The 57183-nt window shown below is 64.9% G+C and carries 50 protein-coding genes, 1 pseudogene and 1 riboswitch (1 of these 52 only partly in view); of the genes and pseudogenes, 25 read left to right on the top strand and 26 right to left on the bottom strand.

Going from position 1 to position 57183, the window contains the following annotated elements:
* The 9 genes from GJ698_RS26375 to GJ698_RS26330 form a co-directional block, all read left to right on the top strand.
* Positions 1 to 1812, top strand: the 3' portion of a protein-coding gene (locus GJ698_RS26375) for a DNA topoisomerase IV subunit B (RefSeq protein WP_154360841.1). 186 nt of this gene lie to the left of the window's left edge; only the last 1812 of its 1998 coding nucleotides appear in the window; the start codon falls outside the window, past its left edge; its stop codon occupies positions 1810 to 1812.
* A 15-nt stretch (positions 1813 to 1827) separates the two neighbouring features.
* Complete coding sequence (locus tag GJ698_RS26370; protein WP_154360840.1) at positions 1828 to 2196, top strand: hypothetical protein; 369 nt, start codon at positions 1828 to 1830, stop codon at positions 2194 to 2196.
* A gap of 107 nt (positions 2197 to 2303) precedes the next feature.
* Positions 2304 to 3887 (top strand): ShlB/FhaC/HecB family hemolysin secretion/activation protein, encoded by a 1584-nt coding sequence (locus GJ698_RS26365; RefSeq protein ID WP_154360839.1) that lies wholly within the window; start codon positions 2304 to 2306, stop codon positions 3885 to 3887.
* A gap of 11 nt (positions 3888 to 3898) precedes the next feature.
* Positions 3899 to 7414 (top strand): two-partner secretion domain-containing protein, encoded by a 3516-nt coding sequence (locus tag GJ698_RS31105; protein WP_229260182.1) that lies wholly within the window; start codon positions 3899 to 3901, stop codon positions 7412 to 7414.
* Positions 7383 to 8234: a FecR family protein gene (locus GJ698_RS26350; RefSeq protein WP_154360838.1), complete on the top strand. Its 852-nt coding sequence runs from the start codon at positions 7383 to 7385 to the stop codon at positions 8232 to 8234. Before GJ698_RS31105 ends, GJ698_RS26350 begins: the two co-directional genes overlap by 32 nt.
* 68 nt (positions 8235 to 8302) lie before the next feature.
* On the top strand, positions 8303 to 10546 hold the full coding sequence (locus tag GJ698_RS26345; RefSeq protein ID WP_229260181.1) for a heavy metal translocating P-type ATPase: 2244 nt from the start codon (positions 8303 to 8305) through the stop codon (positions 10544 to 10546).
* On the top strand, positions 10543 to 10929 hold the full coding sequence (cueR, locus tag GJ698_RS26340) for a Cu(I)-responsive transcriptional regulator (RefSeq protein WP_154360837.1): 387 nt from the start codon (positions 10543 to 10545) through the stop codon (positions 10927 to 10929). Before GJ698_RS26345 ends, cueR begins: the two co-directional genes overlap by 4 nt.
* Positions 10930 to 11020: 91 nt before the next feature.
* Positions 11021 to 11237: riboswitch (cobalamin riboswitch) on the top strand.
* A 137-nt stretch (positions 11238 to 11374) separates the two neighbouring features.
* Positions 11375 to 13417, top strand: coding sequence for a TonB-dependent receptor (locus GJ698_RS26335; protein ID WP_154360836.1), 2043 nt, complete (start codon positions 11375 to 11377; stop codon positions 13415 to 13417).
* A 40-nt stretch (positions 13418 to 13457) separates the two neighbouring features.
* Positions 13458 to 14180: a glutathione S-transferase gene (locus GJ698_RS26330; RefSeq protein ID WP_154360835.1), complete on the top strand. Its 723-nt coding sequence runs from the start codon at positions 13458 to 13460 to the stop codon at positions 14178 to 14180.
* On the opposite strand, the gene GJ698_RS26325 is transcribed toward GJ698_RS26330, so the two are convergent.
* Positions 14181 to 14381, bottom strand: a complete 201-nt coding sequence (locus GJ698_RS26325) for a heavy-metal-associated domain-containing protein (RefSeq protein WP_154360834.1) — start codon at positions 14379 to 14381, stop codon at positions 14181 to 14183.
* Between the two features lie 155 nt (positions 14382 to 14536).
* Positions 14537 to 14824, bottom strand: coding sequence for a type II toxin-antitoxin system HicB family antitoxin (locus GJ698_RS26320; protein ID WP_154360833.1), 288 nt, complete (start codon positions 14822 to 14824; stop codon positions 14537 to 14539).
* A 259-nt stretch (positions 14825 to 15083) separates the two neighbouring features.
* Here GJ698_RS26320 and GJ698_RS26315 point away from each other — a divergent pair, with 259 nt between their 5' ends.
* Complete coding sequence (locus GJ698_RS26315; RefSeq protein WP_154360832.1) at positions 15084 to 15734, top strand: CCXG family PEP-CTERM protein; 651 nt, start codon at positions 15084 to 15086, stop codon at positions 15732 to 15734.
* Between the two features lie 161 nt (positions 15735 to 15895).
* Here the strand turns inward: GJ698_RS26315 and GJ698_RS26310 are convergent, their stop codons facing one another.
* The 10 genes from GJ698_RS26310 to GJ698_RS26265 all read right to left on the bottom strand — a co-directional run bounded on the left by GJ698_RS26310 (position 15896) and on the right by GJ698_RS26265 (position 26077).
* A complete protein-coding gene (locus GJ698_RS26310; RefSeq protein WP_154360831.1) occupies positions 15896 to 17707 on the bottom strand; it encodes a PhoH family protein in 1812 nt (603 codons plus the stop codon).
* 246 nt (positions 17708 to 17953) lie between these two features.
* A complete protein-coding gene (locus tag GJ698_RS26305) occupies positions 17954 to 18409 on the bottom strand; it encodes a peroxiredoxin (protein ID WP_371865441.1) in 456 nt (151 codons plus the stop codon).
* 16 nt (positions 18410 to 18425) lie between these two features.
* A complete protein-coding gene (locus GJ698_RS26300; protein WP_154360830.1) occupies positions 18426 to 19373 on the bottom strand; it encodes a polysaccharide deacetylase family protein in 948 nt (315 codons plus the stop codon).
* Positions 19374 to 19400: 27 nt separating this feature from the next.
* The gene (locus tag GJ698_RS26295; protein ID WP_154360829.1) at positions 19401 to 20453 is read right to left on the bottom strand and encodes a bifunctional UDP-4-keto-pentose/UDP-xylose synthase; all 1053 of its coding nucleotides are present in this window, start codon (positions 20451 to 20453) and stop codon (positions 19401 to 19403) included.
* Positions 20454 to 20491: 38 nt separating this feature from the next.
* A complete protein-coding gene (locus GJ698_RS26290; RefSeq protein WP_154360828.1) occupies positions 20492 to 21436 on the bottom strand; it encodes a formyltransferase in 945 nt (314 codons plus the stop codon).
* Entirely contained in the window at positions 21429 to 22439 is a 1011-nt protein-coding gene (locus GJ698_RS26285) for a glycosyltransferase (RefSeq protein WP_154360827.1), read from the bottom strand. The genes GJ698_RS26290 and GJ698_RS26285 overlap by 8 nt, the downstream gene beginning before the upstream one ends.
* Positions 22436 to 23575: a DegT/DnrJ/EryC1/StrS family aminotransferase gene (locus GJ698_RS26280; RefSeq protein WP_154360826.1), complete on the bottom strand. Its 1140-nt coding sequence runs from the start codon at positions 23573 to 23575 to the stop codon at positions 22436 to 22438. Before GJ698_RS26280 ends, GJ698_RS26285 begins: the two co-directional genes overlap by 4 nt.
* A gap of 64 nt (positions 23576 to 23639) precedes the next feature.
* Positions 23640 to 24011: an SMR family transporter gene (locus GJ698_RS26275; protein WP_154360825.1), complete on the bottom strand. Its 372-nt coding sequence runs from the start codon at positions 24009 to 24011 to the stop codon at positions 23640 to 23642.
* A 15-nt stretch (positions 24012 to 24026) separates the two neighbouring features.
* The gene (locus GJ698_RS26270; protein WP_154360824.1) at positions 24027 to 25685 is read right to left on the bottom strand and encodes a glycosyltransferase family 39 protein; all 1659 of its coding nucleotides are present in this window, start codon (positions 25683 to 25685) and stop codon (positions 24027 to 24029) included.
* A complete protein-coding gene (locus GJ698_RS26265; protein WP_154360823.1) occupies positions 25685 to 26077 on the bottom strand; it encodes an Mth938-like domain-containing protein in 393 nt (130 codons plus the stop codon). The genes GJ698_RS26270 and GJ698_RS26265 overlap by 1 nt, the downstream gene beginning before the upstream one ends.
* Before the next feature lie 196 nt (positions 26078 to 26273).
* Between GJ698_RS26265 and GJ698_RS26260 the strand changes: the two genes are divergently transcribed.
* Positions 26274 to 27506: a pyridoxal phosphate-dependent aminotransferase gene (locus GJ698_RS26260; protein WP_154360822.1), complete on the top strand. Its 1233-nt coding sequence runs from the start codon at positions 26274 to 26276 to the stop codon at positions 27504 to 27506.
* 21 nt (positions 27507 to 27527) lie between these two features.
* Complete coding sequence (locus tag GJ698_RS26255; RefSeq protein WP_154360821.1) at positions 27528 to 28850, top strand: homoserine dehydrogenase; 1323 nt, start codon at positions 27528 to 27530, stop codon at positions 28848 to 28850.
* An 81-nt stretch (positions 28851 to 28931) separates the two neighbouring features.
* On the opposite strand, the gene GJ698_RS26250 is transcribed toward GJ698_RS26255, so the two are convergent.
* The 10 genes from GJ698_RS26250 to GJ698_RS26205 form a co-directional block, all read right to left on the bottom strand.
* Positions 28932 to 29264 carry a BON domain-containing protein gene (locus GJ698_RS26250; protein ID WP_154360820.1) on the bottom strand — a complete coding sequence of 111 codons (333 nt, stop codon included), beginning with the start codon at positions 29262 to 29264 and terminating at the stop codon, positions 28932 to 28934.
* A 198-nt stretch (positions 29265 to 29462) separates the two neighbouring features.
* On the bottom strand, positions 29463 to 30869 hold the full coding sequence (locus GJ698_RS26245; RefSeq protein WP_154360819.1) for a sigma 54-interacting transcriptional regulator: 1407 nt from the start codon (positions 30867 to 30869) through the stop codon (positions 29463 to 29465).
* Positions 30866 to 31429 carry a hypothetical protein gene (locus GJ698_RS26240; protein WP_154360818.1) on the bottom strand — a complete coding sequence of 188 codons (564 nt, stop codon included), beginning with the start codon at positions 31427 to 31429 and terminating at the stop codon, positions 30866 to 30868. The genes GJ698_RS26245 and GJ698_RS26240 overlap by 4 nt, the downstream gene beginning before the upstream one ends.
* A complete protein-coding gene (locus GJ698_RS26235) occupies positions 31419 to 32843 on the bottom strand; it encodes a sensor histidine kinase (protein WP_154360817.1) in 1425 nt (474 codons plus the stop codon). Before GJ698_RS26235 ends, GJ698_RS26240 begins: the two co-directional genes overlap by 11 nt.
* 75 nt (positions 32844 to 32918) lie before the next feature.
* Positions 32919 to 33869 (bottom strand): hypothetical protein, encoded by a 951-nt coding sequence (locus tag GJ698_RS26230; protein ID WP_154360816.1) that lies wholly within the window; start codon positions 33867 to 33869, stop codon positions 32919 to 32921.
* On the bottom strand, positions 33866 to 34204 hold the full coding sequence (locus GJ698_RS26225) for a ribonuclease E inhibitor RraB (protein WP_154360815.1): 339 nt from the start codon (positions 34202 to 34204) through the stop codon (positions 33866 to 33868). Before GJ698_RS26225 ends, GJ698_RS26230 begins: the two co-directional genes overlap by 4 nt.
* Before the next feature lies 1 nt (position 34205).
* Positions 34206 to 34532 (bottom strand): nucleotidyltransferase domain-containing protein, encoded by a 327-nt coding sequence (locus GJ698_RS26220; protein ID WP_154360814.1) that lies wholly within the window; start codon positions 34530 to 34532, stop codon positions 34206 to 34208.
* Entirely contained in the window at positions 34522 to 34779 is a 258-nt protein-coding gene (locus GJ698_RS26215) for a nucleotidyltransferase substrate binding protein (RefSeq protein WP_154360813.1), read from the bottom strand. Before GJ698_RS26215 ends, GJ698_RS26220 begins: the two co-directional genes overlap by 11 nt.
* Before the next feature lie 29 nt (positions 34780 to 34808).
* Positions 34809 to 36254 (bottom strand): sensor histidine kinase, encoded by a 1446-nt coding sequence (locus GJ698_RS26210; protein WP_154360812.1) that lies wholly within the window; start codon positions 36252 to 36254, stop codon positions 34809 to 34811.
* 5 nt (positions 36255 to 36259) lie between these two features.
* Positions 36260 to 36964, bottom strand: coding sequence for a response regulator (locus GJ698_RS26205; RefSeq protein ID WP_154360811.1), 705 nt, complete (start codon positions 36962 to 36964; stop codon positions 36260 to 36262).
* Positions 36965 to 37160: 196 nt separating this feature from the next.
* Here GJ698_RS26205 and GJ698_RS26200 point away from each other — a divergent pair, with 196 nt between their 5' ends.
* The 6 genes from GJ698_RS26200 to GJ698_RS26175 all read left to right on the top strand — a co-directional run bounded on the left by GJ698_RS26200 (position 37161) and on the right by GJ698_RS26175 (position 43869).
* Complete coding sequence (locus GJ698_RS26200; RefSeq protein WP_154360810.1) at positions 37161 to 38225, top strand: porin; 1065 nt, start codon at positions 37161 to 37163, stop codon at positions 38223 to 38225.
* A complete protein-coding gene (locus tag GJ698_RS26195) occupies positions 38225 to 39190 on the top strand; it encodes a Bug family tripartite tricarboxylate transporter substrate binding protein (RefSeq protein ID WP_208023883.1) in 966 nt (321 codons plus the stop codon). The genes GJ698_RS26200 and GJ698_RS26195 overlap by 1 nt, the downstream gene beginning before the upstream one ends.
* Positions 39191 to 39215: 25 nt before the next feature.
* On the top strand, positions 39216 to 40301 hold the full coding sequence (locus tag GJ698_RS26190; RefSeq protein ID WP_154360808.1) for an ABC transporter substrate-binding protein: 1086 nt from the start codon (positions 39216 to 39218) through the stop codon (positions 40299 to 40301).
* A gap of 12 nt (positions 40302 to 40313) precedes the next feature.
* Positions 40314 to 42083, top strand: a complete 1770-nt coding sequence (locus tag GJ698_RS26185) for an ABC transporter permease (RefSeq protein ID WP_154360807.1) — start codon at positions 40314 to 40316, stop codon at positions 42081 to 42083.
* Positions 42084 to 42094: 11 nt separating this feature from the next.
* Complete coding sequence (locus GJ698_RS26180) at positions 42095 to 43183, top strand: ABC transporter ATP-binding protein (protein WP_229260180.1); 1089 nt, start codon at positions 42095 to 42097, stop codon at positions 43181 to 43183.
* Positions 43184 to 43248: 65 nt separating this feature from the next.
* Positions 43249 to 43869 (top strand): 4'-phosphopantetheinyl transferase family protein, encoded by a 621-nt coding sequence (locus tag GJ698_RS26175; RefSeq protein WP_154360806.1) that lies wholly within the window; start codon positions 43249 to 43251, stop codon positions 43867 to 43869.
* 6 nt (positions 43870 to 43875) lie between these two features.
* On the opposite strand, the gene GJ698_RS26170 is transcribed toward GJ698_RS26175, so the two are convergent.
* Positions 43876 to 44508 (bottom strand): energy transducer TonB, encoded by a 633-nt coding sequence (locus tag GJ698_RS26170; RefSeq protein ID WP_154360805.1) that lies wholly within the window; start codon positions 44506 to 44508, stop codon positions 43876 to 43878.
* A gap of 131 nt (positions 44509 to 44639) precedes the next feature.
* Here GJ698_RS26170 and GJ698_RS26165 point away from each other — a divergent pair, with 131 nt between their 5' ends.
* The 7 genes and pseudogenes from GJ698_RS26165 (at position 44640) to GJ698_RS26135 (ending at position 52891) form a co-directional block, all read left to right on the top strand.
* Entirely contained in the window at positions 44640 to 45278 is a 639-nt protein-coding gene (locus tag GJ698_RS26165; protein WP_154360804.1) for a response regulator transcription factor, read from the top strand.
* A complete protein-coding gene (locus GJ698_RS26160; protein ID WP_229260179.1) occupies positions 45275 to 46555 on the top strand; it encodes a sensor histidine kinase in 1281 nt (426 codons plus the stop codon). The genes GJ698_RS26165 and GJ698_RS26160 overlap by 4 nt, the downstream gene beginning before the upstream one ends.
* 86 nt (positions 46556 to 46641) lie before the next feature.
* Positions 46642 to 48786, top strand: a complete 2145-nt coding sequence (locus tag GJ698_RS26155) for a TonB-dependent receptor (protein WP_154360803.1) — start codon at positions 46642 to 46644, stop codon at positions 48784 to 48786.
* A gap of 11 nt (positions 48787 to 48797) precedes the next feature.
* Positions 48798 to 49070: a hypothetical protein gene (locus tag GJ698_RS26150; RefSeq protein WP_154360802.1), complete on the top strand. Its 273-nt coding sequence runs from the start codon at positions 48798 to 48800 to the stop codon at positions 49068 to 49070.
* The gene (locus GJ698_RS26145; RefSeq protein ID WP_154360801.1) at positions 49060 to 49329 is read left to right on the top strand and encodes a hypothetical protein; all 270 of its coding nucleotides are present in this window, start codon (positions 49060 to 49062) and stop codon (positions 49327 to 49329) included. The genes GJ698_RS26150 and GJ698_RS26145 overlap by 11 nt, the downstream gene beginning before the upstream one ends.
* Positions 49326 to 50336: pseudogene (locus GJ698_RS26140) on the top strand (PepSY-associated TM helix domain-containing protein); the annotation flags it as partial. The gene GJ698_RS26145 and the pseudogene GJ698_RS26140, both read left to right, overlap by 4 nt.
* Positions 50337 to 50992: 656 nt before the next feature.
* Positions 50993 to 52891, top strand: coding sequence for an MFS transporter (locus GJ698_RS26135; protein ID WP_154360799.1), 1899 nt, complete (start codon positions 50993 to 50995; stop codon positions 52889 to 52891).
* Positions 52892 to 52895: 4 nt separating this feature from the next.
* Here GJ698_RS26135 and GJ698_RS26130 read toward each other — a convergent pair whose 3' ends face one another.
* The 3 genes from GJ698_RS26130 to GJ698_RS26120 form a co-directional block, all read right to left on the bottom strand.
* Positions 52896 to 54425 (bottom strand): hybrid sensor histidine kinase/response regulator, encoded by a 1530-nt coding sequence (locus GJ698_RS26130; protein WP_154360798.1) that lies wholly within the window; start codon positions 54423 to 54425, stop codon positions 52896 to 52898.
* A gap of 2 nt (positions 54426 to 54427) precedes the next feature.
* Positions 54428 to 55921 carry an ATPase domain-containing protein gene (locus GJ698_RS26125; protein ID WP_154360797.1) on the bottom strand — a complete coding sequence of 498 codons (1494 nt, stop codon included), beginning with the start codon at positions 55919 to 55921 and terminating at the stop codon, positions 54428 to 54430.
* Positions 55922 to 55975: 54 nt separating this feature from the next.
* Positions 55976 to 57183, bottom strand: a 1208-nt coding sequence (locus GJ698_RS26120; protein WP_154360796.1) for a sensor domain-containing diguanylate cyclase, incomplete at its 5' end; no start/stop codon positions are given.

The following is a 57183-nucleotide window of genomic DNA, read 5'->3' as shown; positions in this document are numbered from 1 at the left end:
ACCCAGAACGCCGACGGCAGCATCACCGTCGAAGACGACGGCCGCGGCATCCCGGTCGGCCTGCACCCGGACGAGGGCGTGCCGACGGTGGAAATCGTGTTCACCCGGCTGCACGCCGGCGGCAAGTTCGACAAGGGCAGCGGCGGCGCCTACGCCTTCTCCGGCGGCCTGCACGGCGTCGGCGTGTCGGTCACCAACGCGCTGTCCAAGCGGCTGGAGATCACCGTGTGGCGCAAGGAGCCGAACGGCACCGGCCTGCACCACCTGGCGTTCGAGCACGGCGACGTGGTCGAGCCGCTGACGTCCGTCGTCGCGCCGCGCGACGGCAAGAAGTCCGGCACCCGCGTCACCGCCTGGCCGGACCCGAAATATTTCGACTCGGCCGCCATCTCGCAGACCGAGCTGCAGCGCCTGCTGCGCTCGAAGGCCGTGCTGCTGCCGGGCGTCTCGGTCACGCTGGCCAACGCCAAGACCGGCGAATCGCAGACCTGGCAGTACAACGACGGCCTGCGCGGCTACCTGACCGAGGCGCTGGCGCAGTCGACCGACGGCGAGACGCTGATCCCGCTGTTCGAAGGCGAGCAGTTCGCCGGCCCCGACGCCGAAGGCTTTGCCGAGGGCGAAGGGGCGTCGTGGGTGGTGGCGTGGACCGAGCAAGGCGCCATCGTGCGCGAATCGTATGTCAACCTGATCCCGACGCCGAACGGCGGCACCCACGAATCGGGCCTGCGCGACGGCCTGTATGGCGCGGTGAAGAACTTCGTCGAGATGCACTCGCTGCTGCCGAAGGGCGTCAAGCTGCTGCCCGAGGACGTGTTCGCGCGCGCCTCGTTCGTGCTGTCGGCCAAGGTGCTGGACCCGCAGTTCCAGGGCCAGATCAAGGAGCGCCTGAACTCGCGCGACGCGGTGCGCCTGGTCTCCACCTACTCGAAGCCGGCGCTGGAGCTGTGGCTGAACCACCACGTCGACTACGGCAAGAAGCTGGCTGAGCTGGTCATCAAGCAGGCGCAGTCGCGGCTGCGCTCGGCGCAAAAAGTCGAAAAGAAAAAATCCTCCGGCGTGGCCGTGCTGCCCGGCAAGCTGACCGACTGCGAATCGAACGACGCCGCCCGCACCGAGCTGTTCCTGGTCGAGGGCGACTCGGCCGGCGGCTCGGCCAAGATGGGCCGCGACAAGGAATTCCAGGCCATCCTGCCGCTGCGCGGCAAGGTCTTGAACTCGTGGGAAACCGACAAGGACCGCCTGTTCGCCAACAACGAGATCCACGACATCTCGGTGGCGATCGGCGTCGACCCGCACGGCGCCGGCGACACGCCCGACCTGTCGGGCCTGCGCTACGGCAAGATCTGCATCCTGTCTGATGCCGACGTCGACGGCTCGCACATCCAGGTGCTGCTGCTGACCCTGTTCTTCCGCCACTTCCCCGCCCTGATCGCCAACGGCAATATCTGCATCGCCCGCCCGCCGCTGTACCGCGTCGACGCGCCGGCGCGCGGCAAGAAGCCGATCCAGAAGCTGTACGCGCTGGACGCCGGCGAGCTGGTGGCGATCGAGGACAAGCTACGCAAGGACGGCCTGAAGGAAGGCGCCTGGTCGATCTCGCGCTTCAAGGGCCTGGGCGAGATGAACGCCGAGCAGCTGTGGGAAACCACGATGAATCCCGACACGCGCCGGCTGCTGCCGGTGGCGCTGGGCGGCTACGGCCACCACGAATCGGCGGCCCGCTTCAATATGCTGATGGGCAAAGGCGAAGCGGCCGCGCGCCGCGCCTGGATCGAAGAACACGGCAACGAAGCCGAAGCAGACATCTAAATCTAGAACCGAACTATGACTCAAGCAAATCTTTTTGACGAACCGGCGGACAGCACTGCGGCAGCCGCCAAGCCAGCCGCCGCCGCAGTAACAGCGCCGGCCGCTCCCGTCCACGCAGCGGCCGACGCGGCCGCCAAAGCTGCGGCGGATGCCGCTGCCGCCCAGGGCCAGCAGAACCAGCCGGTGTCGCAGGCGCTCAACTCGACCGTCAACATCATCAACACCTCGGTCAACAGCAGCCAGGGCGGCACGTCGTCAGGCGGCGGCGCCAGCACCGGCGGCAACACGCAACCCGACAAGACCGTCGACGAAAAGAACGCCAACAGCGGCGGCAAGACCAGCGTTGCTGCGACTGAGCAAGTGAAGAAAATGTATTGCAACTAATGCCAGACAGAAATCCAACACTTGTCGCGGCTGTGGCAAAAACGCCACGCAGGGAAGTGTTGCCGTGATAGCATCATAAGAGACTGTTAAATCCATGGGTTCATGACATGAAATATAAGATTACGCGCCTGCTCGCAGGGTCACTTCTCGCCGTTGCAGTGGCATCGGCATGGGGAGCGGACGCGGCGGATGACAGTGTCATCCGTTTTGAAATTACGCGCTTCGAGGTCAAGGGCAACACCTTGCTGCCGCAGGCGGACATCGACGCCGTGCTGGCGTCATACAGCGGCAAGCAGCGCGACTTCGGCTACGTGCAGCGCGCGCTGGAGGCGCTGGAAGCCAAGTACCACGAACGCGGCTACAACGTGGTCACCATCGAACTGCCGGAGCAGGAGCTGAATGGCGGCGTGGTGACGCTGCGCGTGGTGGAAACCAAGATCGGCCGCGTGACGGTCAAGAACAACCGGTATTTTGACGAAGCGAACATCCGCCGCAGCCTGCCGGCCTTGCAGCCCGGCCGCTCGCCCGACCTGAAGGCGGTCTCGGCCAACCTGAAGCAGGGCAACGAGAATCCGTCCAAGCAGGTGACGATGAAGCTGCAAAGCGGCGAGGTGGCCGACGAGGTCGACGCCGTGCTGGACGTGAAGGACGAGTCGCCGTGGAAGGTCATGGCCAACGCCGACAACACCGGCACCGAGGCGACCGGCAAGACCCACGTCGGCGTGATCCTGCAAAACGCCAACCTGTTCGGCCGCGACCATCTGGCCTCGCTGCAATACACCACCTCGGCCGAAGAGCCGGGCCGGGTCAAGGTGTATGGCGCCGGCTACCATATTCCGCTGTATGAATCGGGCGACTCGCTGGACTTCTTCGCCAGCTATTCCAACGTCGATTCCGGCACCGTCAGCGCCGGCGCGCTGAACCTGGCCGTCAGCGGCAAGGGCGCGGTGTACGGCGCGCGCTACAACCAGGCGCTGGCCAGGCGCGGCGAGATCGAATCCAAGCTGTCCTACGGCGTCGACGTGAAAGCGTTCAAGAACAGCGTGCTGTTCGATACCACCGAGCTGGGCAACAACGTCACCGTGCATCCGGTCAGCCTTAGCTACCAGATCGGCATGCCGATCAAGATGGGCGACGTCGGCGGCCAGGTGACGCTGCTGCGCAATATCTCCGGCGGTTCGAACGGCGGCCAGGATGCCTTTGCGCTGGCGCGCGTCGGCGCCAAGGCCGACTACACGATACTGCGCTTCGGCGGCAGCATCACGCGCGCGCTGGAGAACCAGTGGCAGTTGCGCGCCATCGTCAACGGCCAGTACACCAGCGACGCGCTGATTCCCGGCGAGCAGTTCGGCGCCGGCGGCGCGACATCGGTGCGCGGCTTCATCGAGCGCGAAATCTCCAACGATTCCGGCGTCAGCCTCAACCTGGAAGCCTACACGCCCAACCTGTGCACACGCGCCGGCTGGAACTGCCGCCTGCTGGGCTTCTACGACAGCGCCTATGTCAGCCGCAACAAGGCGCAACCGGGCGAGATCGACAGCACCACCATCGCCAGCGCCGGTGTCGGCGCGCGCTTCGTGCTGTCCACCTACGTCAATCTGCAACTGGACTACGGCCACGTCACCAAAGCCGGCGCTACCACCCGCGCCGACGCCAATCGCCTGCACGTGCGCCTGGGCCTGGCTTACTGAGAAAATAAAACATGAACCTGCAAACTCCTTTTAATCTGCGCCGCAAAGCGCTGGCCGTGGTGGTGGCGGCCGCGTTCAGCAGCGCGCAGGCAACTCCCGTTGCGCCGACCGTGGTGCACGGCATGGCCACCTTCAACCAGCAGGGCAGCCTGTATTCGATTACCAATACGCCGAATACCATCATCGACTGGCGCAGCTTCTCGATCGCGCCGGGCGAGATCACCCGCTTCATCCAGCAGAGCAGCGACAGCAAGGTGCTGAACCGCATCACCGGACAGGACCCGACGCAGATCCTCGGCTCGCTGCAATCGAACGGCAAGGTGTTCCTGATTAATCCGAACGGCATCGTGTTCGGCGCCGGTGCGCGCGTGGACGTCAACGGCCTGGTGGCGTCCAGCCTGAATATCTCGGACGCCGATTTCCTGGCCGGTAAAAACAACTTCGACGGCGCCGCCGGCGCGGGCAAGGTCAGCAACCAGGGCACGATCACGACGCCGTCCGGCGGGCAGATTTTCCTGATCGCGCCGGCGGTGGAAAACAGCGGCGTCATCTCGTCGCCAAACGGCGACGTGGTGCTGGCGGCCGGCCACAGCGTGCAGCTGTTCGACTCGAAGGATCCGAACGTGCAGGTGGTGGTGTCGTCGCCGGCGGACCAGGCGCTGAACCTGGGCAGCATTGTCGCCGCGGGCGGACGCGTGGGCGTGTATGGCGCGCTGGTCAACCAGCGCGGCGTCATCAATGCCAACAGCGCGGTGCGCGGCGAGAACGGCGCCATCGTCCTCAAGGCCAGCGACACCACCCTGCTGGAGCAGGGCAGCGTGACCACCGCCAGCGGCAGCAACCTGAATACCGGCGGCGATATCATGCTGCTCGGTCAGCAAGTCGGCCTGACCGGCAACGCGCTGGTGGACGCCAGCGGCGCGGCCGGCGGCGGCAAGGTGCTGGTCGGCGGCGATTACCAGGGCAAGAACGCGGCGGTGATGAACGCCCAGTCCACCTACGTGGGCAAGGACGTGACCATCAGCGCCGATGCTACCCAAAGCGGCAACGGCGGCACCGTGGTGGTGTGGAGCCAGGATGCGACCCGTATGTACGGCGCGCTGTCGGCGCGCGGCGGCGCGGCCGGCGGCAACGGCGGCCAGGTGGAAACCTCGGCCAACTATCTGGACGTGGCCGGCGCGCGCGTCAACACCAGCGCGGCACAGGGCAAGACCGGCTCCTGGCTGCTGGACCCTTACGACATCACCGTGGTGTCCGGTAATGGTGGCAGCATCACGCCGGCCGACATCCTGTTCGGCGGCGGCGTGGCGACCGATACCACGGAAATCGGCGCCGATCTGTTCTCCGGCGCCACCACCAGTATCGTATTGCAGGCCAAGCACGACATCAACTTCAGCAGCGACATCAGCAATACCCACAGCAACGTCAACCTGACGGCGCAGGCCGGCAATGACATCAAGGTCAACAACCAACTGTACATGAACGGTGACATCACGCTGACCGCCAACGATGCGGCCAGCGGCAGCGCCACGGGCATGGGCGGCATCACCATCGCCTCGCTTGAAAACTTTGATGTGGTACGCACCGGCGGCCATGCGCTGACCATGCAGGGCAGCTACATCACCATCAACGGCCGCGTGAACGTCGCCGCCGGCAGCATGGATGCGCGCGCCAATGTGGCCGACGGCTATATCACGGTGGGCGGCAGCGGCGCGGTAGCCAGCGCAAGCGGCAGTGAGGCGCTGATTTCCTTCATCGCCGACAACATCAACCTGAACGGCGCGCAAAGCAGCATCGGCAGTGGCGACGGCGCCTACGATACGGTGTCGTTCGGCACCTACAGCGCCAATCGCGGCATCACCTTCGGCGGTACTGCGGTCGGCACGCTGGGCCTGACGGCGAACGGACTGAAGTCGGTCGCGGCCGGCAATCTGGTTGTGGGCGACAGCGGCGCGGGCCCGATCAGCTCGGGCGGGAATGTCAGCCTGGTCTCGGTCGGCAACCTGCTGTTCGAGAGCAACCGCGACATCACGCTGAATCACGCGCTGAACGGCGCCGGCACGCTGCGCGCCAGCGTGGACGGCAGCGGCACGCTGACCCTCGGCAGCAATGCCGCCATCAGCGCCACCACGGTATCGCTGATCGGCAACAAGATGGCGCTGGGCGGCTCGACCACGGCGCAGACCATCAGCGTGGATACGTATGGCGCCAGTACCGGCATCAGCCTTGGCGCCGAAACCTCCAACCAGCTCAGCCTGGATAATGCGGAATTGAATGCGCTGCACTCGGGCGTGCTGAATATCGGCAAGGATGCGGCGTATCAGGGCGTGCTGACCGTGGCCGGCCCGGTGGATTTGAGCGGCGGCACGGCAGCCGCGACGCAGCTGAATCTGCGCGGCAGCGCGGTGGCCGTGGCGGGTGCGCTGAAGGTGGCGAGCGCGCTGGGCGTGGAAGCGACCGACGGCGCCATCGCCGGCAGCAGCGGTTCGCTGACCGCGAATGCGCTGACGCTGAGCGCTACCCGCGGCATCGGCGGCGGCAAGGCGCTGGTGACCAGCGTGTCCGAACTGACGGCGGTGAATACGGCGGGCGGCGGCTCCACGGCGGCCATCAATATCGCCAACACCAACAACACGGCGCATGCGTCCATCATGACGGTGCACAAGGCGCAACAGGTGGACTCAGGCACCGGCAACGCCGGCGCGATCATCATCGACAATACCGGCGGCATGACCATCGCCGGCGTGTCGCCGGATGGCGTGCAGACCAGCTCGGGTTCGATCACGCTGCAAACGCACAGCCCGCTGGTGATCGATGGGACCGTGTCTTCGTTGTCCGGCAATATCACGCTGGCGGCGGGCACGGGCTACGATGCCAGCAATTCGATTACGATCGGCGGCAATGGCAGCGTCAGCTCGGCCAGCGGCCATGTGACGGCGACTGCAAGCTCCTTCTCGAATAACGGCACCATGTCGGATGTGAATGGTGTGGTCGTGCCGGTGATTGTGTCGACACCGACGCCGACACCGACGCCGACGCCAACGCCAACGCCGACGCCAACGCCAACGCCAACGCCAACGCCAACGCCAACGCCGACGCCAACGCCAACGCCAACGCCAACGCCGACGCCGACGCCAACGCCAACGCCAACGCCAACGCCGACGCCAACGCCGACGCCGACACCAACGCCGACGCCGACGCCAACGCCAACGCCAACGCCAACGCCAACGCCGCCACCATCGGCGGACATCTGCTCCATCGCGCCGAATTCGGCCTTGTGCCAGGTGCTGTCGCCGCCGACCGCGGCGGAGCCGGTCAAGCCGGTGCAGCAGGCGGCCACTGAAGTGATCAAGACTTTGGCGACCAGCGATGCCACGCCGGGCAACACCTCGTCCGGCGGCTCGTCCTCGGGCGGTGCGGCAAACTCGTCGACGCCTGGCGACGACAAGAAGACCGACAAAGTAGCAGCAACCAACGACAAGACCGGAACGCAAAATGAAGCAACTAAAAAACTCTACTGCAATTAAAGCGTGGCTGGCGTTGCTGCTGTTCTGGGTGGCCGGCGCCAGTTGGGCGGCCCAGGTGGCCGGCACCATCGTGCAATTGAGCGGTCCGCTGATGGCCAAGCGCGCCGACGGCGGAGTGCGCGTCCTGTCGATGAAGTCCGAGGTGGAAAGCGGCGACACGCTGGTGACTGAAAGGAACACCTACGCCATGGTCAAGTTCATCGACAACAGCGAGATCACGCTGAAGCCGTCGACCACCTTCAAGGTGGAGAATTTTTCCTATGATGCCGACAAGCCGGACGGCGACACCGCCTCGTTCAACCTGGTCAAAGGGGGCCTGCGTTCGGTGACCGGCCTACTGGGCAAGCGCAACAAGGAAAAGTTCTCGATGAAGACGCCAAGCGCCACCATCGGCATTCGCGGCACCACCTTCATCGCCGAATGGGTGGAGCCGACCGAGCAGGCTGTCGCGCAAGCTGCCGCTGCGCGCCAGGCATGGCTGATGGCCAGCACCGCCGGCCTGGGCGACAGCTATCCGGTGCAGCCGCTGATGCTGGCGCAAGCCAATACCCCGGTGCCGACCCTTCCTGGCACGTTGGCGCCCGGCCTCTACGTGCAGGTGATCGACGGGATGATCAATTTGGCCAACAAGGGCGGCAATATGAATTTTTCGGCCGGCCAGTTCGGCTTCACGCCGAATTTCGTGCAGCCGCCGGTGACCGTGCCGCAGAATCCGGGTCTGAAGTTCACCCCGCCGCCGGTCTTCAATCAGTCGGCCAATCAAACGACGGCCAGCAACACGGCGCCCAAGTCGAACACGGTGGATTGCGAAGTCCGCTAAAAAAACCTTGACCTTCCAATCGTGGGATACTTGATGCTGTAGGCAGTAAAAACAGCATTGGGTGTCCCATGAATCAGCAAGCGATCAAAATTGAAGGCATGAGCTGCGCCTCCTGCGTCGGCAGGGTGGAGCGCGTGCTGGCGGCCGTGCCCGGCGTCGACAAGGTAAGTGTCAATCTGGCAACCGAAATGGCGCGGGTGGAGTCGGCCGGACCGGTTGATTTCGCCGCGCTGGCGCAGGCGGTGGACAAGGCGGGCTATCAGGCCTCGCTGCCGCCGCCGGAGCCAGGCACCGCACCTGCCGCCAACGCATCCGCTGCCCCGGCCGATGGCGTTGCGCCGGCCAGGCGCGGTCTCGTGGCGACCATCACGCCCTCCGGCGGCCTTGCCGTGCTGCTGGCCGCGCTGTTTTCCCTGCCGTTGGTGCTTCCCATGCTGCTCGAACTGGCCGGCGTCCACTGGATGCTGGATGGCCGCGTGCAATGGCTGCTCGCCACGCCGGTGCAATTCTGGCTTGGTGCGCGCTTCTACCGCGCCGGATGGCTTGCCGCGCGTGCGCGCAGCGGCAATATGGACTTGCTGGTGGCGCTTGGCACCAGCGCCGCCTATGGCCTGAGCGTTTACCAGCTGCTGTCGGCCGGCGCCATGCCGCACCTGTATTTTGAAGCGTCGGCGGTGGTCATCACGCTGGTCCTGCTGGGCAAATGGCTGGAGGCGCGCGCCAAGCGGCAGACCGCGCAGGCCATCCGCGCACTGCAAACGCTGCGGCCGGAATCGGCGCGCGTGCGGCGTGGCGGGCAGGACGTCGATGTCGCCATCGGCGAGGTGCGGGTGGATGACGTTATCGTCGTGCGCCCCGGCGAGCGCATCGCCGCCGACGGCGTGGTGACCGAAGGCGCCAGCCATGTCGACGAAGCGCTGATCACCGGCGAAAGCCTGCCGGTGGCGCGTCATGCGGGCGAACGGGTGACCGGTGGTGCCATCAATGGCGAAGGGCTGCTGCTGGTGCGCGTGAGCGCGGTGGGGGCGGAGAGCACGCTGTCGCGAATCATCCGCCTGGTGGAGGACGCGCAGGCGGCCAAGGCGCCGGTGCAGCATCTGGTGGACCGCGTCAGCGCGGTGTTCGTGCCGGTGGTGCTGGTGCTGGCGCTGCTGACCTTTGGCGGCTGGTGGCTGGTTGGCGGCGACGCCGAGCAGGCCATCATCAATGCGGTGGCGGTGCTGGTGATTGCGTGTCCGTGCGCGCTGGGGCTGGCGACGCCGGCCGCCATCATGGCCGGCACCGGCGTGGCCGCGCGCCACGGCATATTGATCAAGGATGCGGAGGCGCTGGAACTGGCGCACCGCATCACCACCGTGGCCTTCGACAAAACCGGCACGCTGACGGAAGGGCAGCCATCGCTGGCGGTGCTGGCGCCGGCGCCGCAAGTCGATGAAGCGCGCCTGCTGCAACTTGCCGCCGCCGTCCAGCGCGGCAGCGAACACGCGCTGGCCCGCGCGGTCCAACAAGCTGCCGCCCGCACCGTCCTGGCGCCTGGCGCAGCGCCGCTGCTCGCCAGCGACATCAGCGCCTTGCCCGGCCGCGGCGTGGCCGCGACGGTGGCGGGCACGCGCCTGCTGCTGGGCAGCACGCGGCTGATGCAGGAGCAGGGCATCTCCCTGCAAGCGCTGTCGGCCCGCGCCGAAGAACTGGAACGCTCCGGCCACACCATCTCCTGGCTGGCCGACGCCGACGCCCATCAACTCCTTGGCCTGCTGGCCTTCGGCGACCGCATCAAGCCGCAAGCCCGCGCTGCCATCGCCGCCCTGCACGCGATGCACATCCACACCGTGCTGCTTACCGGCGACAACCAGGGCAGCGCCGACGCCGTCGGCAAGGAACTTGGCGTGCAGCGCATCGTCGCCAACATGCTGCCGGCCGATAAAGCCGCCGCCATCGCCGCCCTGAAACAGGACGGCGCCACCATCGCCATGGTCGGCGACGGCATCAACGACGCGCCGGCGCTGGCGGCGGCCGATGTCGGCATCGCCATGTCCAGCGGCACCGACGTCGCCATGCACGCCGCCGGCATCACGCTGATGCGCGGCGACCCGGCGCTGGTGGCGGCGGCCATCTCCATCTCGCGCCGCAGCTACAGCAAGATCCGCCAGAACCTGTTCTGGGCCTTCATCTACAACCTGATCGGCATACCGCTGGCCGCCTTCGGCCTGCTCAACCCCATGGTGGCGGGCGGCGCGATGGCTCTCAGTTCCGTCAGCGTGATCAGCAACGCGCTGCTGCTGCGCCGCTGGAAACCGGAGAACGCATCATGAACATCGGCCAAGCGGCAAGCGCCACCGGCGTCTCCGCCAAAATGATCCGCTACTACGAAAGTATCGCCCTGATTCCGGCCGGCCGGCGCACCGATGCCGGCTACCGCATCTACGCCGACAACGACCTGCACACGCTGCGCTTCGTCAAACGGGCGCGGTTGCTGGGCTTCTCGCTGGACCAGATCCGCGACCTGCTGTCGCTGTGGCAGAACAAGGAGCGCGCCAGTTCGGACGTGAAGACCATCGCCATAGGCCACGTGGCGGAACTCAACCAGCGCATCGCCGAACTGACGGAAATGCGCGACACCTTGCAGACCATGGCCAGCTGCTGCCACGGCGACCACCGGCCCGATTGCCCCATCCTTCAAAGCCTCGCCGATTAATCCGGGGTCAGTTCTGCCAATCGCACACGGGCTCAACCATTGCATGGTTGAGCCCGTGTGCGATTGGCAGAACTGACCCCGGTTTCGCGTATAATCGCGCCACGTTTTGGTGCTCGCGCATCCGCCCGGATGCGCAGTTAAACGGGAAACAGGGAGCCTTCGCCGGCCAACCTGTGCTGCCCCCGCAACGGTAAACAAGCGTCGTCCACGACGACAATCCGCCTCGCTACACCACTGTGCTTCGTGCATGGGAAGGTCCGGCGGATTCGCTTGCCAGCCCGGATACCGGCCAAACAGGTGGAGATGCCGCAGGCATTTCTGTTCAATGCGCTCACGGGGAGGTGAGCGGATTGCTCCTGTAGTCGAATCATCTTGCTGCATCCGGATTGCGCGTGACGGCCTTGTCGTGGTGCGCTGGATTCGCTACGCCAACCGAAAGACCAGAATGTTCAGTAAATCGATTGTCGCCCTGTCGGCCTTGTTGCCGTTGGCTGCCCATGCGGACCCGGCGCCGGATGACACCACCGTCGAAGTGCGCGGCCACTACGACAACGGCATCGGCACTTCCAACGCGGCCAGCCAGGGCGCGGTGACGGCGGAGCTGATCGCCAATCGTCCGGCCCTGCGCGCGGGCGAGCTGCTGGAGTTTGTGCCCGGCGTGATCGTCACGCAGCACAGCGGCGACGGCAAGGCCAATCAGTACTTCCTGCGCGGCTTTAACCTCGATCACGGCACCGACTTCGCCACCTTCGTCGACGGCATGCCGGTCAATATGCGCACCCACGCGCACGGCCAGGGTTACACTGACTTGAATTTCCTGATACCGGAACTGGTCGACCGCATCAACTACAAGAAAGGCCCGTACTACGCGGACGAAGGCGACTTCGCTTCGGCCGGCGCGGCGCACCTGACGCTGGCGAACAAGCTGAAAGAAAACACCGCCAGCGCCACGGTCGGCGAGAACCAGTATTACCGCTCGGTGGTCACCGGCTCGACGCCGTTCGGCGCGGGCAATCTGGTTTACGGCGCGGAGCTGGGCCACAACAACGGTCCGTGGGTGGAGCCCGAAGCGTTCCACAAAAGCCTGGGCGTGCTGCGCTACTCGCAGGGCGCCAGCGACGACCAGTTCAGCGTGACCGGCATGTTCTACAAGGGCGCCTGGCACGCCAGCAACCAGATCCCGCTGCGCGCCGTGGCAAGCGGCGAGATCGATCCCTTCGGCGCCATCGATCCAAGCGACGGCGGACGCACGTCGCGTTACAGCCTGTCGGCGTCCATACGCAAGCGCAGCAGCGACACGCTGTTCCAGGCCAGCGCCTACGTGGTGCAATCGAGCCTGACGCTGTTCAACGACTTCACCTACTTCCTCGACGATCCGGTCAACGGCGACCAGTCGCGCCAGACCGAGAAGCGCCGCATGACCGGCTTCGATGTCGCGCAGACGTGGTTCAGCCATTGGGGCGGCCTGGATGTCAGCAACAAGGTTGGCGTGCAGGGACGTTACGATTACATCTCGCCGCTGAGCCTTTACAAGACGGCGAATCAGCAGACGTTGGCCGTCATCACCGAATCCAGGGTGAAGCAGGCCAGCCTTGGCGCCTACGCCGAGAACACCGTGCAGTGGCTGCCATGGATGCGCACTACGGCCGGCCTGCGTTACGACCGCTATCGCTTCGATGTGGACAGCAACATCGCGGAGAACTCGGGCAAGGTCAATGCCAATACCACGTCGCCAAAATTGTCGGTGGTGCTGGGGCCCTGGGCCAGGACCGAATTTTTCGTCAACTACGGCGAAGGCTTTCACAGCAACGATGCGCGCGGCGCCACCGTGCATCTGACGCCGAAGGAGCGCGAGCCGGTCGATCCGGTGACGCCGCTGGTCAAGACGCGCGGCGCGGAGATTGGCGCGCGCACCGAATGGCTGCCTGGCCTGCAAAGCTCCATGGCGCTGTGGAAGCTGCGGTCGGAATCGGAGCTGGTGTTCTCGGGCGACGCCGGCGACACCTCGGCCAGCCGCGGCAGCTACCGTTCGGGCGTCGAGTGGAACAACCATTACATCGCCAATGCGTGGCTGCTGTTCGACCTGGACATGGCGTACTCGCGCGCGCATTACACCGAGCACGATGCGGTGGGCGATGATATTCCCGGCTCGCTGGGCAAGGTGGCGTCGTTCGGCGTGACGGTGATGGATCTCGGTCCGTGGTCGGGCGCGTTCCAGATGCGCTATTTCGGACCGCGTCCTCTAATCGAGGATAACAGCCAGCGCTCGGCCACCACGGCGATTGCCTATGCGCGCGTGGGCTATAAGATCAACCGTCGCTGGACGGTGCAGCTGGACGCCTTCAACCTGTTCGACCGCAAGGCCAGCGATGTGGATTACTACTACGCCTCGCGCCTGCCGGGCGAGCCGGCGGAAGGCATGGACGACATCCACTATCATCCGGCGGAACGCCGCACCTTCCGCCTGACCGCCAAGACCACGTTCTAGCGCGCTCCGTGGTTTGAACGGCAGTGCTACCATGGCCTCCATGACGACTCCATACCAACTTTATTACTGGGACGGTCTGCAGGGCCGTGGTGAATTTGTCCGGCTGGCGCTGGAGGAAGCGGGCGTACCGTACACGGACGTGGCGCGGCAGAAGAAGGGCATGCCGGCGTTGATGGCGAGCCTGAATGGCGACAAGGTCGATCATCCGTCGTTTGCGCCGCCGGTGCTGCAGGCGGGCGAACTGCTGATGGGGCAGACGGCCAATATCCTGCAGTTCCTCGGCGCGAAGCACGGCCTGGCGCCGCGTTCGCAGGATGGGCGGTTGTGGGCCAATCAGCTGCAACTGACCATCGCCGACATCGTCGCCGAGGCGCACGATACGCACCATCCGATTTCCAGCAGCGCGTACTACGAGGATCAGAAGAAGGAAGCCAAGGCGCGCGCCAGGGATTTTCGCAAGAAGCGCATACCGAAGTTTCTGGATTATTTTGAAGGCGTCATCCAGCGCAATACGGGACGCGGCGGCTACGCGATCGGCTCTCGGCTGTCGTACGTGGACCTGTCGCTGTTCCAGCTGATCGATGGCCTGGTGTATGCGTTTCCGAAAACGATGGCCAAGCTGGCGCCATCGTATCCCGGCCTGTTCGCGTTGCACCTCAAAGTATCGCAGCGCCCGAACATCGCGGCCTACCTCGCCTCGAAGCGCCGCATCGCTAACAATGAAACCGACATCTTCCGTCGTTATCCCGAGCTGGATAAATAATCAGGCGGCGCTGGTGACTGGGTAGCCGGCGTCGGCGATGGCGGATTTCAGTGGGGCGAGTGGTGTTGCGCTGTCGATCTTGACTGACTTGCTGGCCAGGTCGATTTCGACTTTGGCGCCGGCGTCGATGGCCTGCACAGCCTTGGTCACGGCGCCCACGCAGTGGCCGCAGCTCATGTTTTCTACTTGAAGCTGATACATCGCGTACTCCTAAAACAGTTTCGATCCCTGCACTCTAATCCTTCCCGTGGTGGGAAGGTCAAGCGGATTTTTGCTGGCATGATGGTCGGAGTAGAGCTTCTGGCCACTGGCGCGACCATGCGCAGTTCCACGGCGGGCTCTGGATGCTGTAGAGATTAATCCCGCGGCGGATCGTCCAGGCGCGCCAGGTCGAGGCTGACCAGGGCCCAGATGCCGCCGGCGTAGTCGGGCTCCTGCGACAGGGTTTCCACCTCGGATGGACGGATTTCGAAGGGCTTGCCTTGTTCGACCAACTGGCCGACGTGGCCGTAGATGGCCTTGGTGGCGTTGCTCATCGCCTTGTCAACGGTCTCGCCCGTAGTCACGCAGCCAGGAATGTCCGGCACTGTGACGCCGTATTTCTTGGCGCCTATCGTTCGCTGGATCAGGATAGGGATGTCCATGATGTCCGCGTAAAATCAATAACTTGGATGTCTAGTGTCATACAGCTTTCCGCCAGTTTCAAGCACTTTCGCAGCGGTGCTTTTACCCCTCTGTTCGTGGCTTTTGAGCGATTGACATTAAGTATTGCCTAAGATAACATTCAAGTTATGCCATAAGGCATCTTAAGATTCAGTACAGAAACACCATTCACCAAGGTCCCACACCCCCGTACCTGGTTAGGCTTTACCGCTTTTCAACCAATCACCTACAGGGACCGCCATGAAATTCGTCAAACTCGCCGCACTTGCTGTCGCACTCGCCTACGGTAGCGCAGAAGCCGCCGTCATCACTTTCCAGACCGGTTACTCGAACGCCGGTGCGCAAACCACCGCCGATGCTTACCGCAGTATCGTCGACGCCGCTGTTGCCAATTCGCCCTACGGCTCGAAAGTGTTGACGAACTACGACATCGTGTCGAACCAGTCGCTGTTCGGCGCTGGCGCCACCAACATCGCTTTCAAGTCGACGATTAACTTTGGCGTCAGCACCGCCGGCACCTATTCGTTCCGCGCCGGCGTCGACTTCGGCAACGGCGGCGCCGTGTTCCTGGACGGCCAGGCGGTGGACATGAAAACCGGCGACCTGTGGTGGGCGCAGAGCTACGTCAACACCAATTCGGTACTGTCGGTCAGCGACAAGGCGCTGTCGGCTGGCAATCACACGCTGACCATCTACGGCCTGGAAGGCTGCTGCGACGGCGGCCAGCAGGTGCAGTACTCGGTCAACGGCGGCACGTTCCAGAGCTTCAGCGCCAATACGCTGCAGTTGGCGGCTGTGCCGGAGCCGGAAACCTATGCGATGCTGCTGGGTGGACTCGGGGTAGTGGGTGCAATTTCCCGTCGCCGTCGTCGCACTGCACTGTCTGCTTGAACCCCTGACGAAAGGGTCTGACCCCGTACGGGGTCAAACCCTGGCCGCAGCGGTCTGCGGGTTGTACAGGTGCCGCACGCTTTTCCACCTCCCCTAAAAAACCCAGCCCCGCCGGCATTGCTGCGGGCGGGGCTGAGAAACGAACTAAACTATTTAGCTGATTACAGGACTTCGCTGGCGTGATCCGCCAGGCGCGAGCGTTCGCCGCGCGCCAGCGTCACGTGGCCGCTGTGCGACCAGCCCTTGAAGCGGTCCACCACATAGGTCAGGCCGCTCGAACCTTCCGTCAGGTACGGCGTATCGATCTGCGCGATATTGCCCAGGCAGATGATCTTGGTGCCCGGACCCGCACGCGTCACCAGCGTCTTGACCTGCTTCGGCGTCAAGTTCTGCGCTTCGTCGATGATCAGGAACTTGTTGACGAAGGTACGGCCACGCATGAAGTTCAGCGACTTGATCTTGATGCGCGAACGGATCAGATCCTGCGTCGCCGCACGGCCCCACTCGCCACCATCCGAATCGGACTTGTTGAGCACTTCCAGGTTGTCGTCAAACGCGCCCATCCACGGCGACATTTTCTCTTCCTCGGTGCCCGGCAGGAAACCGATGTCTTCACCGACCGGCACCGTCACGCGGGTGACGATGATTTCGTTGTAGAGCTTGGTTTCCAGCACTTGCGCCAGACCGGCCGCCAGGGCCAGCAGGGTTTTACCCGTACCAGCCTGACCCAGCAGGGTGACGAAGTCGCATTCCGGATTCATCAGCAGGTTCAGCGCGAAGTTCTGCTCGCGGTTGCGCGCCGTCACGCCCCAGACGTTGTTCTTGTTGTGGCTGAAGTCGCGCAGGGTCTGCATGACGGCGGTCTTGCCGTTGATCTGCTTGACCTGGCCATAGAACGGCGCTTCGCCATTCTTCGGCTCCAGGAACACGAACTGGTTGACCAGCAGCGAGGGCACGAACGGGCCGGTGACGCGGTAGAACGTCGCGCTCTGGCCGTTCTTGTTCTCCTGCCACGACTCCAGATCCTTGCCGTGCTTGGTCCAGAAATCGTCCGGCAGCTGGACGATGCCCGAGTACAGCAGGTCGGTGTCTTCCAGCACGTGGTCGTTGAAGTAGTCCTCGGCCGGCAGGCCCAGCGCGCGCGCCTTGATGCGCATGTTGATGTCTTTCGACACCAGCACGATGGCGCGTCCGGCCTGTTCCGCTTCCAGCGAGCGCACGACGGCCAGGATCTGGTTGTCGGCCTTGCCCACCGGCAGGCCTTGCGGCAAGTCGGCGGTTTGCATGCGGGTCTGGAAGTACAGGCGGCCCTTGGCGTCCTTGTTGCCCAGCTTGGACAGCGGGATGCCGTTCTCGATGGCGTCGTCGTCGGTGTTGGAGACCAGCGCGTCCAGCGTGCGCGAGACCTGGCGTGCATTGCGCGCCACTTCCGTCATGCCTTTCTTGTGGTTGTCCAGCTCTTCCAGCGTCATCATCGGCAGGTAGACGTCGTGCTCTTCAAAGCGGAACAGCGACGATGGATCGTGCATCAGCACGTTGGTGTCCAGCACGAACATCTTGGTGGTGCCGGTCTGGTCGGCATGGCGGCTGGTGGACGACTTGATCGCCACCTCATTGGCCTTGTGCTTGGCCGGATGCGGCGCTTCATTGATGATTGGCGTGACCTTGCCGCGTGGCGAAGGCTTGCCTTTGGCTTCAACCGCGTCGGCGGCGGCTTGCAGCACCGCCGGCGCGGCTTTCAGCACGGCGGCGACGGCCTTGGATTTGACCGGCGCCGGGGTCTTGGCGACAACGGGTTTCTTTGCAGGTGGAACGGCTTTGACGGTCGCCGCTTTCTTCGGCGTAGGGGCAGGCTCGGGCGCGATATCGGCCACTGCCGCGAGGGCAGGCGCCGGGCGTGGGCCGGTGGCCTTAGGGTAATCTTTTGCCAACAGTATAGTCGCTGGCTTACTTGGTATTTTTGGCAGTGGCATCAGGATCTCAATCGAAAGATATCTGGAGGAATCCGCCCATAGGAAAACGTCCCGATGGGGTGGATGCTGGGTAAAAGGGAAAAGTAGACTGCCGACGGGCGCTCATCAGGCCCGGTGAAGGTACCGCAAGGTGGCCGGCTGGCCACCGAGGAGGGTAGAAATTACAGTGATGACTCAAAATGTTGATGTCGCTCGCTACAGGTTAAGCACACTGGAAGCGCGCATCCGAACAACGATCCTGATAACTCAGGCCTGATGCGCCACGAATTCCAGCACTTCATCGACGTGACCAGCTACCTTCACGCCTCTCCATTCTTTCACCAATTGGCCCGCAGCGTCAATCACAAACGTGCTGCGCTCAATGCCACGGACAGTCTTACCGTACATTTGCTTCATCTTCATGACACCGAACTGCTGGCAGACCTGTTCCTCGGGGTCGGAAATCAGTTCGAACGGCAGGCCGAGCTTGGCGCGGAAGCCTTCGTGCGAGCGCAGCGAATCGCGGCTGATGCCGTAGATTTCGGCGCCGGCCGCCTGGAACTGTTCGTACAGGTCGCGGAAGGCCATGTTTTCGGTGGTGCAGCCTGGGGTGTTGTCCTTGGGGTAGAAGAACAGCACGGTGTAACGCGCCGGGCGGCCAGACAGCTGGAAGGTCTGGCCGCTGGTCATCGGCGCGGAGAAATCGGTTACTACATCAGCCACAGGCGTCTCCTAGAGGTTATTCGGCGCGGGCAGGGCCTTGAATGATCAGGCGGCCCGAACGTCCCGGCAGCTCGCCCCAGGTGATGGGGCAAACCGGCAGCGGCAGGTCTTGTATCTTCTGATGGTAATCGTCCATGGACGCCAGTTGGTATCCTTGTGCTTGCCACCCTGCCAACAGCTGCTCGAATATGGGGGCGAGTTTCTGTCCTTCAAGCTCGGCGTGTAAAGTATAGACGTGGTCGCGCGTCGCGCCCTCGGTCAGCTTCAGCAGCAGCGCCGCGATATTGCCGGTGGTGATGGTCACGCCGTCGATCTCGCAGCCCAGCACTTCGTCCAGCGTCGGCAGCGTGGTCGGCATCTGGATGTGCCGCAGCACCTGGCCGCCGTCGGACAGGCGGTGCGGGCCGTCGGCCGGATTGGCCAGCGCGCCGCTGGCCGTCAGCACGCAGCGGCCATCGGAGGCGTAGGCGTAGCCGGCGGTATCGTGTTCGTGAAAGGCGGCGTTGTTCATCTGCCAGCCGGCGGCACCGTGGGTGTTCGGCGCCACGCCGAACACCTGGGTGAAGCGGGCGGCGGCCTGGCGCATCATGCCGGTGGCCCACTTGGCGCTGCTCTTGGCGACGTTGTCCTGCCACTTGACGTGGTCCCAGGTGTGGATGCCGCATTCGAAGCCGGCGTCCTGCACCGCGCGCATGTCGGCGGCGCAGTCCTTGCCGATGTCCGGGCCGGGCAGCAGCACGCCGTACATCAGCGTCTTGAGGCCGTAGTGCTCGACCACCGAGGTGCGCGAGACCTTGCTGAAGAAGCCGGGACGCAGCGCGCGGCGCAGCGCCCAGCCGGTATGGTCCGGCCCCAGCGAGAACAGGAAGGTGGCGCCGGCATGGTGCGCCTTGAGCATGCGTACCAGGTTGGGTACGCCTTCACGGGTGCCGCGATAGGTGTCGACGTCGATCTTCAACACCATCAAGGGTTTGCTGTTTGCGGTCAATGCTTAGTCCATCAAGGCTTGGGCGGCGGCGACCTGGCCACGGTAGGCGTCGAAGATTTTCTTCAGCGCGTCGGCCATGGTGGTGGTCGGTTTCCAGCCCAGTTCTTCGCAGGTGTTGGTGATTTTCGGCACGCGGTTCTGCACGTCCTGGTAGCCGGCGCCGTAGTAGGCGCCCGAGGTGGTCTCGACGATCTTGACCTGGGCCGCACCGGTGGCGTACTCAGGGTATTTGGTCGCCAGTTCCATCATCATGCCGGCCAGCTCGCGGATCGAGTAGTTGTTGGTCGGGTTGCCGATGTTGTAGATCTTGCCGGTGGCGGCGCCGTTCTTGTTCTCGATGATTTTCATCAGCGCGTCGATGCCGTCGTCGATGTCGGTGAACGCGCGTTTCTGCGCGCCGCCGTCGACCAGCGAGATGTTCTCGCCGCGGACGATGTGGCCGAAGAACTGGGTCACCACGCGCGACGAGCCTTCTTTCGGCGTGTGGATCGAATCCAGGCCGGCGCCGATCCAGTTGAACGGGCGGAACAGGGTGAAGTTCAGGCCTTCCATGCCGTAGCCCCAGATCACGCGGTCCATCAGCTGCTTGGCGTTGGAGTAGATCCAGCGCGGCTTGTTGATCGGGCCGCAGATCAGTTCCGAGTTTTCCGGATCGAACTCTTCGTCGTGGCACATGCCGTACACTTCCGAGGTCGACGGGAACACCAGGTGCTTGCCGTACTTGGCGGCCGAACGCACGATCGGCAGGTTGGCCTCGAAGTCCAGCTCGAACACGCGCAGCGGCGCCTTGACGTAGGTCGACGGCGTGGCGATGGCGACCAGCGGCAGGATCACGTCGCACTTCTTGACGTGGTACTCGACCCATTCCTTGTTGATGGTGATGTCGCCTTCGAAGAAGTGCATGCGCGACTTGTAGGACTCATTCTCCAGCAGGTCGGTGATACGGTCGGTGTTCATGTCCATGCCGTAGACGTGCCAGTCGGTGGTTTCCAGAATGCGCTTCGACAGGTGATGGCCGATGAAGCCATTGACGCCGAGGATGAGTACTTTTTTCATGTGTGTGTGTCCAGGTAATGTTTAGTGCTGCCGCCGCTTCAAGCGCGCGCGGCCAGGCGAATAGCGAGCTGCTCCGCCGTAATGGGTTCGCCATCGGCGGTTAATGCGGAAATCGTCAGCATGCGGCCATCGCCGCACACGCCAAAGATGCAATTATCTACTACTGTCAAGCCCGGTGGCAAACTGAGCGAAACAACATTGCCAAAGTTGCCATGGCCGGTGCCGGCGATGCGGGCGCGCTGGATGACGTAGCGTACACCGTCGATGTCGGTAAAGGCGCCCGGATACGGCGGCGCCACGGCGCGGTGCAGGTTGTAGACGTGCTGGGCCGGCCAGCTCCAGTCGATGCGGCCGTCCTCGGGCTTGCGGCCGCCGAAGTAGCCGCCCTTGCTGAGGTCGTTATGCAGGCGCGGCGCGGTGCCGGCCAGCAGCGACGGCAGCACGCGCCACAGCGCCTGCTCGGCCGCCACCTGCACCTTGCCGAACACTTCGTGCGCGGTGTCGTCGGGCAGGATCGGCACCTCCATCTGGGCCACGATGGCGCCGGCGTCCGGCTTGACGGTCATTTCGTGCAGCGTGGCGCCGGTGACCTCGGCGCCGTGCAGCACCGCCCAGTTGACCGGCGCGCGGCCGCGGTATTCCGGCAGCAGCGAGCCGTGCATATTGAAAGCGGGCGCCAGCTCCAGCAGTTCCGCAGGCAGCATGTGGCGGTAGTAGAAGCTGAACATCAGGTCCGGCTGGGCGGCTTTCACCTGTGCCAGCAGCTCCGGCGACTTGGCGTCGGCCGGCGTGATGTAGGGAATGCCTTCGGCCTGGCACAGCGAGATCACCGATTCGAACCAGATGTTTTCGCTGGCGCTGTCTTCATGCGTGACCACCAGAGCGACGTCGACGCCGCCGGCCAGCAGGACTTTCAGGCAGCGCACGCCCACATTGTGGTAGCCGAAGACGACGGCGCGCTGGCGCGGCTCCAGGTCACTCATGATGACGGCCCACGGTGCGCTTCTCGACGCCCGGCGGCGGCAGCGGCTGGCCGTCGTCGCGCTGTTGCAGGATGGTCTGCACCACGTAGCGCGGACGCGCGCGCACCTGCTGGAAGATGCGGCCGACATATTCGCCCAGCAAGCCGATGCCGAACAGGATGATGCCCATGAAGAAGAAGGTGATGGCAAACAGCGTGAACACGCCTTCCGCTTCCGCGCCCAGGAACAGGCGGCGCGCCACCAGCACCACCACCAGCAGCGCCGACAGCAGCGACATCAGCATGCCCATCATCGAGTAGAACTGCAGCGGCACCAGCGAGAAGCCGGTGACCAGGTCGAAGTTCAGGCGGATCAGGCTGTACAGCGAGTATTTCGATTCGCCGGCCGCGCGCTCCTCGTGTTCGACCACGATTTCGGTCGGGTTGCGGGCGAAGCGGTAGGCCAGCGCCGGCACGAAGGTGTTGACTTCCGCGCACTGGTTCATCAGGTCGACGATGTTGCGGCCGTAGGCGCGCAGCATATTGCCCTGGTCGGTGATCTTGATGTTGGTGATGCGCTCGCGCAGGCTGTTCATGGCCTTGGAGGCGTAGGTGCGCCAGGCCGAATCCTGGCGCTTGCGGCGGATCGAGCCGACGTAGTCGTAGCCTTCGCGCATCTTGGCCACCAGGTTGCCGATTTCTTCCGGCGGATTCTGCAGGTCGGCGTCCAGCGTCACCATGATGTCGCCGCGCGACGCCTCGAAGCCGGCCAGGATGGCCATGTGCTGGCCGTAGTTACCGTTGAACAGCACCACGCGGGTGACGTCCGGCCGCTGGCGGAACTGCTCGGCCAGGATCGACACCGAATTGTCGCGGCTGCCGTCGTTGACGAACACGATTTCGTAGGTGGCGCCGAGCGCGTCGAGCGCCGGATACAGGCGCGCGAACAGCGCGGCCAGGCCGGCCTGCTCGTTGTAGATCGGGATGACGACGGAGATTTCCGGTTTGTTCAGGGAGACGCTCATTTGATCAGGATCGCTTTCACGGCTGCGACCGCGCGGTCAACGTCGGCAAAGGTCATGGCGTAGAACATCGGCAAGGTCACGGTCAGGTAGCCGAGTTTTTCGGCAACCGGGAACATGCCTTCCTTGAAGCCGCGCTCGCGGTACAGGGTGAACAGGTGGATCGGCGAATAATGGTAGCCGGTGCCGATGTTGAAGCGTTCCTTCATGGCGTTCATGAAGTCGGCGCGCGTGCCCGGGCCGTGGTCCGGCAGGATGATCTGGAACAGGTGGTAGTTGCTGCTGTCGAACGCCTGCAGCGGCAGCTGGGCGCCGGACTGCGCTTCGAAGTCGGGGCCGAAGGCCTCGTAGTAGCGGCGCGCCAGCGCGCGGCGGTGCGCGGTGATCGCTTCGATATTGTCGAACTGGCCCAGGCCGATGGCGGCCATGATGTCGCTCATATTGTATTTGCCGCCGAGGACATCGACATCGATGCCGTCGACGCCGCTGCGGGTCACGCCCTGCAGGCGGTATTTCTCGGCGATTTTGGCTTCTTCCAGGTTGTTCAGCACCAGCGCGCCGCCTTCGCCGGTGGTGAGGTTTTTGTTGGCCTGGAAGCTGAACGAGACGAAGTCGCCGAACGCGCCGATGCGCTTGCCCTTCCATTCGGAACCGAAGGCCTGCGCCGCGTCTTCCACCACGCGGAGCTTGTGCTTGGCGGCGATGGCGTACAGGCGGTCCATGTCGACCGGCAGGCCGGACAGGTAGACCGGGATGATGGCCTTGGTGCGCGGCGTGATCGCGGCTTCCACCTGGTCGAGGTCGATGTTGCGGGTCACCGGGTCGATGTCGGCAAACACCGGCGTGGCGCCCACTTCAATGATGACGTTGGCGGTGGCGACCCACGAAATCGGCGTGGTGATCACTTCATCGCCGGGGCCGATGCCGGCGATGCGCAGCGCGATTTCCATCGTGCAGGTGCCGGAATTGAAGGTGCGCACCGGACGGCCGCCGAAGTATTCCGACATGCGGGCTTCGAAGGCCGCGACTTTCGGGCCGCTGGTGATCCAGCCCGAGCGCAGGACTTCGCCCACGGCGGTAATGGTGGCCTCGTCGATCGTCGGCCGGGAAAAGGGCAGGAAGGGCAGTTCAGCACTCATGAGGTGATTTACTCTCTTAATATATTTTTATCTATAAGCTATGGGCGCCATTCTAAATTGTTCGTCAGGTACGCGCCAGCCAGGCCACGCCCACCAAAATGACGAAAATGGCAAGCAGGCGCTGCACCGACAGCGCTTCGCCGAACAGATACCAGGCGCCGAAGGCGGTCACCACATAGCCCAGCGACAGCATCGGATAGGCCACCGACACGTCCACGCGCGACAGCGCGATAATCCACAGCACCACCGACAGCACGTAGCAGGTCAGCCCGCCGATAATGGGCAGCTGGGTGGCGACGCGCCAGCCGATGCTGAACAGATTGTCCAGCGTGATGTGGATTTCGCCGACGTTGCGGGCGCCCGCCTTGAGCAGCAATTGCGCCACTGCATTGAGCAGCACGCCGACAACGATGAAGCTAAAAGTTGCAATATTCATTTATGGTTTTATTCATTACAGATTGGTAATGACCAGCCGGCGGCTGTCTTCCGCCACCACGCGCATGGTCACGCCCTTGGTTTTCAGCTCGTCGTAGGCTTCGGGGCTGACGATGGCCAGCGCCTTGCGCTTCTGGGCGCTGTGCTGGTTCCAGCGCGCGATGAAGCCGTCGATGGTCGGAATGGCCAGCTCCGGCTGCTGGCTCAGGCCGAAGGTGAATTCATCCCAGTAATTGACCAGTGTAACCGTTCGGCGCAGGTAGAAGGTCATCGACTGTTCATAGGTGGCGACCGAGTAGATCGGCGTGTCCGGCTGCAGCTCGGGCAGCATCTTGACGGCCAGATCCTTGCCGGCGCGCATATTGCCATACGGTTCGAAGCCGATCAGGATCAGCTGCACCGCGGCGAAACCGGCGATCGCCATCGTCATCACGGTCAGGTCGCGGCGCAACTGGCGCGCATGCAGCATGGCCAGGGCGCCGCCGGCGGCGGCGATGATGACGGCCGCCAGCACCCACGGCTGGTAGGCTTCCAGCAGTGCGCGCTCGTCCGGATGGCGCCCCGGTCCGCCGGCCAGGTGCGGCAGCGCCACCAGCCCGGCCACGCCGACCAGCACCAGCAGGCCGGCCGCGATCATGCGGTTGCGGCGCGAGGCGTGTTCCAGGTAGCTGGCGATCAGCATCGCCAGCGCCGGGAACACCGGCAGGATGTAGCCCGGCAGCTTGGAACTGGAGTAGCTGAAGAAGAAGGTGATGAACACGGCCCAGATCACCAGCAGCAGCTTGGGCTGGAACACGCCCGGCGTGCGCTTGACGCCATCGAACAGCGCCTGCGGCAGCAGGCCCAGCCAGGGCATCACGCCCGGAATCAGCAGCAGCAGGAAGTAATACCAGGCGCCTTCGCGGTGGTGGGTCTTGAGGAAGAAGCGTTCCCAGTGTTCATGGATGAAGAAGAAGTAGGGCTGTTCCGGGTTTTTCAGCGCCACCAGCACGAACCATGGTGTGGCGATGGCGAAGAACAGCAGCAGGCCCTTGCCCAGGTGCAGGCGTTTCCAGATTGCAATGTCACGCGCCAGCGCGGTGTACAGCACCAGCACGGCGCCCGGCAGCACCAGGCCGATCAGGCCCTTGGCCAGCACCGCCAGCGCCATGCCGGCCCAGCACACCAGCATCCAGTGGCGCTGTTCCGTGGCCGTGGCCTGGTCGCGCTGGGCGATCAGCATCGCGCACAGCACGATGGTCATCATTGCCGACAGGCTCATGTCCAGCGAATCGATCTGGCCGCAGGCCACCCAGAACAGGCTGGAACCCAGCGTCAGCGCGGCATAGAAGCCGACGCGCGGGCTGAACACGCGCCTGGCTGCATAGCCGGTCAGCAGCACGCCGCCCAGGCCGCACAGGCCGGTCCACAGGCGCGCCTGCCATTCGCCGAGGCCGAACAGGCCGAAGGACAGGGCGTTCATCCAGGTTTGCAGCGGCGGTTTTTCGAAATACTTGATGCCGTTCAGGCGCGTGGTGATCCAGTCGCCGGTGGCCCACATCTCGCGCGCCATTTCGGCGTAGCGGCCTTCATCGGGCGGCACCAGCGTGCGCACGCCCAGCACGTACAGCCAGACAATGGCAAACGTGGCCAGCAGCGTCCAGACGACTTTCTTCGAGTTGTACAGATCGTTCATCAGGCGCTAGTGCCCTCGTTGGCGTCGATCACCAGGGCCAGCGTGACCTTGCGGCCTTCGCCCATCAGGATGTTGTAGGTGCGGCAGGCGGCCTGGCTGTCCATGCATTCGACGCCGATGCGGCGCATGGTCAGCGCGGCGGTCAGGCGCGGATGGATGAAGCGCTGCCTGGCGCCGGTGCCGAGGATCACCACGTCCGGATTGTCCGCGCCGATCAGGGCGAAATGCTCTGCGGAAATAGACTCGAAGGTCGGCGCATTCCAGGCGCGCGGCGGCACTTCCGGCAGCACGATCAGGCTGTAGTTGTAGCGCTCGGCGTTGATTTCCACGCCGGTTTCATCGTAGCCGGTAACGGTCTGGTATTTTTGCGTATCGCTTTGGTGGAGCTTCATGTCGGAATGGCGGATGGAATCAGGAAAATGAGCGGCAAAAGAAGCGTTATTGTAGCGTTTTCAAGGGGCGTCCGGCCTGAAAGGTTGATTAAATCGGCCCCTTTCGGCAGAATGGTTCTTTTCGCATTGCAGCAAGGGCCGCCACCGGCATTTTGGCAGGTCTCAGAAGTTTGCCTCACATAAACAGGATTTTATTTTGCGACCGATTCAAAAATCGAACAAACTGGCGGAAGTCTGCTACGAGATCCGCGGCCCGGTGCCGGAAAAAGCCCGGCAAATGGAGGAGGAAGGCCACAAGATCACCAAGCTGAACATCGGCAACCTGGCGGTGTTCGGCTTCGATCCACCGGACGAGATCGTCCAGGATATGAAGATCAACCTGTCGAACGCGGCTGGCTACACCGATTCCAAGGGCATGTTCGCGCCGCGCAAGGCGGTGATGCACTACACCCAGGGCAAGAACATCGCCGGCGTCACCATCGACGACATCTACCTGGGCAACGGCGCCTCCGAGCTGATCGTGATGTCGATGAACGCCTTGCTCAACAACGGCGACGAAGTGCTGGTGCCGGCCCCGGACTACCCGCTGTGGACGGCGGCGGTGTCGCTGTCGGGCGGCACGCCGGTGCACTATGTCTGCGACGAGCAGCAGGAGTGGTATCCGGACATCGAGGACATGCGCCGCAAGATCACCGCCAACACGCGCGCCATCGTCGTCATCAACCCCAACAATCCAACCGGCGCGCTGTACCCGGTCGAGCTGCTGCTGCAGATCATCGAGCTGGCGCGCCAGCACGACCTGATCATCTACGCCGATGAAATCTACGACAAGGTGCTGTACGACGGCGCCCAGCACATGTCGATCGCCTCGCTGGCGGACGACATCCTGTTCGTCACCTTCAACGGCCTGTCGAAGAATTACCGCGCCTGCGGCTACCGTTCCGGCTGGATGGTGGTGTCGGGCGAAAAGTCGCACGCCAAAGACTATATCGAGGGCCTCAACATGCTGGCCTCGATGCGCTTGTGCGCCAACGCTCCGGGGCAGTTTGCGATCCAGACTGCGCTCGGCGGCTACCAGTCGATCCACGACCTGGTGGGACCGGGCGGGCGCCTGTTGAAGCAACGCGATCTGGCCTACAAGCTGCTGACGGAAATACCCGGCGTCACTTGTGTCAAGCCGAAAGCGGCGCTGTACATGTTCCCGCGTCTTGATCCGAAGATCTATCCGATCGCGGATGACCAGCAGTTTGCCTACGAGCTGCTGGCCGAAACAAAAGTGCTGATCGTCCAGGGCAGCGGCTTCAACTGGATCGCGCCGGATCACTTCCGCGTCGTGTTCCTGCCGAACTCGGACGATATGGTGGAAGCCTTCGGCCGCATGGCCAAGTTCATGGAAAGCTACCGCAAGCGCCACGGCGCCAGCTTCTAAGTCAGATCTCTGGAAACACATATGAAACCAATCAAAGTAGGCTTGTTAGGCGTCGGCAATGTCGGCGGTGGCACGTTCGACGTGCTGGAACGCAATCAGGAAGAAATCCGCCGCCGCGCCGGCCGCAGCATCGAAGTCGTGGCCGTGTCGGCACGCAACCTGGAGCGCGCCAAGACGCGCACCGGCGGCAAAGTGAAGGTGGTGGCCAGCCCGTTCGACATCGTCAACGATCCGGATATCGACATCGTCGTCGAGCTGATCGGCGGCTACGACCAGGCCAAGGATCTGGTGTTGCAGGCGATCGCCAACGGCAAGCACGTGGTCACCGCCAACAAGGCGCTGCTGGCAGTGCACGGCAACGAGATCTTCGCGGCGGCGCAAGCCAAGGGCGTGATGGTGGCGTTCGAAGCGGCGGTGGCCGGCGGCATCCCGATCATCAAGGCGCTGCGCGAAGGCCTGACCGCCAACCGCATCGACTGGCTGGCCGGCATCATCAACGGCACCACCAACTTCATCCTGTCCGAAATGCGGGACAAGGGCCTGGACTTCGCCACCGTGCTGAAGCAGGCGCAGGAACTGGGCTATGCTGAAGCCGACCCGACCTTCGACATCGAAGGCGTGGACGCGGCGCACAAGGCCACCATCATGTCGGCCATCGCCTTCGGCATTCCGGTGCAGTTCGACAAGGCGCACGTGGAGGGCATCTCCAAACTCAACGCGGTCGACATCCGCTATGCCGAGCAATTGGGCTACCGCATCAAGCTGCTGGGCATCGCCAAGCGCGCCAAGGTCAACGGCGTGGAAGGCGTGGAACTGCGCGTGCATCCGACGCTGATTCCAGCCAAGCGGTTGATCGCCAACGTGGAAGGCGCGATGAACGCGGTGCTGGTGCAGGGCGACGCCGTCGGCGCCACGCTGTACTACGGCAAGGGCGCCGGTTCGGAGCCGACCGCCTCGGCCGTGATCGCCGACCTGGTCGACATCACCCGCCTCGCCACGGCCGATCCGGAACACCGCGTGCCGCACCTGGCGTTCCAGCCGAACGCGATGACCAATATCGAGATTCTGCCGATGTCGGAAATCACCACCAGCTACTACCTGCGCATGAATGTCAGCGACGAGCCGGGCGTGCTGGCCGACCTGACGCGCATCCTGGCTGATGCCGGCATCTCGATCGACGCCATGTTGCAGAAGGAACCGGCGGACGGCGAAACCCGCACCGACATCATCTTCCTGACGCACCAGACGCAGGAGAAAAACGTCACCGCCGCCATCGCCAAGATGGAAGGGCTGTCGACGGTGGGCGGCAGCGTCACCAAGATCCGCCTGGAAAACCTGAGCTAACAAAAAAAAAGCCGGTCAGCGTCTACGCACGCTGACCGGAAAAAGGGTTCTTTCTACGGTTTAAAGCTGGCTACTCAGGAATTACTTCGAAGCGACGGTCAGCTCGCTCTTCACTTCTTTCACGCCCGGCACGGCCGATGCGACCTGGATGGCCTTGGTGCCGACGTCGGTGCTGGCGACCGAGCCGCTCAGGGTCACGACGCCATCAGCGGTGGTTACGCCGATCTGCTTTTGATCTGCCAGGGAAGCCTTGATTTTGCTGGTGATGGCATCGTCATTGGTGGCGGTGCCGGCTTTGGCGGCGCCAGCCATTGCTGCATCCTGTTGGCCAGCGGCGAATGCGGTTCCGGTAGCGGCAGCAGCGGTCAGGGCGGTGGCTACCATCAGGCGGGCGATCAGTTTGTTGGTCATCATGATTTGCTTCCTTTATCGAGTTTGAGGATAAAACGTCTGGGACGTTACCCACTCCTTTGCAAACCCCGTGCCAGCTATGATTTTCTCTTATTTTTCAAAGACTTATTGATAATTTTCCATCAGGAATGATGATCTTGTATCCAGATTGCCCGGAATCTGTCGGGGAATGGCGACGCGAGCCAGTCGCCATCTGGTAAGTCATTGATTTTTAAGCGGTTCGTCCTGTCGCTCGATGGCGACATCGCCGCGGAACAGGCTTGCATCCAGATTGTGTTTCTGCAGCAGGCGGTAGAATTCCGTGCGGTTGCGCTCGGCCAGGCGGGCGGCGTCGGCCACGTTGCCATCTGCCAGCTTCAGCAGCTGGACCAGGTAGTTGCGCTCGAAGCGCAGGCGCGCCTCGGTGTAGCTGAGCACCTCCAGCGATGGCACCCGCAGCGCGCGCTGCACCAGCGACAGCGGCACCAGCGGCGCGGTGGCCAGCGCGCAGACGTGCTCGACCACGTTGTACAACTGCCGCACATTGCCCGGCCACGACGACATGGTCAGCGCCTCCAGCGCGTCCGGCGCGAAGCCGCGCACGGTCTTGTCGTACTTGGCGGCCAGCGTCTGCAGGAACTGGTTGGCCATCGGCGCCACGTCCTCGCGCCGCTGCGCCAGCGGCGGCAAGGTCAGCGTGATGACGTTGAGGCGGTAATACAGGTCTTCGCGGAACTGGCCTTCGCGCATGGCGGCGTCGAGGTCGCGGTGGGTGGCGGACAGGATGCGGACGTCGACCGGCCTGGCCACGTCCGAGCCGAGCTGGCGCACCACGCGCTCCTGCAGCACGCGCAGCAGCTTGACTTGCAGCAGCAGCGGCATATCGCCGATCTCGTCGAGGAACAGGGTGCCGCCGTCGGCCGCCTGCACCAGGCCTTCGCGGGCGCCGACCGCGCCGGTGTAGGCGCCCTTGACGTGGCCGAACAGTTCGGACTCCAGCAGCGCTTCCGGAATCGCGCCGCAGTTGATGGCGATAAAGGGCGCCTTGGCGCGGCGGCTGGCGCGGTGGATGGCCTGCGCCAGCAGTTCCTTGCCAGTGCCGCTTTCGCCGCGTATCAGCACGCTGGCGTCGGAGGCGGCCACCAGCCGCGCTTCGGCCAGCAGCTCGTCCATGCACTGGCTGCGGCTGATGATGGCCGAGCGCCAGTCCTCGTCGCTGTCGGCGGCGTGGGCGGCCGGCGCGGCCAGGCTCAGGGCCTGGGCGATGCGCTCCAGCAGCGTCTTGGCGTCGAACGGCTTGGTCAGGTAGGCGTAGGCGCCCAGCGTGGTGGCTTCCACCGCGTCGGGGATGGTGCCGTGCGCGGTCAGCAGGATCACCGGCAGCGCCGGATAGCTGCGGCGGATTTCCTGGAACAGCCACATGCCGTCGCGGTCCGGCAGGCGGATGTCGCTGATCACCAGGCGCGGCAGTTCCATCGACAGCCGCGCCAGCGCCGCCTCCGCGCTGCCGACCGCGGTGACGCGGTAGCCGTTGGCGGTCAGGCGCATCGACAGCAGGCGCAACAGGTCGTCGTCGTCATCGACCAGCAGCAGATGGGCGCCCTGGCCTTGTGTGGTAGTGGTCGTCATTTGGTCACCTGTGGGCCGGCTGCCGGACGAACCGGCAGTGTGCGTTCAATGGCTTTCAAGCCTTCCAGCATCTCGCTCAACTGGTCGATGCGGCGCTGGTTTTCCTTTTGCTGCGCGGCCAGCCGGTCGGCGTGGTCGTACAGGCGGCGGGTCTCGGCGCAATTGCTGGACAACATCTGCGCCAGCGGCCGGAACGGCGCGGCCTCGGCCTCGGGCGAGGTGGCCACGCTGTCGAGCAGGGCCTGCGCGCGCGCCAGGTCGCCGCCGCCGCGCGTCAGCATCAGCGCCATGCCCATCTGGATCGCCACGCGCGGGCTGCGCTGTTGCAGGCCGAGGCCGCTCAGTTCCTTGACCAGTTCGCCCTGGCTCATGCGCCGCAGCGACTGGTGATAGCTCAGCAGCGGGCCGACCTCGTCGGGCGGCGGCGCTGGCGGCGTGACGACTTCGACCACCGGCGGCGGCGTCGGCTCCGGCGCCGGCGTGTCGGGGATGGGCGAGTTGAGCGTGCAGGCCGTCAGCGACAGGCACAGCAGCAGGACGGCGGTGAGTTTATGGTTCATAAGGCAGTTCGATGCGGAAGTGGGCGCCCCGCGCGGAGGGCATCAGTTGTAACACGCCGCCATGCGCGGCCACGTATTCCTGGACGATGGACAGGCCGATGCCGTTGCCGCGGCGCGCGCCGGGCGGCTGGCGCTGTCCCTGGTAAAACGGTTCGAAGATGTGGGCGGCGTCGTCCGGCGCCACGCCGGGCCCCTGGTCGACGCAGTCCAGCAGCAGCTTGCCGTCCAGCTCGCCGAGGCGGAAGGAGATCAGCCCCTGCGGCGGACTGAAGCGCAGCGCATTCGACAGCAGGTTGCCGACCGCGATCGCCATCTTGTCGGCGTCGATGGCGATGCTGCGTGCCTTGCCTTCGGTGGCCACGGTCAGCCGCGCGGCCTGCCATTGCAGGCGCTGGCTGTCGATGGCCTGGGTCAGCAGGCTGTTCATGTCCACCGGCTGGCGCTGCAGGTGCTGGGCGTCGAAGGCGGCGGCGTTGTAGCGCAGCAGCGCTTCGATCTGCGACTGCAGCGCCGCCGTGTTCTGGTTGAGGATGGCGGCGATCTCGCGCTGGTTGGGCGACAGCGTGCCGGCCACGCCGTCCTCCAGCAGCGCCACGCCTTCGCGCAGCGCCGCCAGCGGCGTTTTCAGTTCGTGCGAGATGTGGCGCAGGAAGCGCGCCTTGTCCGCCTCCAGGCCGGCCAGGCGCTGGCGCAGCCAGTTCAGCTGCTGGCCCACCCGTTGCAGGTCGCTGGGGCCGCGCACGGCGATCGGCTGGTCGTAGCGGCTTTCGCCGAGGATGTCGATGGCCTGCTCGATCTGCGCCAGCGGCCGCGACAGCCACAGGCCGAAGCCGGACGCCAGCACCGCCGCCAGCAGGATGGAGGCGATCACCTGCGCCTTGAGGATGGCGCGCCGCTGGTCGAGTTCGGCCAGCAGCTCGGTGTTGCGGCGCTCCACTTCCTGTTTGACTTCCTCGGCCAGCTGTTCGTTCACCACCGGCAGCGGCGCCAGGGCTTTTTCCAGCGCCTGCTGGCGCGCGCTGTTGCGAGAGCGCGAAGGCATTTGCAGGATGTCCCAGGCCTGTTCGCCGCTCTGGCGCCAGCGCTCGAACAGCGTGGCCGGCGTGTTGGGCAGGGCGGCCGCCACCGCGTCCAGCGAGACGCGGGCGTCGCGCCAGGCGTCGGCATAGCGCTTGCGGAAGGCGGGATCGTCCAGCACCAGGTACTGGCGCGCGCTGCGCGTCATGGCGACGCTGCGTTCCGCCAGTTGCTGGGTATTTTCGGTGAGCGCCAGGGCGTGGTGTCCGCTGTCGCGGCTGTGGGCCGCGAGGCGGTCCAGCGTCCACAGCGCGTGCAGCGAAGCGGCGCTCAGCAGCACGGCAATCAGCAGAAAGACACCCAGCAACAACTGGCGAAACGAGAGTTTCGAGAGCATCAGGGCTTAAAAGTTGACCATATTAACGGAATAATAAGGTCAAACAGCCGTGATGGCCTGTTCGATTGGCGCGCGCTAGTGCGCGGCGGCGGTTTGCTTTTGCAGCTTGTGGACGGCGTCGATCACCAGCGCGCGGGCGTCGGCGCAACTGAGCTTGGCCAGCGTGGGCAGATCGCGCGTGGCGCCGATTTCTTGCGCCACCAGATAGCCGAGGTAATAGCCGCGGCGCTGCGCCAGGCCGCTGTCGTCCTTGCCGGTGGTGAACAGCGGGCCGAAGTATTTGTCATCCGGGTTGTCGAGTACCGGTTCCAGGTTGTCCCAACTGGCCTGCAGGTGGGCCTTGGTGAGGGCCAGGCTGCCTTTGGGGAAGTCCAGCAGCATTTCGCTGTCGGTGGCGTTGGGATTCATCACCTTGGAGACGTAGGTGGCCAGGCCTTCGCGCCATAGCGGCTGCCACATGCCCTGGTTGTCGCAGGCGGGCGAAACGGCGTCCTGGTAGGTGTGGAACAGCTCATGGTGGAAGAACGCGCTTTCATCGCCGTTGCCGTGCAGCTGCGCCATGACGTCGGCGCCGAAGATCAGGTAGGCATGGCCGTTGAATTCGCGCGTGCCGCCATCCATTTCGCCCAGCGAGTGGACGAACCAGGTATCGATGGTCGGGCGGAAATCGGGGAAGGTGGCGACAAAGCTGGCGCTGTGGCGCGGCAGCTGGGCGTTGAAGCTGGCCACCTTGGCCAGATAGGCCTGGCGCTGCGGCCCGAAGTTCGCCAGCGCGCGGGCGATCCGTTCATCCTGCTGCGCCTGCGTGCGCCGGCCCTGGTAACGTTCGATGCCATAGAAGGCGGGGAATCTGGACGCCACCTGTTGCTTGAAGGCGGCCACGCGCTCGGCTGGCGGCATGGCCTGGGTGGCGTCCCAGAAGGTGGCGAAGTCCTGGGCGATGCTGTGGACTTCGATCACTGGCGCTGCGGCGCCGGCACAGAAGGTGGCACAAGCCATCACGCCGGCGAGCAGCGCCCGCCTCATGCCGGGCCGACGTCCATGCCGTCGTAGGATTCCAGCTGGTGCTCGTCGGCGAACTTGTAGAACTCCTGGTTGCGGGCGTGCAGCGTGTCGACGGTGTGCTTCTCGACTTTCTCGATATGCAGCCACCACAGCGCCGGCGTGCCGGATTCCGGCTTGGAGTCGTAGATGCCGACGATCTGATAGCCCTGGGCCTTCAGCGGCACCTGCGCGGCTTCCAGCTTGGCCTTGTCGGCGTCGGCAAAAAAGTAACCCCACAGCAGCGGCTTGCTGATATCCCACGGGGCGTTTTGTTTCATGTCGTCGAACAGCGCGACCATTTCTTCTTTGGTAATCATGTTATTCCTTGTTGCGCCGGTAAAAACGGGTGCCGGCGCGTTCTATGTGAGACAGTAGTTCAATATTGTCGATGTGATCGCGGATCGACAAGTCTATTTTGTACGGCAGCAGGAGGTCGTCCAGCGCGGTATCGATCTTCAATAACGTGGGCAGCGACAGGTTGTCCCCTTCGAGGCACAGATCTATATCCGAACCGCGTCTGAAGTTTCCCTTGGCCCGCGAGCCATACAGTATAACTTGTCCGACCTCGGGGAAACTGGCAAAGACCTCGTTGATCTGTTTGACAACCTCTGGCTTCAGACCAAATTTCAGCGTTTCAGACTCCATGGGATAGCTCCCCCATTTTGGCTTCCAACGCCACAAACAATGTGAAATAGCGTTCCACGACCAAGGCGCCAATCGCGTCCGCTGTTTCCTTGTTCCATGCCAATTCATGGGTGAACTCGAATGCCTTGATCCAGCCTTGTTGTTCAAGTTCGTTTAATTCGCCCTTGTCGATGAATTTTTTTAGCTGTGCGAGTGCGCGCCGGTAATTCGACAGGCGTTGCAGCCAGCGGATATCTTGCTCGCTCATGATAAAAGCTGAGGTTGGCGTGGATAGCGCTATTTTACCGCGTTGAAGGTGATGCGGGCTTTCAGGCCGGGGCCGGGGATGGCGTCGTCGAGGGCGATGCGGGCGTTGTGCAGCGAGGCGATGTCGTGCACGATGGCCAGGCCGAGGCCGTGGCCGCCGGGATTGCGTTCCAGCGTGGCGGCGGCGCGGTAGAAGGGCGCGAACACGCGTTCGCGTTCGGCGGCGGCGATGCCGGGGCCGCTGTCCTCCACTTCCAGCGCCACGCCGTCGGCGTTTTCCAGCACGCGCAGCGTCACCGTGCCGCCGGGCGGCGTGTAGCGCAGCGCATTGTCGACCAGGTTGGCCAGCATCTCGTGCAGCAGCAGGGCCTGGCCGTGTACCACGCCATCCTGCTCGGCTTCCAGCGACAGGTCGATATGCTTGGCCACCGCCGCCATCGCCAGTTCCAGCCCGACCTGGCGCGCGATGGCGCGCAGCGCGACCGGCGCCGTTTGCTCGGCGCCCTGGTCGCGGTGTTCGATGCGGGCCAGCGTCAGCAAGCGGTTGGCGAGGTTGACGGTGGAGTCGGTGGTGGCCGCCATGCTGTGGACGATCTCGCGCAGCGCGGTCTTGCTGAGTTCCGGATCGGCGCCGGGCCGGTCGCATGCGCGCAGCGCCAGTTCGGCCTGCGTTTTGAGCACCGTCAGCGGCGTGCGCAACTGGTGCGAGGCGTCGGCGATGAAGCGCCGCTGGCTGTTGATCAGCAGGTGCATGCGCGAGCGCGAACTGTTCAGCGCCGCCACCAGCGGCCGCACTTCCTTGTGCACCAGCGCCGGGTCGACGTCGGAGGCGTCGTTCGGGCCGCGCGTCTCCACCGCGGTTTTCAGCTGCATCAGCGGCCGCAGCACGAGGCGCACGGCGAACCACACCAGCAGCGCCACCGCCGCCAGCAGCAAGGCCTGCCACGTCAGCGTGTCGAACAGGATCTGGTTGGACAGCACGCGCCGCGCCTCCAGCGTTTCGCCGACCTGGATCAGCGCGATGCCGCGCATCGAATCGTCGTACACCGGCTGCAGCAGCGCGGCGATGCGCACCGGCTGGCCGTTGTAGTTGGCGTGATAGAAGCGCACCAGCGCCGGATAGGCCTCCGAGCGCGGCACGTTGACCGGCACCGGCGGCAGGTCGGCGTAGCCGGACACGGTTTCGCCGGCGATGCCGGTGACCTTGTAGTAGATGCGGCCCAGCGTATCGGTCTCGAAACTGTCGAGCGCCACGTAGGGCACGTCGGCCACCACCTTGCCGTCCACCACCGACACCCGTTCCGCCAGCGCGCGCGTGGAGGCCAGCAGCGAGCGGTCGTAGGCGGTATCGGCGGCGTCCAGCGCGTTGCGGTAGACCGAGACGGTGTTCAGCGCCACCAGCACCAGCAAGGGCCCCAGCAGCCAGCGCAGCAGCTGGCCACGCAGGCTGCCCAGCATGTCGGATGGCGCGGCCATGCGCGTCAGGCCGGGGCGCCGACGGCGGCGCGCGGCTGCAGCAGGTAGCCGATGCCGCGCAGCGTGGTGATGACGGCGGCATCCGGGCCGGCGATGTCGAGCTTCTTGCGCACGCGGTGGATGTACAGGTCGATGGCGTCGATGCCGGCGTCGTCGCCGAGCGAGAACACTTCGTCGAACAGCTTTTCCTTGGACACAGCGCGGCCGGTGCGCGTGATCAGCGTTTCCAGCACCGCGTGTTCGCGCGGCGTCAGCGCCAGCGGATTGCCAGCGTAGCTGAACATGCGGGTGACGGTGTCGAAACTGAGCGCGCCGCAGTTGTGCACCAGCGCCTCGTTGCCGACGCTGCGGCGCAGCAGCGCCTTGACGCGCGCCTCCAGTTCCGCCAGTTCGAACGGCTTGGCCAGGTAGTCGTCGGCGCCCAGGTTCAGGCCCTGCACGCGGTCTTCCAGGCCGCCGCGCGCGGTCAGGATCAGCACCGGCGTCTTGGCGCGCGCGCCGCCGCGTGCGCGCAGGCGCTTGAGCACGTCCAGGCCGTCCATGCGCGGCAAGGTCAGGTCGAGGATGACCAGCGCGTAGTCCTGCGTGTGCAGCAGGGCGTCGGCGTCGGCGCCGTTGTCGGCGCACTCCACCGCCAGATGCGTGTCGCGCAGCGCCTTGGCCAGCCAGTGCTGCAACTCGGTGTGGTCTTCAACTAACAATATGCGCATAAGGTCTTGCCAGTTCGCTTAAATAAGTGCAGGGTGAGGCCAGCATCATGGCGCGCCGGCGCATAAAAGTGAAGTGTCTCCGGCGATTGTGGTGACCAGGAGACATTGAAAGGCAATTGAAAGATTGACCCTCCTATAGTGGAACCCTGATTGCAAAGATCAGATAACACATATAACTATATCTGGAGACAATTTGATGAAGAATACCCCGTTGACCCTCGCGGTCCTGGCGCTGTGCACGGCCGCCGGTAGCGCGCAAGCGCAATCCAACGTCCAGGTTTACGGCCTGCTCGACGTCGGCATGGAAACCGCCACCAATCAGACGCCGACCGGCGGCAGCATGACCCGCGTGATCTCCGGCGGCATGAACACCTCGCGCTGGGGCCTGCGTGGCAGCGAAGACCTGGGCGGCAGCCTGAAAGCCGTGTTCAACCTCGAAGGCGGCATCCTGATGGACACCGGCGCGCAGGACGGCGCGCTGTTCAAGCGTCAGGCCAACGTCGGCCTGGAAGGCGCCTTCGGCCGCGTGGTGGTGGGCCGCTCGTTCACCACCGTGTACGACACCGTGATCGGCTTCGATCCGATGGGCTTCGCGCCGTTCTACTCGTGGGCCACCTCCGGTCCGGCCACCGGCCCAAGCAAATACGGCTTCACCACCCAATACGACAACATCATCAAATACGCCGGCACCTTTGGCGACTGGCGCATCGGCGCCAATTACGCCGCCGGCGAACAGACCACCGGCACGCAGGACAGCGCCAAGACCGGTTTCAGCACCGTGTACAAAATCGGCGGCGCCAACCTGATGGCGACCTGGGAGCGCAACAACGGCAACACCTTGCCGGCCACCGGCAACCGTGACAAGAACACCGTGTGGCACGTCGGCGGCAGCTACGAAACCGGCCCGGTCAAACTCTGGGCCGTGCTGCGCGATTACAAGCTGGTGGCCGGCAAGGCGCTCACCACCGACGTCGACGCCACCACCACCTGGGCCGGCATCGCCTACAAGACCGGCGGCGCCACCACGCTGACCGGCGCGGTCTACCACGTCAACGTCAAGAATGTCGCCGCCGGCAAGGACGCCGATCCGACCATGTATGTGGCGCGCTACCGCTACGCGCTGTCCAAGCGCACCGACCTGCACGTGACGGCCGCCTACGCCAAGGCGAAGAACGGCCAGCTCACCGGCCTGTCGCGCGATGACCCGGGTTACGGCACCACCCAGCGCGGCCTGACCATCGGCATGCAGCACCGCTACTGATGAAAATCCTGCTGTCACTGTTCTGCGCACTGCTGTTCGGTGCGGCGGCCCAGGCGGCAGGCCTGGAGTGCGTGGTGCCGTCCAAACCGGGCGGCGCGATGGACCTGACCTGCAAGCTGGCGCAGAAAGGCCTGGCCGGCCTGCGCGAAACGCCGAATCCGCCGCCGTCGGACATGCACATCACCTATCTGCCGGGCGGGATCGGCGCGGTGGCGTGGCATTCGCTGGTGTCGGGCCGCCGCACCGAGCCGAATACGCTGGTGGCGTTTTCCGGCGGCTCGCTGCTCAATCTGGCGCAGGGCAAGTTCGGCAAGGTGAAACCGTCGGACGTGCGCTGGGTGGCGGCGCTGGGCGCGGACTACGGCATGATCGCCGTGCGCGCCGACTCGCCCTACAAGACGCTGCGCGACCTGGTGGCGGCATTGCAGGCCAATCCGCAGAAGGTGTTGATCGGCATGTCCGGCACCATCGGCAGCCAGGACTGGCTGAAGATGGCGCTGCTGGCGAAAAGCGCCGGCATCGATCCCAAGGCGCTGCGTTTCGTCGCGCTGGAGGGCGGCGGCGAAGCCTTCACCGCGATGCACGCCAACTTCGTGCACGTGGTGTCGGGCGACGCCAGCGAGGCATCGCTGTACGCCAGCGGTAACACGCGGGTGCTGGCGGTGTTGTCCGAACAGCGCCTGCCCGGCGTGCTGGCCAACGTGCCGACCGCGCGCGAGCAGGGCTTCGACGTGGTGTGGCCGATCATCCGCGGCGTGTGGATGGGGCCTCACGCCTCGGAAGCCGAGTACCGGCAGTGGGTGGCGACCTTCGACCGCGTTCTGGCCAGTCCGCAGTTCGCGCAGATGCGCGCGGCTTCGGGCTTGTATCCCTTCGGGCTGACCGGCGATGCGCTGGCGGCTCATGTCAAGCAAGCCGTGGACGACTACGGCAAGCGCGCCGCCGAACTTGGCCTGGTGCGCTGATTGAATAACCTTTGGAGACTATGTAATGTTTAAAACGACTTTGGCCGCTGCATGCGCCACGCTGTTTGCCGGTTCCGCGCTGGCGCAAGTACCTGCCGGCTATCCGGCCGACTACCAGAAGATCATCGACGGCGCCAGGAAGGAGGGCAAGCTGGTGATCTACGGCGCCACCGACAGCAAGGCCACGCAGCCGCTGATCAAGGACTTCAGCGCCCTGTATCCCGGTATTACGGTCGAATACAACGACATGAATTCCACCGAGGTGTACAACCGCTTCATCTCCGAAGTGGCGGCCGGCGGCAACACCGCCGACGCCATGTGGTCGTCGGCGATGGACCTGCAAATGCGCCTGGCCTCGGACGGCTACGCGCTGGCCTACAAGTCGGTGGAAGCATCGAAGATCCCCGGCTGGGCGATCTGGGACGACAAGGCCTACGGCACCACCTTCGAGCCGGCCGCCATCGTCTACAACAAGCGCCTGGTCGACGCCAAGGAAGTGCCGCAGACGCACGCCGACTTCACCAAGCTGATACAGCAGCCGAAGTTCAAGGACAAGGTCACCACCTACGACATCGAGAAATCCGGCGTCGGCTTCATGTTCATGACCCAGGACGCGCGCGAGAATCCGAAGTTCCAGGACCTGGAAAACGCCTTCGGCGTGGCCAAGGTGCGGGTGCAGTCGTCTACCGGCACCATGATGGAGCGCATCTCGTCCGGCGAGAACCTGATCGGCTACAACGTGCTGGGTTCCTACGCGCTGGTGCGCGCCAAGACCGATCCATCGATCGGCGTGGTGCTGCCGAAGGATTACACGCTGGTGATGTCGCGCGTGTTCTTCATCAACAAGGCCGCCAAGAACGTCAACGCCGCCAAGCTGTGGCTGGACTACATGCTGTCGCATCGCGGCCAGACCATCATCGCCAACGACTCCAAGCTGTTCGCCATCCGCGCCGACGTCACCGGCGAGACCACGTCGGCGGAGCTGATCAAGCAAATCGGCAAGGACAACATCAAGCCGGTGCCGGTCCACCCCATCCTGCTGCAATTTCTGGGCCCAGCCAAGCGCATGGCCTTCCTCAAGCAGTGGAAAGAAACCGCAGGCAAGAAGTAAGAGACAACCACCATGCAAACACTCGCTCACTCCGGCCGGCCAGGCATCAACTGGCCGCGCGGCGTGGTCGTAGCGCTGGCCGCCAGCGCTATCTTCCTGCCGCTGTTCCTGATCTTCTATCAAAGCTTTTTGAATGCGCCGTTCTTCATGCCGGCCAAGGAGCTGGGCCTGGACGCCTACCGCTTCATCTTTGAAGATCCCGATTTCGCCATCGCCTTCAAGAACGCCTTCTACCTGGCGGCCGGCCTGGCCATCATCGCCGTGCCGCTGGGCGGCATGCTGGCCTTCCTGATGATACGCACCGACCTGCCGGGCAAGGGCTTTATCGCACCGCTGCTGCTGGTACCGATCTTCGTGTCGCCGATGGTGATGGGCTTCGGCTACGTGGTGTCGATGGGGCCGGTGGGCTTCTACTCGCTGTGGGCCAAGGATATCCTCGGCTTCATCCCGTGGAATATCTATTCGTTCACCAGCATCGTCATCATCGCCGGGCTGACGCACGTGCCGCACGTCTACCTGTACGCCTCGTCGGCGCTGAAGAGCCTTGGTTCGGACGTGGAGGAGGCGGCGCGCGTGGCCGGCGCCTCGCCGCTGCAGGTGATGTTCAACGTCTCGCTGCCGATGATCACGCCGGCGCTGGCCTATGCCGGCGTGCTGGTGTTCTTCCTCGGCTTCGAGGTATTCGGCCTGGTGCTGGTGCTGGGCGATCCGGAAGGCCACATGGTGCTGGCCACCTATCTGTACAAGCTGACCAACAAGCTAGGCACGCCTTCCTACCATTTGATGGCCGCCGTCGCCGTCTGCCTGGTGATGGTGACCATGCCGCTGGTGATGGTGCAGCGCTGGCTGCTCAAGTCGGCCAACAAGTTCGTTTCGATCAAGGGCAAGGGCGCGCGTTCCAAGGCCATGCCGCTGGGCCGCTGGAAGTGGCTGGCGTTCGCGCTGATCTTCGGCTGGCTGATGTTCACCATCATCATGCCGATGTCGGGCATCGTGCTGCGCTCCTTCGTCCAGTACTGGGGCGAGGGCGTCAAGCTGGCCGACGTGCTGACCTTGCAGCACTTCCGCGAAATCATGGAGCAGCCGGCGCTGATGCGCGGCATCCTGAACACGGTGCTGATCGGCGTGATCGGCGGCGCCTGCGCGGTGATCTGCTACTGCGCCATCGCGCTGGCCATGCACCGCAAGCCGGACATGATCACCCGCTTCCTCGACTACAGCGTGCTGGTGCCGCGCGCCGTGCCCGGCCTGCTGGCCGGCCTGTCTTTCCTGTGGGTGTTCCTGTTCGTGCCCAGCTGGCTGGATGGCGCCTTGAAGGGCATGGACAACGGCGCGGCGCTGTGGCTCAGCGAGAACGCCATTCCGGTGCTGCGCTCCCTGCGCTCGACCATCTTCGCCTTGTGGCTGGCGTATTCGGTGGTGTGGCTGGCCTACGGCATGCGCCTGATCTCGACCGCGCTGCTGCAAGTGGGGCCGGAGCTGGAAGAGGCGGCGCGCGCGGTCGGCGCCACCCGTGGCCGGGTCACGCGCGACGTCACCGTCCCGCTGATCAAATACGGCCTGCTGGGCGCCTGGCTGATGGTGTTCCTGATCTTCGAGCGCGAATATTCGACCGGCGTCTACCTGCTGTCGCCGGGCACCGAAGTGATCGGCGCGATGCTGGTGTCGCTGTGGGCCACCGGCTCCACCGACCTGGTGGCGGCGCTGTCGTTCATCAACATCTCGCTGGTGGCGATCGGCCTTGGCGTTGCGCTGCGCTTCGGCGTGAAGCTGCACAATTAAGAGAACATATTATGAAACGAGACATCATGACCAATGAACTGACCGTCAACGACCTGCACCTGGACTACGGCAGCGGCGCCAGCGCCAACCCGATCCTGAAGGGCGTGTCCATGCACCTGCAAAAGGGCGAAGTGGTGGCGCTGCTGGGGCCTTCGGGCAGCGGCAAGACCACGCTGCTGCGCGCGGTGGCCGGACTGGAAAGCCCGAAGGCGGGCACCATCGACATCGGCGACCGCAATGTGTTCGACGGCGCGCGCGGCTTCGAAATGCCGGCCGAGCAGCGCAACCTGGGGCTGGTGTTCCAGTCCTACGCACTGTGGCCGCACAAGACGGTGTTCGACAACGTCGCCTATGGCCTCAAGCTGCGCAAGCTGGGCGCCAGCGACATCAAGGACAAGGTCAACGACGTGCTGAAGAACCTGGGCCTGGGCCATCTCGGCGAGCGTTATCCGCACCAGCTGTCCGGCGGCCAGCAGCAACGGGTGGCGATCGCCCGCGCGCTGGTGTACAACCCGCCGGTGATCCTGCTTGATGAGCCGCTGTCCAACCTGGACGCCAAGCTGCGCGAGGAAGCGCGCGCCTTCCTGCGCGAACTGATTGTGCGACTGGGCCTGTCGGCGCTGATGGTGACGCACGACCAGGCCGAGGCCATGGCGATCTCGGACCGCATCCTGCTGCTCAACAACGGCAAGATCGAGCAGCAAGGCACGCCGCAAAGCATGTACGAAACGCCGGACACGCTGTTCACGGCGGAGTTCATGGGCAGTAACAACCGCCTGCCGGCGCGCGTGGTGCAGCGCGATGGCGCGCAGGTGCAGCTGGACATCAACGGCGCGCGCCTGCAAGCCAGCGCGCGCGGACCGGGCAGCGCCGACGGCGTCACCATCATCCGGGTCGAGGAAGTGAAAATCAGTCCGGCGCCGGCCGATAACGCCATCGAACTGCCGCTGCTGACCTGCATGTACCTGGGCGACCGTTTCGAGTGCCTGTTCAAGAGCGAGGGCGGGACGGAGATCAGCTTGCGCGCCTACTCCAAGTACCGGCTGGAGCCGGGCCGCTACTGGCTGCAACTGCCGGCCGACAAGCTCTGGGTGTTCTGAGGCCGCTAAGCGCGCGTAACAGCCCTCGCTTATAATGCCTTTTTGGCTTATGGCAATGTTACGAGATGACGAAGGCGGCAGTCTGGATGGTCGATGCGAACGCGGTGATGGAGGCCGGGCTGCAACGCTGGCGCGGCTGGCTGTCGGCCGACGAGATGGCGCGCCACCAGCGCTTTGTGCGCGCGCAGCGGCAACGCCAGTTCATCGTCGGCCGTGTGCTGTTGCGCATGGCGCTGGGCCGCCTGCTCGGCGTGGCGCCGCAGGAGATCCGCCTGGAAGAGCGCGTCGGCAATGCGCCGCGCCTGATCGCGCCGGCGGTGAAGGGCGCTACGCCCGGCTTCAGCATTTCGCACAGCGGCCGCTGGGTGGCGTGCGCGGTCAGCGCGCAGACCGCGCTGGGACTCGATATTGAAATGATGGACCCGGCGCGCGACCTGCACGCGCTGGCCGCCCAGGCTTTCGACAGCGTCGAGATGGCGCAATGGGAGCGCCTGCAGGGACTGCCCGACGGGCAGCGCGTCGCAGGCTTTTATCGCCTGTGGAGCGAAAAAGAGGCGCGCTTCAAGCTGGCCGTCGCGGGCGGCGGTCATTGCATCGCGCTGCCGCATGCCGAGTTGTCGATGGTGCTGTGCAGCGAGCAGCCGCTCGATCGGGCGCCGCCCATCGAGCTTGTCACCCTGGAATAGAACGCGCTAGTCGTTCAGGCTCCAGACGTACTGCATTCTGGTCCACGACTGCTGCGGTGCGCCGTCCACGGTGCCGGGCTTGAACTTGCACAGGCTCAGGCCGGCCTGCGCGGCGCGGTCCAGGTCGCGGAAGCCGCTGGATTTCTCGATGCGCGAGTCGGCCACCTTGCCGTCGGTGCCGATCAGGAAGGCCAGCATCACGGTGCCGGTGTCGCCGTTGCGCAGCGCGTTCTTCGGATAGTCGGGCTTGGCGCAGGCTTGCGCATCCACCACGGCGGCGGTCACCACCGGCGCCGGCCGCGCTTGCGGCGTTTTGGCGCCGGCTTCGGCCACGCCGCCCATCGGCGGTTGCGCCGGCGGCTGGTCGGTCATGGGCCGCGCCGTGACGCTCGGCGGCGATTCAATCACCACGTCGGTCGGCGGCTGCGGCACGACGATGTCCGGCCGCGCCAGTTGCGGCTCCTCCACCTGCGGTTCACTCTCCTTCGGCTTGGGCGCCTCCACCGTCGGCACCAGATCGACTTCCGGCGGCGCCGACCGGAATACCGTCAGCTTCGAGCCATGCAGGAACACGGCCAGCAATGCAACGTGCAGCAGAACGACGGTACCCATGCCGGTCAGATTCTTCTTTTGGTTCATGATTGCTCCTTGGTGGTGGATGAATTGCTATGCGTTGGAAGTATACTATTCCATGAAATAGCAAAATAAAAGCGTTTTTTGAGCAATTGCGATGTGATATGCTTTGCACAATGAATGCTTCGGAGTGGAATATGAAGAAAATACGCGTGATGCTGGCGGACGATCATCCCATCGTGATGACGGGTTTCGCCATGTCGCTGGAAGGGCAGGGGCTGGACGTGGTGGCGCAGGCGCGCACGCCGGAGGATGCGCTGGCGCAGTTCCAGCAGCTGAAGCCGGACGTTGCCGTGCTCGACATCCGCTTCGGCGAACAACTGACCGGACTGGATGTGGCGCGGCAGATCCTGGCGCACACGCCGTCCGCCGCCATCGTCTTCCTCAGCCAGTTCGACCAGGACAGCCTGATCAAGGAAACCTACCGCCTCGGCGGCCGCGCCTTCATGACCAAGGATTGCGATCCGGCCGATCTGGCGGCGGCCGTGCGGCGCGCGCATGAGGGCGAGCTGTACTTCCTGCCACACATCGCCGAGCGGCTGGCCAACCTGTCGGTGCGCGGCGACGCGTCGCCGCAGTCGCAGCTCGACGAGCGCGCGCTGGAAATCTTCACGCTGATGGCGGAGGGGCTGACCAACGCGGAGATCGCCGAAAAGCTGGACGTGTCGACCAAAACCATCAGCAACATCAGCCAGGCGGTGAAGGAAAAGCTGGGCGTGCACCGGCCGGCCTACATCACGCGGCTGGCGGTCAAGCATGGGCTGATTGAGCCTTGAAGCATTGGCACTGGCGCCACTGGAGCGTGCGCACGCGCCTGATGGCGATGACCGCGCTGCCGCTGGCCTATCTGTTCTGCACCTTTGTCTGGTACGCGTATCAATCGCGCCTGAGCGAGGTGCGCGAGGAGATGGCCGAGCGCGGCCCGCTGGTGGCCAAGGTGCTGGCCGACAGCAGCGAATTCAGCCTGGTGTCGCGCCGCTATGACGATCTGAAGCTGACCATCAACGGCCTGCTGCGCGCGGACCCGAGCATCTACCGCATCGAGGTGCTGGATGCGCAGCGGCGCGAACTGGTGCACGCGGCCGCGCGTGCCGGCGGCGTCGAACCGCAACCGGGCTACTACGAGGCGCCGGTGCTCAAGCGCCTGATGTGGGTGGCGATGCTGGGACCGGACGGCAAGCCGTATCGCAAGGATGGCCCGTCCGGCGCCAGCGGCATGACGGTGGAGACCATGGGCTATGTGCGGGTGACGATGTCGCCGTCGGCGCTGCTGCTCAAGCAGACGCGCAGGTTTTATGTCGAGCTGCTGGTCGGCAGCATCGGCCTGCTGGCCTGCGTGCTGCTGGCGTGGCAGCTGGCCAAGGGATTGAATGCGTCGCTGTACGCGTCGATGCAGGCGCTGCGCGAGGCCGATGCCGAAAAGCGCCGGCTGATCCGCAAGGTCAACACGGCGGTGGAGGACGAGCGCCAGAGCATCGCGCTGGAAATCCACGATGAACTCAACGCGACCTTGATCGCGGCGCGGCTGGAGGCGCAGCGCATCGCCGATCTCAGTGCGGAAGGCGAGGTGCGCGACAAGGCGCAATCCATCATCAAGCTGACGCTGGGCTTGTACAACAGCGGACGCCAGCTGGTGCGCCGCCTGCGGCCGGAAGTGCTGGACATGCTGGGGCTGGACGGCGCGGTGGAGGAGATGGTGCGCCATTACGACAATGCGCGCAGCGGCTGCCGCTTCGATCTGCAGGCGCGCGGCGACTTCTCGAAGATGGAAAGCAGTATTGCTATCTCCGCGTACCGGATCGTGCAGGAGGCGCTATCCAACGTCGTCAAGCACGCGCGGGCCACGCATGCCGAGGTCACGCTGGCGCTGGAAGAAGGCGAGCTGCGCATGCAGATCCGCGACAACGGCGGCGGTTTCGATCCGGCGCAGGCGTCCTCCGGCATCGGCCTGGTCGGCATGCGCGAGCGCGTGTATGCCTTCAATGGCCGGATTACCGTCGAGACCGGATTGGCGGCCGGCACCTGTATTCATATTGTCATGCCAATTCGATAAAATTCCTCTTTGAGTGTAAACGATTCTCATTTACTATTCGTATTTGGGAATAATTCTCATTCAATAAAAATAGGGGAATCAGGGAAATGCGCGTCAAGGTAATAGTGGTGGCGCTGGCCGGAGTCATGGCTGGCTGGGCGGTACAGGCGGAAGAAACCGATCCGATCGAGCAGGTGGTCATCACCGGCGACAAGCTGAAACGCACGGAAATCGACAGCAGCGCCAGCGTCGGCGCGCGCAACCGCCGCCAGATCGCCGAATCCGGCATGACCTCGCTGGACGAAGTGGCCGCGCAGATGGCCAATGTCGGCACCGCCGAAAACCTGTCGATCCGCGGCGTGCAGGCCTACGGCCCGACTGGTGGCGGCGGCAAGACCATCACGCTGGTGGTGGACGGCGTGCCACAGGACGGCTTCGGCCAGGACATCGCCAACCTGAGCGTATGGGACGCCGATCGCGTGGAGGTGTTGCGCGGTCCGCAGTCGACCAACCAGGGCCGCAACTCGCTGGCGGGCGCGGTGGTGCTGAAAACCCGCGATCCGTCCGATGTGCGCGACTTCAGCTACCGCGTCAGTGCCGGCAACCAGAACGCGCACCGCGTGGCGCTGGCCGGCGGCGGCGCGATTGTCGATGAGTTGCTGGCGGGCCGCATCACGCTCGAACAGCGCAAGCGCGACGGCGATGTCTACAATCCGACCCGCGACGACAAGCGCTCCAATCACGATGACGGTCACACGCTGCGCGGCAAGTTGCGCATCACGCCATGGGGCGACAACTACCAGGCGCTGGTGACGCTGGTGGACGACAAGCAGGAGCAGGGCTACAACACGGTGGAGGCGGTCAAGGTGCCGGCGTCGGCGCGCCAGAACTTGTCCAACGAGCCGCGCAACACCGAGAACCACACGCGCTCCGCCGCCCTGGAGCAGACTTTCCGCGCCTTCGGTTCCGACATCACGCTGCTGACCACCTATTCGCACAACCGCTACACGCGCATCCAGGATTACGACGGTACGGAGCTGAAGCAGGGCTACCGCGACGGCGAGAATATCGACCGCCAGTGGGTACAGGAAGCGCGCGCCAACTTCGACACGCAGGTGTTCGGCAACAAGCTGAAAGGCGTGATTGGCCTGTACTACTCGCAGCAGTACTATGCAGGCGACGATCTGTTCACGGTGCCGGTGTCGTATGTGCTGGGCCTGACCGGTCAATGCCGCGTACAGGCCACCTGCGACGCCCTGTACGGCGCGGACTTCATCAACCGCCGCCAGATGCAGGACAATGCAAGCAAGACCCGCGCGGTCTACAGCGAGGCCGATTACGTGATCGGCAAGATGACGCTGACCGCCGGCATCCGCTTCGACGGCGAGCGCCAGAACCGCATCCTGCAATCGGAAACCAATGGCACCTCGGCGCTGGCGAAGCAGGTGTACACGCAGCTGATCCGCGGCGGCATCTTTGCGCCGGACAGCGTGCAGGATCTGAACACCGACAATTCGGTGTGGCTGCCCAAGTTCGGCGTGCGCTATGCGCTGGCGCCGGAGTGGGTGGCTGGTTTGACGGCGCAGCGCGGCTACCGCACCGGCGGCGTCGATTACAGCTACCAGCGCGGCTCGCACTCGTATGGTCCTGAATACACCAAGAACTACGAGGCCTCGCTGAAAGGCGCGATGGACAATGGCCTGGTGGTGTCGGTGAACGCCTACCGCGTCAACTGGACCGACCAGCAGGTTGACGTTGGCGCCAACTCGCTGGATACCTACTTCGTCAACGCCGGCAGCTCGCGTTTGCAGGGACTGGAGGCGGAACTGCGCGGCAAGGTGGCGCGCAACCTGGAGCTGTTCGGCGCACTGGGCCTGGCGCGCACCAAGTTCATCGACTTCGTGGCGCCGGCCGGCGATTACAGCGGCCACCAGTTCGCGCGTTCGCCACGGCAGACGCAGTCGGTAGGCTTCAGCTGGACACCGGGACGCTGGATGCTGAACATGAATTTGCAGCACGCCAGCGGCACCTTCATGGACGCGGAAAACGTCGACCGCAACGACGGCCACACCCTGTTGGGCGGCAAGGCTACCTACGAACTTGCCAAGGGCGTGACGCTGTTCGCCTACGGCAGCAACCTGACCAACCAAACCTACATCACCGCCAACAAGTTGGTCTCGGTGACCGGCCGCTATAACGTGGCGCTGGGCGCCGCGCGCCAGTTCGGCTTTGGCGTGCAGGGCACGCTGTAACGGAGGATGAGATGAACTGGATCTGCATCGGTGTCGCGGCGCTGGCCGCGCTGTGTCTCTATCTGGCGTCGCCGCACCAGGCCCTGTGGCCGCTGGCCTTGCGGCGCCAGGCTTTCCTGCGCTGGCTGTCGGTGCCGCTGGCGGTGGGCGCCGTCGCCACGGCCGTCGATACTTATGGCGGCTGGTGCGGCGTGTGCATCGCTCTGTCGGGCTTCATGACCATGCTGGTGGCGTTGCCGTATCTGGATGCATGGCACAGGAAGGGAGCGCGCCATGTGGGGTAAATCAACCGCCGCTGTCTTCCTCGGCATGCCGCTTTCGGTGCTGGTGGTCGGTTTTGCCGCATTGCTCAGTCACGACCAGGCCAGCACCACGCTGCCATGGCTGCTGCTGTTCTTCCTGGTGTGGATAGGCGTGATGACGTGCACCTTCCTGTTCAAGACCGGTTTGCGCGCCTGGCTGTGGATGGGCTGCCTGACCATCGCCGGCTACGCCGCGCTGCATTTTCTCAAGGCCAGCGGCCTGTTAAGGATCGCCGCATGAAGTCGTCCACTTTGCGCACCTTTATCGCGGTGCATACCTGGGTGGGACTGGTGGCGGGTTTCTGCCTGTTCATCGCCTTCTATGCCGGCGCGGTGACGCTGTTCCATGAAGAGCTGCATGCGTGGGAGACGCCGCTGCCGCGGGTGGCGGCGCCGCAGCGCGATCCGCAGTTGCTGATCGACGCCGTGCTGCAAGCCAATCCAAAGGCGAAGGAAAACTTTTACGTACGCATGCCGTCTCAGTTCGCGCCGGAGATGGTGCTGGAATTCGACGAGCGCCATTTCCGCCTCGACGCCGGTGGCAAGCTGGAAGAATTCCGTGAGCGCTCGCAACTGGTGGACTTCATCTATCGCCTGCATTACACGGCCGGCCTGCCGCGCAGCTGGGGCATTTATGTGCTGGGCGTGGTGTGCATCCTGTACGGGCTGGCGCTGGCCAGCGGCGTGATCATCTACGCGCCGACCTTCTTCAAGGACCTGTTCGCGCTGCGCATCGGCAAGAACATCAAGCGCATGTGGCAGGATGCGCACAACGCCATCGGCATGCTGTCGCTGCCGTTCCACGTGATGTATGCGTGGAGCGGCGCGGTGCTGGCGCTGGGGATCATCCTGCTGGCGCCGTTCCAGTACCTGGTCTTCGACGGCAAGCTGCTGCAGCTGGTGGGGCCGGATATCAGCGCCGCCGCGCCGCCCAGGGCCGCAGGGGTGGCCGCACCACTGGCGCCGGCGTTGCAACTGCTGGTCGAAGTGCGCCGCGCAGCACCGGGCATCGACATCGAAACGCTGGTCTACCACCACGCAGGTGACGCCAACGCGCAAATGCAGGCCTATGGCCACATGCATCAGCAGACCGTGGCCGACATGGGCGCGGTGGTGCTGAACGCCAGCAGCGGCAAGCTGCAACGGGTGGTGATGCCGGAAAATTTCAGTGCCGGCACGCGTTTCCTGCGCAGTTTGCAGGCGCTGCACTTCGGCAGTTTCGGCGACCTGGCGGTCAAGTGGACTTATTTTGTGCTGGGCGTCGGTGGCGCCTTCCTTTTCTATAGCGGCAACCTGCTATGGATCGAGGCGCGCCGCAAGCGCCAGAAGCTGGTGCAGCCGCGCAGCGGCAAGCTGATGGCGCAGGCCACGCTGGGCATCTGCCTGGGCTGCGTGGCCGGCGTGGCGGCTGTGTTCCTGGCGAATAAACTGGCACCGGTGGGACAGCTGCCGCTGTGGGAGGAGCGCAGCTATCACGCGCTGTTCTTTGGCTGCCTGCTGTGGGCCTTCGCCCGGCCGCCGGCGCGTGCCGCGCACGAGCTGCTCAATCTGTGCGCCGTGCTGACGCTGGCGGTGCCGTTGGCGCACTGGTGGCACACCGGCCTCAATCCGCTGCTGGCGCTGGTACAGGGCGACGGCGTGGTGACCGGCGTGGCCGTGGTTGCCACGCTGTTCGCAGCGCTGTACTGGAAGATGGCGCGCGCCGTACTGCACCGCGGCCGCTACGGCGACCCGCACAGCGTCTGGTCGCTGCGGCCGGCGCCATCGTCGCAGGAGGCCATACAGCAGGCGGCTTGATCCTGCTCACATGCTGCGCACTTCACCGCATGCCGGACGGCGATGGCATGCGGTTATAATCCGCTCAATCTTTCCGGAAACTTCATATTGAACGGATACGCCTTCCCATGAGCCAGCCCAATCAGTTCTCCCTGCTGAAGCAGCGCCGCTTCGCGCCGTTTTTCTGGACCCAGTTCCTCGGCGCGTTCAATGACAATCTGTTCAAGACCGCGCTGGTGGTGATCATCACCTTCGATGCGCTGAGCTGGACCACGCTCGATCCGTCCACCATCTCCAACCTGATCCCCGGCCTGTTCATCCTGCCTTACGTGCTGTTCTCGGCCACCGCCGGCCAGCTGGCCGACAAGTTCGAAAAGTCCGGGCTGACGCGCTTCGTCAAGTGGCTGGAACTGGCGATCATGAGCGTGGCCGGCATCGGCTGGGTGACCCATCATCTGTGGCTGCTGGTGGCGGCGGTGGTGGGCATGGGCGTGCATTCGACGCTGTTCGGCCCCGTCAAATACGCCTACCTGCCACAGCAGCTCAAGCCGGAGGAACTGGTCGGCGGCAACGGCGTCACCGAGATGGGCACCTTCGTCGGCATCCTGATGGGCGAGGTGCTGGGGGCGGTGCTGGTGGTGCAGCAGCCGCACGGCCTGATGCTGGAAGCGGCGGCCACCATCCTGGTCGCGGCGCTGGGCCTGGTCGCCGCCTACCGCATTCCCAACTCGCCGGCGCCAGTGCCGGAGCTGAAGATCAGCTGGAACTTCGTCGGCGAATCGATCCGCAATATCAATTTCTCGCGCAAGAACCGCACGGTGTTCCTGTCCATGCTGGGCAACTCGTGGTTCTGGTTCTACGGCGCGCTGGTGCTGGCGCAGTTCCCGGTGTACGCCAAGGATTACCTGCACGGCGACCACGGCGCCTTCGTGCTGCTGCTGACGATATTTTCGCTGGGCGTGGGCAGCGGTTCGCTGCTGTGCGAACGCCTGTCGGGCCGCAAGGTGGAGATCGGCCTGGTGCCGTTCGGCTCCATCGGGCTGACGGTGTTCGGCATCGACCTGTATTTCGCCAGCCTGGGCTACAGCACCACGGCGGCGGCCGGTGTGCACCTGGACGCCTTCGCGCTGCTGGCGCAGCACGGCATGTGGCGCATCCTGTTCGACGTGCTGATGATCGGCATGTTCGGCGGCTTCTTCATCGTGCCGCTGTTCGCGCTGATCCAGACGCGTTGCGATCCGGCGCACATCTCGCGCACCATCGCCGGCATGAACATCCTCAACGCGCTGTTCATGGTGGCGGCGGCCGGCTTGGCGATCGTGCTGCTGGGGCAGGGCATGACCATTCCGCAGCTGTTCCTGGTGACGGCGCTGCTGAACGCCGTGGTGGCGGTGTACATCTTCTCGCTGGTGCCGGAGTTCCTGATGCGCTTCCTGGCCTGGCTGCTGATCCACACCGTGCACCGGGTGTACACGGTCGACGCCGAGCGCATTCCGGCCGAAGGCGCGGCGGTGCTGGTGTGTAACCACGTCAGCTATGTCGACGCCATCGTCATCGGCGCGGCGGCGCCGCGGCCGATCCGTTTCGTCATGGACCACCGCATCTTCAAGCTGCCGCTGCTGGGCTGGATCTTCCGCACCGCGCGCGCGATTCCCATCGCGCCGGCCAAGGAAGATCCGTGGCTGATGGAGAAGGCCTACATCGACATCGCCCAGGCGCTGCACGAGGGGGAACTGGTGTGCATCTTCCCCGAAGGCCAGCTGACCCGCACCGGCGACATCAACGACTTCAAGGGCGGCATCGCCAAGATCGTCGAGCGCAGCAAGGTGCCGGTGATACCGATGGCGCTGCGCGGCCTGTGGACCCATCTGCTGAGCCGCAACCGCGAGAACGTGTTCGGCCGCGCCTTCCGCACCGGCATGCGTTCGCGGCTGGAACTGGCGGTCGGCGCGCCGGTGGCGCCGCAGGATGTCACGCCGGAAGACCTGAAGCAGCGCGTGGCCGCCCTGCGCGGCGACTGGAAATAGGCGATCAGCGCGCCGCCTGCACCTGCTCGCGGTTCTGCCGCGCGCCGGCCAGGCGGACGATCTGTTCCAGCTCCACCGGCTTGACCAGGTGATGGTCGAAGCCGGCTTCCACGGTGCGGCGGCGGGCGTCGCCCTGGCCCCAGCCGGTCAGGGCCAGCAGCAGGATGCGCTCGGCGCCCGGCTTCTGGCGGATCGCGCGCGCCGTCTCGTAGCCGTCCATGCCCGGCATGCCCAGGTCCATGATGATCATGTCCGGCGCCTGGCGCTCGACGGCGGCGATGGCGGCCATGCCGTCGTACACGGCGCGCACGTCGAAGCCGTCGATTTCCAGCAGCGCCGCCAGTGAATCGGCGGCGTCCTGGTTGTCGTCCACCACCAGCACCTGCGTCCTGCGGCCGTCGGTGCTGGCCTGCTGCGCCAGCGGCACCGGCTGGCGCGCACCGGCGCTGTCCAGCACGGGAAGGCGGATCACGAACTCGCTGCCCTTGCCGGGGCCCTCGCTGTAGGCGTCCACCGTGCCGCCGTGCATTTCAGCGAACTGGCGCGACAGGCTCAGGCCGATCCCCAGGCCGCTGGAGAACTGGCCGTTGACCGTATTGCTTTGCTCGAACATGCGGAAGATGCGGCCGATGGCCTCCGCTTCCAGGCCGATGCCGTCGTCGCGCACGGTGACCAGCAGCTGGCCGTCGTCGGCCGCCGCGCGCACCAGCACGTGGCCGCCCTGCGGCGTGAACTTGACGGCGTTGGACAGGATGTTGGCGACGATCTGCACCAGCCGCGCGTAGTCGACATGCAGCATGATCTCGCTGGGCGGCAGCTGCCAGGCGATGTGGATGCGCTTGGCGTCGGCCGCCTGCTGGCACAGTTCGCTGACGTGGCTCATCACCGCGCCCAGCGCCACCACCTGCTGCTGCAAGGTGATCTTGCCGCTGGTGATGCGCGCGACGTCGAGCAGGTCGTCCACCAGCCGCGTCAGCAGGCGCACCTGGCGTTCGACCATGTCGCGGATGCGCGCCACCGGCGCCGCCTCCGGATACAGATGCGTCAGCAGCGACACCGAGGTGCGGATCGGCGCCAGCGGGTTGCGCAGCTCGTGCCCCAGGCTGGCGAGGAATTCGTCCTTGCGGCGCGCCGCCTCGCGTACCTGGTATTGCTTGCTGCGCGCGCGCAGCGTGGCGTGCAGCGCGGTGATCAGGGTCAGCGTGCGCACCGGGCGTTCCATCAGGCTCAGGTTGCCCAGGCCGGCCACCGCCTGCCGCACCGCCGGCGAATCGGCGCCGTTGTGGGTCAGCAGGATGATCGGCAGGTCCGACCAGTCGGGCTGGCGCGCCACGCAGTCCTGCAGTAGCTGGAAGCCGCCGCGCGGCAGCGCCTCTTCCACCGTCAGCACGGCGCCGGCGCCGCGTTCCAGTTCCTCTGCCAGTTCCGGCAGGGTGGCGCAGATGTGGCTGTCGATGGCGGCCATGGCCAGCACCTTGGCCGCCAGCGGCGCATCCTGGCCGGTGGGGGCGTAGATCAGGATGCGCGTCTCCATGTTCAACCCGGCTGCGATCCGATGGAACCGGGGCCGTGATAGGTCGGCACGCCGGTCAGCACGCCGTGGAATTCCTTCAGCACCGGCCCCACGCGCAGGCCGTCCTTGCACAATTCGAAGCGGCGCAGCGTGCGTTCGTGGGCGCTGCCGCGCTTCTTGAACACCGAGATGGCCTGGCGCACTTCGCCTTCGGCCTCGAAGTAGCGCAGCATGATGACGTTGTCGGCCAGGTAGCTGGCGTCGACGGCGTTGTTCATGTGGCCGCCCACCATGCCCTGCTGCACGCCGACGATGATGCTGACCACGCCGCGCTGGCCGAGGAAGGTCAGCAGCTCATGCAGGTGGACGATCAGGAAGCGCTCGTCCGGCACCGCGTTCAGGTAGCCGTTCAGGCTGTCGATGACGACCACGCGCGCGCCTTGTTCCACCGACTGCATCACGGCGCTGGCGAATTCGCCCGGCGCCAGTTCGGCCGGGTCGATCTGCTGCACCGTCAGCAGGCCGCGTTCGAGCGCCTCCGGCAACGCCAGGCCCAGGCTGCGGCAGCGGTTCAGCATATTGTTGCGCGCTTCCTCGAACAGGAACATGGCGCACTTTTCGCCACGCTGCGTGGCGGCGTGCACGAACTGCGCCGCCAGCGATGACTTGCCGGTGCCGGACGGGCCCGAGATCAAGGTGCTCATGCCTTCCTCCAGGCCGCCGCCGATCAGCACGTCGAGCAGCGGCAGGCCGCTGGACAGTTGCTGGCGCGAGGTGGTCTCGCGCGAATGCGCCGCCACCAGGCCCGGATAGACGTACAGCCCGCCCTTGATGATCTTGTAGTCGTGGGCGCCGCCGCGGAAGGCCACGCCGCGGTACTTGACTACGCGCAGCCGGCGCCGCTCGGCGCCATAGGCCTGGTCGGCCAGTTCCAGCGTCAGCACCGCGTGCGCCACGCTGCGCACCTGCAGGTCGGTGGACAGGGCGGTGCGGTCGTCCAGCAGGATGGTGGTGCAATTGCGGCTGCTCAGGTACTGCTTCAGCGCCAGCACCTGGCGGCGGTAGCGCAGCGGGCTTTCCGCCAGCAGTTGCAGCTCAGACAGCGAATCGAGCACCACGCGGCGCGGCCGGTAGGTGTCGATCGCCTTCAGGATGCGCTGGGTGGTGGTGCCCAGTTCGATTTCCGACGGATGGAAGATGGTGTACTGCTGGTCCGGATGGAGCGCCCGTTCGTCGGGGATGATTTCCTCGATGTGGATGCCGTCCATGCTCCAGCCGTGCGACTGCGCCACGCTGCGCAGCTCGACCTGGGTTTCGGCCAGCGTGATGTAGAGCGTGGCTTCGCCGCGCCGCAGGCCTTCGTTGAGGAACTGCAGCGCCAGCGTGGTCTTGCCGGTGCCCGGTTCACCTTCGATCAGGTACAGGCGGTCGCTGGTCAGGCCGCCGGCCAGGACCTCGTCCAGGCCCGGCACGCCGGAGGAGAGGAAATCGGTGGTCTGGCTGTTTTGTTCTTCCATTTGGCGCGTGGTCCCGGACGAGTATGAATGTCCAGGACATGCTACCTGAAACCGCTAACGGCGAGCGCGCTGCTGAAGTCCTTGCTGCTTGTGGCGGTACATGGCGCGGTCGGCGCGCGCCAGCAGCATCTCGATGTCCTGCGGGTCGTCCGAATGGTGGATGGCGATGCCCAGGCTGGCGCTGAGGGTGACCGTGGTGGTTTTCAGCGCAAACGGCTGATTTAGCGCCGGCAGCAGCTTGTCGGCCGCTTCCTGCGCCGATTCATCGTCGGCCAGCATTTCCAGGATGACGACGAATTCGTCGCCGGCCAGGCGGCCCACGGTATCGGTCTTGCGCACCGCGCCGCGCACGCGGCCGGCGAACTGGCGCAGCAGCTCGTCGCCTTCCTCGTGGCCGTAGCGATCGTTGACCTGCTTGAAGCGGTCGAGGTCGAGGAAGAACACGGCGCAGCTCTGGCCGGAGCGGTTGGCGCGTTGCAGCGCCTCCGGCAGCGCCTTCATCAGCGCGCGGCGGTTGGGCAGGCCGGTCAGGGTGTCGCGCAGCGCCATTTCCTCCATCGAGGCGAACAGCGACTTGCGTTCGCTGATGTCGTGCAGGAAGGCGATGAACAGGTGGCCGCTGCTGCGCGGCACGTAGGCCAGCGAGCATTCCACCGGCAGTTCCTGGCCGGCGCGGTTGTGCAGCGTCAGCTCCACGCGCCGGCTCGGGATGGTGGCGCCGTCGCCGCGTTCGGCCAGCGTGCGCATGTCGCGTTCGTAGGCGCGGCGCAGCAGCGGCGGCAGCATCATGGCCGCCAGCGGCTGGCCGATCACTTCCGGCCGCGTCCAGCCCAGCAGCTGTTCGGCCTGGCGGTTCCATTCGCGCACCACGCCGCCCGGATCGAGGGCGATGAAGGCGTCGTGGGCGTTGTCCAGGATGGCCCGCAGCTCGGCCGCGCGTTCCTGCAGCAGTTGCTGCGTGCTTTGTTCCTGGGCCAGCGCGCGCTCCAGCTGCAGCGCCTTGCGGGCGATTTCGCGGGTGCGCTCGGCCACCGTGGATTCCAGCTTTTCATTCAGGCCGCGCAGGGCGTCGAGGTGTTTTTGTTCGTTGTGCAGCATTTCCGCCAGCGCGCGCGACAGCACCTGCACCTCGTGGAAGGTGTCGACCTGGCGGATCGCCGGCAGCGCCGGCGTGCCGTCCGGCGCCGCCAGCTGCGCCTCGATGGCGCGGCTCAGGGCATTCAGCGGCCGGGTCACGCGGCGCGCGGCAACCGCCGCCGCCA

The organism is Duganella aquatilis (genome assembly GCF_009674565.1).
GTDB lineage: Bacteria > Pseudomonadota > Gammaproteobacteria > Burkholderiales > Burkholderiaceae_D > Rugamonas > Rugamonas aquatilis.
This window is presented reverse-complemented; position numbering and strand designations above follow the sequence as displayed.

Bases quoted from the DNA above. Each gene is read 5' to 3' on its own strand.
- GJ698_RS26250 (WP_154360820.1), bottom strand. From the start codon at position 29,264: ATGATGACCAACAAACTGATCGCCCGCCTGATGGTAGCCACCGCCCTG.
- GJ698_RS26245 (WP_154360819.1), bottom strand. From the start codon at position 30,869: ATGACGACCACTACCACACAAGGCCAGGGCGCCCATCTGCTGCTGGTC.
- GJ698_RS26220 (WP_154360814.1), bottom strand. From the start codon at position 34,532: ATGGAGTCTGAAACGCTGAAATTTGGTCTGAAGCCAGAGGTTGTCAAA.
- GJ698_RS26280 (WP_154360826.1), bottom strand. From the start codon at position 23,575: ATGAGTGCTGAACTGCCCTTCCTGCCCTTTTCCCGGCCGACGATCGAC.
- GJ698_RS26330 (WP_154360835.1), top strand. From the start codon at position 13,458: ATGACGACTCCATACCAACTTTATTACTGGGACGGTCTGCAGGGCCGT.
- GJ698_RS26165 (WP_154360804.1), top strand. From the start codon at position 44,640: ATGAAGAAAATACGCGTGATGCTGGCGGACGATCATCCCATCGTGATG.
- GJ698_RS26175 (WP_154360806.1), top strand. From the start codon at position 43,249: ATGACGAAGGCGGCAGTCTGGATGGTCGATGCGAACGCGGTGATGGAG.
- GJ698_RS26265 (WP_154360823.1), bottom strand. From the start codon at position 26,077: ATGAAGCTCCACCAAAGCGATACGCAAAAATACCAGACCGTTACCGGC.
- GJ698_RS26185 (WP_154360807.1), top strand. From the start codon at position 40,314: ATGCAAACACTCGCTCACTCCGGCCGGCCAGGCATCAACTGGCCGCGC.
- GJ698_RS26300 (WP_154360830.1), bottom strand. From the start codon at position 19,373: ATGGTGTTGAAGATCGACGTCGACACCTATCGCGGCACCCGTGAAGGC.
- GJ698_RS26240 (WP_154360818.1), bottom strand. From the start codon at position 31,429: ATGAACCATAAACTCACCGCCGTCCTGCTGCTGTGCCTGTCGCTGACG.
- GJ698_RS26125 (WP_154360797.1), bottom strand. From the start codon at position 55,921: ATGGAAGAACAAAACAGCCAGACCACCGATTTCCTCTCCTCCGGCGTG.
- GJ698_RS26210 (WP_154360812.1), bottom strand. From the start codon at position 36,254: ATGGCCGCGCCATCCGACATGCTGGGCAGCCTGCGTGGCCAGCTGCTG.
- GJ698_RS26270 (WP_154360824.1), bottom strand. From the start codon at position 25,685: ATGAACGATCTGTACAACTCGAAGAAAGTCGTCTGGACGCTGCTGGCC.
- GJ698_RS26195 (WP_208023883.1), top strand. From the start codon at position 38,225: ATGAAAATCCTGCTGTCACTGTTCTGCGCACTGCTGTTCGGTGCGGCG.
- GJ698_RS26205 (WP_154360811.1), bottom strand. From the start codon at position 36,964: ATGCGCATATTGTTAGTTGAAGACCACACCGAGTTGCAGCACTGGCTG.
- cueR (WP_154360837.1), top strand. From the start codon at position 10,543: ATGAACATCGGCCAAGCGGCAAGCGCCACCGGCGTCTCCGCCAAAATG.
- GJ698_RS26275 (WP_154360825.1), bottom strand. From the start codon at position 24,011: ATGAATATTGCAACTTTTAGCTTCATCGTTGTCGGCGTGCTGCTCAAT.
- GJ698_RS26255 (WP_154360821.1), top strand. From the start codon at position 27,528: ATGAAACCAATCAAAGTAGGCTTGTTAGGCGTCGGCAATGTCGGCGGT.
- GJ698_RS26325 (WP_154360834.1), bottom strand. From the start codon at position 14,381: ATGTATCAGCTTCAAGTAGAAAACATGAGCTGCGGCCACTGCGTGGGC.
- GJ698_RS26215 (WP_154360813.1), bottom strand. From the start codon at position 34,779: ATGAGCGAGCAAGATATCCGCTGGCTGCAACGCCTGTCGAATTACCGG.
- GJ698_RS31105 (WP_229260182.1), top strand. From the start codon at position 3,899: ATGAACCTGCAAACTCCTTTTAATCTGCGCCGCAAAGCGCTGGCCGTG.
- GJ698_RS26345 (WP_229260181.1), top strand. From the start codon at position 8,303: ATGAATCAGCAAGCGATCAAAATTGAAGGCATGAGCTGCGCCTCCTGC.
- GJ698_RS26350 (WP_154360838.1), top strand. From the start codon at position 7,383: ATGAAGCAACTAAAAAACTCTACTGCAATTAAAGCGTGGCTGGCGTTG.
- GJ698_RS26180 (WP_229260180.1), top strand. From the start codon at position 42,095: ATGAAACGAGACATCATGACCAATGAACTGACCGTCAACGACCTGCAC.
- GJ698_RS26295 (WP_154360829.1), bottom strand. From the start codon at position 20,453: ATGAAAAAAGTACTCATCCTCGGCGTCAATGGCTTCATCGGCCATCAC.
- GJ698_RS26320 (WP_154360833.1), bottom strand. From the start codon at position 14,824: ATGGACATCCCTATCCTGATCCAGCGAACGATAGGCGCCAAGAAATAC.
- GJ698_RS26190 (WP_154360808.1), top strand. From the start codon at position 39,216: ATGTTTAAAACGACTTTGGCCGCTGCATGCGCCACGCTGTTTGCCGGT.
- GJ698_RS26290 (WP_154360828.1), bottom strand. From the start codon at position 21,436: ATGAGTGACCTGGAGCCGCGCCAGCGCGCCGTCGTCTTCGGCTACCAC.
- GJ698_RS26170 (WP_154360805.1), bottom strand. From the start codon at position 44,508: ATGAACCAAAAGAAGAATCTGACCGGCATGGGTACCGTCGTTCTGCTG.
- GJ698_RS26335 (WP_154360836.1), top strand. From the start codon at position 11,375: ATGTTCAGTAAATCGATTGTCGCCCTGTCGGCCTTGTTGCCGTTGGCT.
- GJ698_RS26150 (WP_154360802.1), top strand. From the start codon at position 48,798: ATGAACTGGATCTGCATCGGTGTCGCGGCGCTGGCCGCGCTGTGTCTC.
- GJ698_RS26370 (WP_154360840.1), top strand. From the start codon at position 1,828: ATGACTCAAGCAAATCTTTTTGACGAACCGGCGGACAGCACTGCGGCA.
- GJ698_RS26310 (WP_154360831.1), bottom strand. From the start codon at position 17,707: ATGCCACTGCCAAAAATACCAAGTAAGCCAGCGACTATACTGTTGGCA.
- GJ698_RS26155 (WP_154360803.1), top strand. From the start codon at position 46,642: ATGCGCGTCAAGGTAATAGTGGTGGCGCTGGCCGGAGTCATGGCTGGC.
- GJ698_RS26285 (WP_154360827.1), bottom strand. From the start codon at position 22,439: ATGAGCGTCTCCCTGAACAAACCGGAAATCTCCGTCGTCATCCCGATC.
- GJ698_RS26130 (WP_154360798.1), bottom strand. From the start codon at position 54,425: ATGGAGACGCGCATCCTGATCTACGCCCCCACCGGCCAGGATGCGCCG.
- GJ698_RS26230 (WP_154360816.1), bottom strand. From the start codon at position 33,869: ATGAGGCGGGCGCTGCTCGCCGGCGTGATGGCTTGTGCCACCTTCTGT.
- GJ698_RS26225 (WP_154360815.1), bottom strand. From the start codon at position 34,204: ATGATTACCAAAGAAGAAATGGTCGCGCTGTTCGACGACATGAAACAA.
- GJ698_RS26145 (WP_154360801.1), top strand. From the start codon at position 49,060: ATGTGGGGTAAATCAACCGCCGCTGTCTTCCTCGGCATGCCGCTTTCG.
- GJ698_RS26200 (WP_154360810.1), top strand. From the start codon at position 37,161: ATGAAGAATACCCCGTTGACCCTCGCGGTCCTGGCGCTGTGCACGGCC.
- GJ698_RS26135 (WP_154360799.1), top strand. From the start codon at position 50,993: ATGAGCCAGCCCAATCAGTTCTCCCTGCTGAAGCAGCGCCGCTTCGCG.
- GJ698_RS26315 (WP_154360832.1), top strand. From the start codon at position 15,084: ATGAAATTCGTCAAACTCGCCGCACTTGCTGTCGCACTCGCCTACGGT.
- GJ698_RS26365 (WP_154360839.1), top strand. From the start codon at position 2,304: ATGAAATATAAGATTACGCGCCTGCTCGCAGGGTCACTTCTCGCCGTT.
- GJ698_RS26235 (WP_154360817.1), bottom strand. From the start codon at position 32,843: ATGCTCTCGAAACTCTCGTTTCGCCAGTTGTTGCTGGGTGTCTTTCTG.